The 55,390-nt window shown below is 71.9% G+C and carries 57 protein-coding genes (1 of these 57 cut by a window edge); 24 read left to right on the forward strand and 33 right to left on the reverse strand.

From position 1 onward, the window contains the following. Positions 1-288: 288 nt before the first annotated feature. A complete protein-coding gene (locus AMY39116_RS0332745; RefSeq protein ID WP_027936428.1) occupies positions 289-1,188 on the reverse strand; it encodes a transketolase family protein in 900 nt (299 codons plus the stop codon). A gap of 3 nt (positions 1,189-1,191) precedes the next feature. Next, positions 1,192-1,890, reverse strand: coding sequence for a transketolase (locus AMY39116_RS0332750; RefSeq protein WP_027936429.1), 699 nt, complete (start codon positions 1,888-1,890; stop codon positions 1,192-1,194). 52 nt (positions 1,891-1,942) lie between these two features. Here AMY39116_RS0332750 and soxR point away from each other — a divergent pair, with 52 nt between their 5' ends. Beyond that, on the forward strand, positions 1,943-2,404 hold the full coding sequence (gene soxR, locus AMY39116_RS0332755; RefSeq protein WP_020421831.1) for a redox-sensitive transcriptional activator SoxR: 462 nt from the start codon (positions 1,943-1,945) through the stop codon (positions 2,402-2,404). A gap of 323 nt (positions 2,405-2,727) precedes the next feature. On the opposite strand, the gene AMY39116_RS45760 is transcribed toward soxR, so the two are convergent. Continuing rightward, positions 2,728-3,066: a DUF2695 domain-containing protein gene (locus tag AMY39116_RS45760; protein WP_084506199.1), complete on the reverse strand. Its 339-nt coding sequence runs from the start codon at positions 3,064-3,066 to the stop codon at positions 2,728-2,730. A 93-nt stretch (positions 3,067-3,159) separates the two neighbouring features. On the opposite strand from AMY39116_RS45760, the gene AMY39116_RS0332760 reads away from it, so the two are divergent. Both AMY39116_RS0332760 and AMY39116_RS0332765 read left to right on the forward strand, forming a co-directional pair. Further along, on the forward strand, positions 3,160-3,705 hold the full coding sequence (locus tag AMY39116_RS0332760) for an RNA 2'-phosphotransferase (protein WP_020421832.1): 546 nt from the start codon (positions 3,160-3,162) through the stop codon (positions 3,703-3,705). A 17-nt stretch (positions 3,706-3,722) separates the two neighbouring features. Then, complete coding sequence (locus tag AMY39116_RS0332765) at positions 3,723-4,148, forward strand: GNAT family N-acetyltransferase (RefSeq protein WP_020421833.1); 426 nt, start codon at positions 3,723-3,725, stop codon at positions 4,146-4,148. 1 nt (position 4,149) lies between these two features. Here the strand turns inward: AMY39116_RS0332765 and AMY39116_RS0332770 are convergent, their stop codons facing one another. After that, on the reverse strand, positions 4,150-4,722 hold the full coding sequence (locus AMY39116_RS0332770) for a TetR/AcrR family transcriptional regulator (RefSeq protein ID WP_020421834.1): 573 nt from the start codon (positions 4,720-4,722) through the stop codon (positions 4,150-4,152). 184 nt (positions 4,723-4,906) lie between these two features. Between AMY39116_RS0332770 and AMY39116_RS0332775 the strand changes: the two genes are divergently transcribed. After that, entirely contained in the window at positions 4,907-7,084 is a 2,178-nt protein-coding gene (locus tag AMY39116_RS0332775) for an MMPL family transporter (RefSeq protein ID WP_020421835.1), read from the forward strand. On the opposite strand, the gene AMY39116_RS46880 is transcribed toward AMY39116_RS0332775, so the two are convergent. Genes AMY39116_RS46880 through hisD form a run of 4 tightly spaced genes read right to left on the reverse strand, consistent with a single transcriptional unit; the run spans position 7,081 to position 10,251 of the window. After that, positions 7,081-7,239, reverse strand: a complete 159-nt coding sequence (locus tag AMY39116_RS46880) for a hypothetical protein (RefSeq protein ID WP_017984024.1) — start codon at positions 7,237-7,239, stop codon at positions 7,081-7,083. The genes AMY39116_RS0332775 and AMY39116_RS46880 overlap by 4 nt on opposite strands. Continuing rightward, positions 7,236-7,835, reverse strand: coding sequence for an imidazoleglycerol-phosphate dehydratase HisB (hisB, locus tag AMY39116_RS0332785; RefSeq protein ID WP_017984025.1), 600 nt, complete (start codon positions 7,833-7,835; stop codon positions 7,236-7,238). Before hisB ends, AMY39116_RS46880 begins: the two co-directional genes overlap by 4 nt. Further along, positions 7,832-8,929, reverse strand: a complete 1,098-nt coding sequence (locus AMY39116_RS0332790; protein ID WP_020421836.1) for a histidinol-phosphate transaminase — start codon at positions 8,927-8,929, stop codon at positions 7,832-7,834. Before AMY39116_RS0332790 ends, hisB begins: the two co-directional genes overlap by 4 nt. Beyond that, positions 8,926-10,251 carry a histidinol dehydrogenase gene (gene hisD, locus AMY39116_RS0332795; RefSeq protein WP_020421837.1) on the reverse strand — a complete coding sequence of 442 codons (1,326 nt, stop codon included), beginning with the start codon at positions 10,249-10,251 and terminating at the stop codon, positions 8,926-8,928. Before hisD ends, AMY39116_RS0332790 begins: the two co-directional genes overlap by 4 nt. A 49-nt stretch (positions 10,252-10,300) precedes the next feature. Between hisD and AMY39116_RS0332800 the strand changes: the two genes are divergently transcribed. Next, positions 10,301-11,095 carry a carbon-nitrogen hydrolase family protein gene (locus AMY39116_RS0332800; protein ID WP_020421838.1) on the forward strand — a complete coding sequence of 265 codons (795 nt, stop codon included), beginning with the start codon at positions 10,301-10,303 and terminating at the stop codon, positions 11,093-11,095. Positions 11,096-11,484: 389 nt separating this feature from the next. Here the strand turns inward: AMY39116_RS0332800 and AMY39116_RS0332810 are convergent, their stop codons facing one another. Beyond that, positions 11,485-12,120: a response regulator transcription factor gene (locus AMY39116_RS0332810; protein WP_020421839.1), complete on the reverse strand. Its 636-nt coding sequence runs from the start codon at positions 12,118-12,120 to the stop codon at positions 11,485-11,487. An 84-nt stretch (positions 12,121-12,204) separates the two neighbouring features. Here AMY39116_RS0332810 and AMY39116_RS0332815 point away from each other — a divergent pair, with 84 nt between their 5' ends. Next, entirely contained in the window at positions 12,205-13,275 is a 1,071-nt protein-coding gene (locus tag AMY39116_RS0332815; RefSeq protein ID WP_020421840.1) for a type VII secretion protein EccE, read from the forward strand. A 1-nt stretch (position 13,276) separates the two neighbouring features. Here the strand turns inward: AMY39116_RS0332815 and AMY39116_RS0332820 are convergent, their stop codons facing one another. Continuing rightward, positions 13,277-14,317 carry an ROK family transcriptional regulator gene (locus AMY39116_RS0332820; protein ID WP_020421841.1) on the reverse strand — a complete coding sequence of 347 codons (1,041 nt, stop codon included), beginning with the start codon at positions 14,315-14,317 and terminating at the stop codon, positions 13,277-13,279. Positions 14,318-14,410: 93 nt separating this feature from the next. On the opposite strand from AMY39116_RS0332820, the gene AMY39116_RS0332825 reads away from it, so the two are divergent. Then, a complete protein-coding gene (locus AMY39116_RS0332825; RefSeq protein WP_020421842.1) occupies positions 14,411-15,484 on the forward strand; it encodes a dihydrofolate reductase family protein in 1,074 nt (357 codons plus the stop codon). A 523-nt stretch (positions 15,485-16,007) separates the two neighbouring features. On the opposite strand, the gene AMY39116_RS0332830 is transcribed toward AMY39116_RS0332825, so the two are convergent. The 4 genes from AMY39116_RS0332830 to nadA are packed head-to-tail and all read right to left on the reverse strand — an operon-like array spanning position 16,008 to position 20,844. Then, entirely contained in the window at positions 16,008-17,288 is a 1,281-nt protein-coding gene (locus AMY39116_RS0332830) for a sensor histidine kinase (RefSeq protein ID WP_020421843.1), read from the reverse strand. A 60-nt stretch (positions 17,289-17,348) separates the two neighbouring features. Then, positions 17,349-18,197, reverse strand: coding sequence for a carboxylating nicotinate-nucleotide diphosphorylase (gene nadC / locus AMY39116_RS0332835; RefSeq protein WP_020421844.1), 849 nt, complete (start codon positions 18,195-18,197; stop codon positions 17,349-17,351). Then, positions 18,194-19,840: an L-aspartate oxidase gene (locus tag AMY39116_RS0332840; protein ID WP_020421845.1), complete on the reverse strand. Its 1,647-nt coding sequence runs from the start codon at positions 19,838-19,840 to the stop codon at positions 18,194-18,196. Before AMY39116_RS0332840 ends, nadC begins: the two co-directional genes overlap by 4 nt. After that, on the reverse strand, positions 19,837-20,844 hold the full coding sequence (gene nadA / locus AMY39116_RS0332845) for a quinolinate synthase NadA (protein WP_027936432.1): 1,008 nt from the start codon (positions 20,842-20,844) through the stop codon (positions 19,837-19,839). The genes AMY39116_RS0332840 and nadA overlap by 4 nt, the downstream gene beginning before the upstream one ends. 110 nt (positions 20,845-20,954) lie before the next feature. Between nadA and AMY39116_RS0332850 the strand changes: the two genes are divergently transcribed. The 3 genes from AMY39116_RS0332850 to AMY39116_RS0332860 all read left to right on the forward strand — a co-directional run bounded on the left by AMY39116_RS0332850 (position 20,955) and on the right by AMY39116_RS0332860 (position 22,847). Beyond that, the gene (locus AMY39116_RS0332850; RefSeq protein WP_027934805.1) at positions 20,955-21,593 is read left to right on the forward strand and encodes an NUDIX domain-containing protein; all 639 of its coding nucleotides are present in this window, start codon (positions 20,955-20,957) and stop codon (positions 21,591-21,593) included. 33 nt (positions 21,594-21,626) lie between these two features. After that, entirely contained in the window at positions 21,627-22,340 is a 714-nt protein-coding gene (locus tag AMY39116_RS0332855) for an LON peptidase substrate-binding domain-containing protein (protein ID WP_020421848.1), read from the forward strand. Between the two features lie 246 nt (positions 22,341-22,586). Beyond that, positions 22,587-22,847 carry a WhiB family transcriptional regulator gene (locus tag AMY39116_RS0332860; protein WP_017984038.1) on the forward strand — a complete coding sequence of 87 codons (261 nt, stop codon included), beginning with the start codon at positions 22,587-22,589 and terminating at the stop codon, positions 22,845-22,847. Between the two features lie 423 nt (positions 22,848-23,270). On the opposite strand, the gene AMY39116_RS0332865 is transcribed toward AMY39116_RS0332860, so the two are convergent. The 4 genes from AMY39116_RS0332865 to AMY39116_RS0332880 all read right to left on the reverse strand — a co-directional run bounded on the left by AMY39116_RS0332865 (position 23,271) and on the right by AMY39116_RS0332880 (position 28,384). After that, on the reverse strand, positions 23,271-23,867 hold the full coding sequence (locus tag AMY39116_RS0332865) for a DUF2567 domain-containing protein (protein ID WP_020421849.1): 597 nt from the start codon (positions 23,865-23,867) through the stop codon (positions 23,271-23,273). Between the two features lie 121 nt (positions 23,868-23,988). Then, positions 23,989-24,723: a dethiobiotin synthase gene (bioD, locus tag AMY39116_RS0332870; protein ID WP_020421850.1), complete on the reverse strand. Its 735-nt coding sequence runs from the start codon at positions 24,721-24,723 to the stop codon at positions 23,989-23,991. A gap of 38 nt (positions 24,724-24,761) precedes the next feature. Next, complete coding sequence (locus AMY39116_RS0332875) at positions 24,762-27,074, reverse strand: bifunctional SulP family inorganic anion transporter/carbonic anhydrase (protein WP_020421851.1); 2,313 nt, start codon at positions 27,072-27,074, stop codon at positions 24,762-24,764. Between the two features lie 683 nt (positions 27,075-27,757). Continuing rightward, positions 27,758-28,384 carry a MerR family transcriptional regulator gene (locus AMY39116_RS0332880; protein WP_020421852.1) on the reverse strand — a complete coding sequence of 209 codons (627 nt, stop codon included), beginning with the start codon at positions 28,382-28,384 and terminating at the stop codon, positions 27,758-27,760. 88 nt (positions 28,385-28,472) lie between these two features. Here AMY39116_RS0332880 and AMY39116_RS0332885 point away from each other — a divergent pair, with 88 nt between their 5' ends. Then, a complete protein-coding gene (locus AMY39116_RS0332885) occupies positions 28,473-28,874 on the forward strand; it encodes a hypothetical protein (protein WP_020421853.1) in 402 nt (133 codons plus the stop codon). A 4-nt stretch (positions 28,875-28,878) separates the two neighbouring features. Here the strand turns inward: AMY39116_RS0332885 and AMY39116_RS0332890 are convergent, their stop codons facing one another. Both AMY39116_RS0332890 and AMY39116_RS0332895 read right to left on the reverse strand, forming a co-directional pair. Continuing rightward, complete coding sequence (locus AMY39116_RS0332890) at positions 28,879-30,099, reverse strand: cytochrome P450 (RefSeq protein WP_020421854.1); 1,221 nt, start codon at positions 30,097-30,099, stop codon at positions 28,879-28,881. A 72-nt stretch (positions 30,100-30,171) separates the two neighbouring features. Further along, on the reverse strand, positions 30,172-30,579 hold the full coding sequence (locus AMY39116_RS0332895) for an SRPBCC domain-containing protein (RefSeq protein WP_020421855.1): 408 nt from the start codon (positions 30,577-30,579) through the stop codon (positions 30,172-30,174). 62 nt (positions 30,580-30,641) lie between these two features. Between AMY39116_RS0332895 and AMY39116_RS0332900 the strand changes: the two genes are divergently transcribed. Then, complete coding sequence (locus tag AMY39116_RS0332900; protein WP_020421856.1) at positions 30,642-31,265, forward strand: uridine kinase; 624 nt, start codon at positions 30,642-30,644, stop codon at positions 31,263-31,265. Between the two features lie 3 nt (positions 31,266-31,268). On the opposite strand, the gene AMY39116_RS0332905 is transcribed toward AMY39116_RS0332900, so the two are convergent. The 4 genes from AMY39116_RS0332905 to AMY39116_RS0332920 form a co-directional block, all read right to left on the reverse strand. After that, positions 31,269-32,423 carry a glycosyltransferase family 4 protein gene (locus tag AMY39116_RS0332905; RefSeq protein WP_020421857.1) on the reverse strand — a complete coding sequence of 385 codons (1,155 nt, stop codon included), beginning with the start codon at positions 32,421-32,423 and terminating at the stop codon, positions 31,269-31,271. Positions 32,424-32,534: 111 nt separating this feature from the next. Continuing rightward, complete coding sequence (locus tag AMY39116_RS0332910) at positions 32,535-33,590, reverse strand: C40 family peptidase (protein ID WP_020421858.1); 1,056 nt, start codon at positions 33,588-33,590, stop codon at positions 32,535-32,537. A gap of 706 nt (positions 33,591-34,296) precedes the next feature. Beyond that, complete coding sequence (locus AMY39116_RS0332915; RefSeq protein WP_020421859.1) at positions 34,297-34,527, reverse strand: hypothetical protein; 231 nt, start codon at positions 34,525-34,527, stop codon at positions 34,297-34,299. Positions 34,528-34,661: 134 nt separating this feature from the next. Further along, the gene (locus AMY39116_RS0332920) at positions 34,662-36,032 is read right to left on the reverse strand and encodes an NYN domain-containing protein (protein WP_235716261.1); all 1,371 of its coding nucleotides are present in this window, start codon (positions 36,030-36,032) and stop codon (positions 34,662-34,664) included. Positions 36,033-36,104: 72 nt separating this feature from the next. On the opposite strand from AMY39116_RS0332920, the gene AMY39116_RS0332925 reads away from it, so the two are divergent. Together AMY39116_RS0332925 and AMY39116_RS0332930 are read left to right on the forward strand one after the other, a co-directional pair. Then, on the forward strand, positions 36,105-37,826 hold the full coding sequence (locus tag AMY39116_RS0332925) for a DEDD exonuclease domain-containing protein (RefSeq protein WP_020421861.1): 1,722 nt from the start codon (positions 36,105-36,107) through the stop codon (positions 37,824-37,826). Between the two features lie 53 nt (positions 37,827-37,879). Beyond that, positions 37,880-38,167 (forward strand): Lrp/AsnC family transcriptional regulator, encoded by a 288-nt coding sequence (locus tag AMY39116_RS0332930; RefSeq protein ID WP_020421862.1) that lies wholly within the window; start codon positions 37,880-37,882, stop codon positions 38,165-38,167. 58 nt (positions 38,168-38,225) lie between these two features. Here the strand turns inward: AMY39116_RS0332930 and AMY39116_RS0332935 are convergent, their stop codons facing one another. The 4 genes from AMY39116_RS0332935 to AMY39116_RS0332950 are packed head-to-tail and all read right to left on the reverse strand — an operon-like array spanning position 38,226 to position 42,564. Then, positions 38,226-39,896: a cytochrome bc complex cytochrome b subunit gene (locus AMY39116_RS0332935; RefSeq protein WP_027936433.1), complete on the reverse strand. Its 1,671-nt coding sequence runs from the start codon at positions 39,894-39,896 to the stop codon at positions 38,226-38,228. Then, complete coding sequence (locus AMY39116_RS0332940) at positions 39,893-41,056, reverse strand: ubiquinol-cytochrome c reductase iron-sulfur subunit (protein WP_020421864.1); 1,164 nt, start codon at positions 41,054-41,056, stop codon at positions 39,893-39,895. Before AMY39116_RS0332940 ends, AMY39116_RS0332935 begins: the two co-directional genes overlap by 4 nt. 5 nt (positions 41,057-41,061) lie before the next feature. After that, complete coding sequence (locus tag AMY39116_RS0332945; protein ID WP_017984055.1) at positions 41,062-41,880, reverse strand: cytochrome c; 819 nt, start codon at positions 41,878-41,880, stop codon at positions 41,062-41,064. Positions 41,881-41,934: 54 nt separating this feature from the next. Beyond that, positions 41,935-42,564, reverse strand: coding sequence for a heme-copper oxidase subunit III (locus AMY39116_RS0332950; RefSeq protein WP_039791891.1), 630 nt, complete (start codon positions 42,562-42,564; stop codon positions 41,935-41,937). 96 nt (positions 42,565-42,660) lie between these two features. Here AMY39116_RS0332950 and AMY39116_RS0332955 point away from each other — a divergent pair, with 96 nt between their 5' ends. Genes AMY39116_RS0332955 through trpD form a run of 3 tightly spaced genes read left to right on the forward strand, consistent with a single transcriptional unit; the run spans position 42,661 to position 44,617 of the window. Further along, positions 42,661-43,092, forward strand: coding sequence for a hypothetical protein (locus AMY39116_RS0332955; protein WP_020421866.1), 432 nt, complete (start codon positions 42,661-42,663; stop codon positions 43,090-43,092). A gap of 41 nt (positions 43,093-43,133) precedes the next feature. Then, positions 43,134-43,544: a hypothetical protein gene (locus AMY39116_RS0332960; protein WP_017984058.1), complete on the forward strand. Its 411-nt coding sequence runs from the start codon at positions 43,134-43,136 to the stop codon at positions 43,542-43,544. A 47-nt stretch (positions 43,545-43,591) separates the two neighbouring features. Further along, the gene (gene trpD, locus AMY39116_RS0332965) at positions 43,592-44,617 is read left to right on the forward strand and encodes an anthranilate phosphoribosyltransferase (protein WP_020421867.1); all 1,026 of its coding nucleotides are present in this window, start codon (positions 43,592-43,594) and stop codon (positions 44,615-44,617) included. Between the two features lie 83 nt (positions 44,618-44,700). Here trpD and AMY39116_RS0332970 read toward each other — a convergent pair whose 3' ends face one another. Together AMY39116_RS0332970 and AMY39116_RS0332975 are read right to left on the reverse strand one after the other, a co-directional pair. Then, positions 44,701-45,120, reverse strand: a complete 420-nt coding sequence (locus AMY39116_RS0332970) for a cytochrome c oxidase subunit 4 (RefSeq protein ID WP_017984060.1) — start codon at positions 45,118-45,120, stop codon at positions 44,701-44,703. Between the two features lie 52 nt (positions 45,121-45,172). Continuing rightward, positions 45,173-46,114: a cytochrome c oxidase subunit II gene (locus tag AMY39116_RS0332975; RefSeq protein ID WP_027936435.1), complete on the reverse strand. Its 942-nt coding sequence runs from the start codon at positions 46,112-46,114 to the stop codon at positions 45,173-45,175. 166 nt (positions 46,115-46,280) lie between these two features. Between AMY39116_RS0332975 and asnB the strand changes: the two genes are divergently transcribed. Then, complete coding sequence (gene asnB / locus AMY39116_RS0332980) at positions 46,281-48,215, forward strand: asparagine synthase (glutamine-hydrolyzing) (protein ID WP_027936436.1); 1,935 nt, start codon at positions 46,281-46,283, stop codon at positions 48,213-48,215. A 349-nt stretch (positions 48,216-48,564) separates the two neighbouring features. Here asnB and AMY39116_RS0332985 read toward each other — a convergent pair whose 3' ends face one another. After that, positions 48,565-49,554, reverse strand: a complete 990-nt coding sequence (locus AMY39116_RS0332985; RefSeq protein ID WP_020421870.1) for a carbohydrate kinase family protein — start codon at positions 49,552-49,554, stop codon at positions 48,565-48,567. Between the two features lie 140 nt (positions 49,555-49,694). On the opposite strand from AMY39116_RS0332985, the gene AMY39116_RS46885 reads away from it, so the two are divergent. Beyond that, positions 49,695-49,865, forward strand: a complete 171-nt coding sequence (locus AMY39116_RS46885; RefSeq protein ID WP_017984064.1) for a hypothetical protein — start codon at positions 49,695-49,697, stop codon at positions 49,863-49,865. A 63-nt stretch (positions 49,866-49,928) separates the two neighbouring features. Here AMY39116_RS46885 and AMY39116_RS0332995 read toward each other — a convergent pair whose 3' ends face one another. Continuing rightward, positions 49,929-50,300 carry an iron-sulfur cluster assembly accessory protein gene (locus AMY39116_RS0332995; RefSeq protein WP_017984065.1) on the reverse strand — a complete coding sequence of 124 codons (372 nt, stop codon included), beginning with the start codon at positions 50,298-50,300 and terminating at the stop codon, positions 49,929-49,931. 172 nt (positions 50,301-50,472) lie between these two features. On the opposite strand from AMY39116_RS0332995, the gene AMY39116_RS0333000 reads away from it, so the two are divergent. The 4 genes from AMY39116_RS0333000 (at position 50,473) to AMY39116_RS0333015 (ending at position 54,027) form a co-directional block, all read left to right on the forward strand. Beyond that, the gene (locus tag AMY39116_RS0333000; protein WP_026153367.1) at positions 50,473-51,129 is read left to right on the forward strand and encodes a DUF3043 domain-containing protein; all 657 of its coding nucleotides are present in this window, start codon (positions 50,473-50,475) and stop codon (positions 51,127-51,129) included. Between the two features lie 60 nt (positions 51,130-51,189). Then, a complete protein-coding gene (locus AMY39116_RS0333005; protein WP_020421871.1) occupies positions 51,190-52,179 on the forward strand; it encodes an aldo/keto reductase family protein in 990 nt (329 codons plus the stop codon). Between the two features lie 16 nt (positions 52,180-52,195). Continuing rightward, the gene (gene cobT / locus AMY39116_RS0333010) at positions 52,196-53,239 is read left to right on the forward strand and encodes a nicotinate-nucleotide--dimethylbenzimidazole phosphoribosyltransferase (RefSeq protein ID WP_020421872.1); all 1,044 of its coding nucleotides are present in this window, start codon (positions 52,196-52,198) and stop codon (positions 53,237-53,239) included. A gap of 71 nt (positions 53,240-53,310) precedes the next feature. Beyond that, positions 53,311-54,027: a MerR family transcriptional regulator gene (locus AMY39116_RS0333015; RefSeq protein ID WP_051123646.1), complete on the forward strand. Its 717-nt coding sequence runs from the start codon at positions 53,311-53,313 to the stop codon at positions 54,025-54,027. A 50-nt stretch (positions 54,028-54,077) separates the two neighbouring features. Here the strand turns inward: AMY39116_RS0333015 and AMY39116_RS0333020 are convergent, their stop codons facing one another. Continuing rightward, positions 54,078-55,181 (reverse strand): branched-chain amino acid aminotransferase, encoded by a 1,104-nt coding sequence (locus AMY39116_RS0333020; RefSeq protein WP_020421874.1) that lies wholly within the window; start codon positions 55,179-55,181, stop codon positions 54,078-54,080. 61 nt (positions 55,182-55,242) lie between these two features. Between AMY39116_RS0333020 and AMY39116_RS0333025 the strand changes: the two genes are divergently transcribed. Continuing rightward, positions 55,243-55,390, forward strand: partial view of a hypothetical protein gene (locus tag AMY39116_RS0333025; RefSeq protein WP_027936437.1) — the beginning only. Its footprint extends 161 nt past the window's final position; only the first 148 of its 309 coding nucleotides appear in the window; it begins with the start codon at positions 55,243-55,245; its stop codon lies beyond the right edge, outside the window.

The raw sequence follows: 55,390 nt of genomic DNA on the forward strand, positions 1-55,390 counted from the left end.
ACCCACCCGGCAGGCCCTGGGCGGTGCCGGCGCAGCCACCCACGCCCCGCCAGGCCAACCACCGGGCTGGCGCAGCCACCCACGCCCGCCAGGCTGGCCCAGCCACCCACCGGGCAGGCCACCGGCCCGGTTGGCGCAGCCACCCACGCCCGCCAGGCTGGCCCAGCCACCCACCGGGCAGGTCACCCGCCCGGCTGGCGCAGCCCGCACCCGGCAGCCGCTGCGCGGTGCCGGCAGTCCGTGTGGGTGAAGCCCGCTCGGGTGGTTCTGGGCCTCCACTTCGTCCGCTCAGTCCGGGCGCAGGAAGGCCTTCAGGGCGGCCGCGATGCTCGCCTCGTCGAGGGCGTGCGCCAGGTCGTGGTCGGTGACGTCGCCGTACCTGCGCACCTCCGCGTCCCGGCGGGTGCCGCGTGCCCGGAGGCGGTGCGGGACCTCCACGAGGGCCTCGCTGACCTGGTGGGCGGACGTGCCGGCCAGGTACGGCTCGACCAGCACCACATCCGCCACGCCCGTCTCGGCCACCGCCGCGCGCAGGGTCGCGGCGTCGAAGGGGCGGACGGTCTTCGCGTAGAGCACCGTCACGTCCAGGCCCTCGGCCGCGGCCAGCACGCGGTCCAGCATCGGGCCGACCGCCAGCACGACCCCGCGCCCGCCCCGGCGCACCACCTGCAGACCCGGCCCCGGGCGTGGGCGCGCGTTCGACTGGCCGCTCAGGCGCAGGTACACCGTGCCGTCGCCGGGCAGCGCGTCGCGCAGCAGCGACACCGCCTCGTCCGGGTGCCCTGGCACATGCACGGTCCAGCCCGGGATCGTGTCGATGAGCGCGACGTCCCCCGGCGACTGGTGGGTCCGGCCGGCGGTCGACATGTCGTACGAACCGCCCCACGAGACGAGCACTGCGCCCGCGCCCTGGTGGGTCAGGTCCAGCTTGACCTGCTCGTACGGCCGCTCCACGAGGAACGACGGGAACGTGTGCACCACGGGCCGCATCCCGGCCAGCGCCAGCCCGCCCGCGACGCCGATCAGCGCCTGCTCCCGGATGCCGACGTTGATGACCCGGTCCGGGTGCCTGCGCCGGGCGGCTTCCAGCGATGCGGCGGAGATGTCGGCAAGCACGACCGCGACTCGCGGATCCTCGTCGAGCACTTGCTCCAATGTGGACAGAAAGGTCTCCCGCATTCCGCTCATGGCTCAGCTCCCCTTCGGTTCGACGACGGCGACCACGCACAGCGGCCGGTCCGGGTGCGGCGTGGTGAACGCCGCGTGCAACGCGTCGTGGTCGCGGCCGTCGACCGTGCGCGTGGCCCAGCCCTCGACCGCGAAGCGCTGCGCGATGCCGCCCGGCCAGCCGTGCGTCGCCGACTGGTTGTCGACCACCACCGCGCTCAGCTGGGCCATCGACGCCCGTCCGGCGAGCGCGATCGCCTCGTGGTTGGAGCCCTCGTCGAGCTCGGCATCCCCGGTCAGCACCACCACCTTCGGTTCCGTCAGACCCTGCGCGCGCAGCCCGAACACCGTCCCGACGCCGAGCGCGAGCCCGTGCCCCAGCGAGCCGCTGGAGATCTCCACGCCGGGCACGAGCGTCCGGTCCGGGTGGTAGCCCAGCCTCGACTCGCTGCCCGCCCAGCCGGCCAGTTCCACGGGGGCGAGAAACCCCTTCGCCGCCAGGACCGCGTAGTAGGCCATCGGCCCGTGGCCCTTCGACAACAGGAACCGGTCGCGGGCCGGATCGTCCGGCGCGTCGGGCGACACGTTCAGCACCCGGTCGTACAGCACCCACAGCACATCTACTGTGGACTCCGCCGCGCCGGAATGCTTCTCGTCGCCGCGCATGGCGTCGATCAGCGCCGGCAGGTCGGCATAGCCCATCCCCCTGGTCGTGTTTTCCATGCTTCGACCGTGCAACCTCGACTTAAGTCGAAGTCAAGGCTAGGCTGGCGCCGTGACCAAGCTTGCCGACCACCTGACCATTGGCCAGGTCGCGGAGCGCAGCGGCGTGCCGCACACGGCGCTGCGCTTCTACGAGGACCGGGGCCTGATCACCTCCGAGCGCTCGGCCGGGAACCAGCGCCGGTACCCGCGATCGGTGCTGCGCCGGATCGCGTTCATCCGGGCGGCGCAGCGGGTGGGGCTCAGCCTCGAGGAAATCCACGACGCGCTGTCCACCCTGCCACGCGACCACGCCCCGACGAAGGCCGACTGGGCCCGGCTGTCCCGCGGGTGGCAGGACGAACTCGACGCCCGGATCGACGCCCTGCAGCGGCTGCGCGACCGGCTGACGGGTTGCGTCGGGTGCGGGTGCCTGTCGTTGCGCGTGTGCGGGCTCTACAACACCGACGACCGGATGGCGCAGTACGGCCCAGGCGCGCGGGGACTCAAGCCGGCCACCGAGGGTGGCGCGTAGTCGGCCGACGGGTCGCGCGCAGTCGGCCAGCGACGGTGGCGCGCAGCCAGCCGGCGAGGGTACCGCGCAGCCGGCGAGGGGTGCTTGATTTCGGGAGTGCCGGGGCATCGCCTCCTTCTGTTGACCGCAATACGGGGATGACGGATGGTCTCGGCTGCAGCCGGGCGCGGGGAGCCAAGTCGGCCCGGGATGGCGCTCAATCAGCGCGATGGGTGCACGTCGCGGGAGCCCCAGGATGGCGCTCAATCGGCGCGATGGGTGCACGATTTCGCGGGAGTGCCGGGGCACCACCGGCTTGAGGTCCGCGAGACGGGAGCTGGCGCTCAAGTCGGCGAGCCGCGGGCTCGCCCGGGAGCGTCAGGCCTGCCCCACATCGAGCAGGGCCTCGTCGAGCCGCGGCGGACTCCGGTGCATGGTGGGGGCGTGCCGGAGCTCGTCCCGGCGCCAAGCGCGGCCGGCACCCCGCAGTCGCAGTTCACGGCGCGTCTTCGGAACATCCGGTCGAGCGCGACGACACGTGGCGCACGCAAGCCGCGCCAGCGTCGCGTCCACCGCAGCGTGCCGTCGCAGCCGAAATCGGCCAGCAGGCGGCTCACGTAGCAGCTCAGGCATTCCCGTTCCTGCGGCTCGGTCCACAGGTCGAGCAGGCCGGCGTTCGTCATCGCACCCTCCTTCGGTTCGTGCTCCCTGACTACCAGCGGCCTCCGACAAAAACCTTGCGCCGCCTCACCCGATCGTGCGCAACTGGAAACAACATGGACGAAAGAACGATCATCCGCGTGTCCAAGCGGCTGTCCCGGCACCTGCGGCACGAGCCCGGCGCGATCGGGCTGTCCCTCGGTCCCGGCGGCTGGGTCCCGATCACCGAACTGCTCGCCGCGCTCGCCCGCCACGGGCTGCCGCTCTCCCGGGCCCAACTGGACGAAGTCGTGGCAGGCAACGACAAGCGCCGCTTCGCCTTCGACGAGACCGCGACGCTCATCCGGGCCAGCCAGGGGCACAGCGTGGACGTCGACCTCGGCCTGCCGGACGCCGACCCGCCCGCCACCCTCTTCCACGGCACCGCGGAACGGTTCCTGCCCGCCATCCTCCGCGAGGGCCTGCGCCCGCGCTCCCGCCACGACGTGCACCTTTCGAGCGACACCGAGACCGCCGTCCGCGTCGGCTCGCGGCACGGCAAACCCGTCGTGCTGGTCGTCGACGCTGCCGGAATGACCCGCGACGGCCACCGCTTCCAGGTGAGCGCGAACGGCGTCTGGCTCACCCGTGCGGTGCCTCCGCAGTACCTGAGCCGTCACTGACCGATCACAATGAACGGGTGCGGATCAGGCCAGCCGATGTCACCGACGCCGTAGCCGTCTACACCCTGCTGGACCAGTCCGCCGGCGGACAACCACGGCGGGCGGCGTTCGACCACCACTATGAGCAGCTCATCGCGGCGATGACCTACGACGACACCGACTTCCTGGTGGCCGACACCGACGGCGAGGTCGTCGGCTACGTGCTGGCCGCCCGGGTCCTGTCGCTGCACGCCGGCGGCCCGGTCAGCCACCTGCTGGAACTGGTGGTCGCGCAGGCGCACCGACGGCAGGGCATCGGCGCGATGCTCGTCGACGCGGTCGTCCGGCGAGCGCGGCGCGCCGGGGCCGTCGAAGTGCACGTCATCGCCAGGCACATCCCCGGCTACTTCGAGCGGCTGGGCTTCGCCGAGACCGCGACCTGCCTGACGCTGCCGCTCTCCTGAGTCAACCGCGCCGGCGGGGCCTGCCGAGCAGCTTGCGCCCCACCTCGAGCAGCGACTCGCGCAGGGTGTCGTCGTCGTAGTGCGCCAGGTCGGGCGAACCGCCGGCCAGCGCGATTCCGGCGACGGCGGCGTGCGCGGCGACCACCCGCGCCGGATCGGGATCGGGGCCCGTCAGGATCGTCATCATCCCGACCATGCAGCTCTCCTTGCCGAAGAAGTGCTTCTCCAGCGCCCGCGCCACCCCGGGGTCGCTGGAGAACAACGCGACCAGCGCCCGGTGCCGCACCACGAGGTCCACGAACCCGGCCAGCATGTGGTCGATCCGCGCGCCCGGCCTGCGCTCCCGCTCCGCCTCCCCGACGATCGACTCCAGCTCGCGCAGCCCGGGCTCGACCACGGCTTCGGTGATCTCGTCCTTCGTCTTGAAGTGGTAGTACACCGCGGCCTTCGTGACGCCGAGCTCGTCGGCGATCATCTGCAGCGACGTGCCCTCGACCCCGTGCGCGGTGAACAGCCGCAATGCCGTGGCGAGCAGGCGGGTGCGGGTGTCTTCGTGTCCGGCCACGGCTGCCATCGACTGGTGAACCTCCTCGTCAGCAGCCGAAGAGTACGCGACCCGAAATCCTCCGGCAAACGTTTGAGGCGCTAGCCGTGCGGCTAGTCACACACTAGCCGATCGGCTTGGAGCTCCACTTGCCGATCGGCTAGCTTGAGTATCACCGGATCGGATGTCACTCGACTGAATTGGAGCCGAGTACGTGGCCACCCTGCTCTACCGCCTAGCCCGGTTTTCGTTCCGCCGGCGCTGGCTCGTCGCGAGCGTCTGGACGGCGGTTCTGCTCGTCCTCGGCGGCGGCGCGCTGACGCTGTCCGGCCAGATGTCGAACTCGGTGACCATCCCGGGCACCGAGGCGCAGCAGGCCATCGACCACCTCAAGGACAAGTTCCCGCAGGCAGCGGCGGGCAACGCGACCGCGCGCGTGGCGATCGAGGCGCCGGACGGACAGGCGCTCACCGACCCGGCCGCCCGCGCGACCGTCGAGGAGATGGTCGGCAAGATCAAGACCGCGCCCGGTGTCGCGATGGTCGCCGACCCGTACCAGGCCAAGACGATCTCCGCGGACGGCCGCATCGCCATGGCCCAGGTGAGCTACAAGGTCCCGGCCCCCGAGGTGACCGACAGTGACCGCGAAGCGCTCAAGTCAACCGCCGACGCGGCGAAGAGCGCCGGTTTCACCGTCGAATTCGGCGGTGACGCGATCCAGGGCGTGCCCGCCACGGAGGCCACCGAGGGCATCGGCGTGATCGTCGCGGCCATCGTCCTGGCGATCACCTTCGGCTCGATCGTCGCCGCCGGGCTGCCCCTGCTGACCGCCCTCATCGGCGTCGGTGTCGGCATGGCCGGCGTGATGACCGTGTCCGGGTTCGTCGACCTGAACTCCAACACCCCGATCCTCGCGCTGATGCTCGGCCTCGCCGTCGGCATCGACTACGCGTTGTTCATCGTCTCCCGCTACCGGCACGAGCTGGCCGAGGGGCACGATCCGGAACTGGCCGCCGGGCGCGCGGTCGGCACCGCGGGTTCCGCCGTGGTGTTCGCCGGCCTGACGGTGATCATCGCCCTGGTCGGGCTCACCGTCGTGGGCATCCCGATCCTCGGCCAGATGGGCGTCGCGGCCGCCGGGACCGTCGCCGTCGCGGTCCTCATCGCCCTTTCGCTGCTGCCCGCGCTGCTCGGCTTCGCCGGCCGCAAGGTCGTCGGCAAGCACGCCCGCCCGAAGCAGAACGGCAAGCCCGCGATGGGCGAGCGCTGGGCCCGGTACGTCGGACGGCACCGCGTCCCGGTGCTGGTGACCGCGGTGGTCGGCCTGCTCGTCGTCGCGATCCCGGCGCTGAGCATGCAGCTCGGCCTGCCCACCGACGCCACCGCCGCGCCCGAGTCGACCCAGCGCAAGGCCTACAACCTGATCAGCAAGGGCTTCGGCGAGGGCACCAACGGCCCGCTGATCGTCGTCATCGACTCCGCCGACGCGCCCGACCCGCGCCTGGCCGCCACCGAGGCCACCGACTCGATCTCGCGCCTGCCGGACGTCGCCGCGGTGACGCAGGCGCAGTTCAACGCCGAGGGTGACACCGCGCTGGTCACCGTGATCCCGAAGAGCGGCCCGAGCAGCGAGTCGACCGAGCAGCTCGTCGGGAGCATCCGCGACCAGTCCGACCGCCTGTCCGGGGCCACCGGCGCGAAGCTGTCGGTGACCGGTCAGACGGCGCTGCAGATCGACGTGTCGGAGAAGCTGGCCGGCGCGATGCTGCCCTACCTCGGCCTCATCGTCGGGCTCGCGTTCCTGCTGCTGATGCTGGTGTTCCGGTCGATCATCGTGCCGCTGAAGGCGACGCTGGGCTTCCTCGGCTCGGTCGTGGCGACCTTCGGCGCGGTGGTCGCGGTGTTCCAGTGGGGCTGGCTCACCGACCTGCTCGGCGTCGACTCGACCGGCCCGATCATGAGCATGCTGCCGATCCTGCTGATCGGCGTGCTGTTCGGCCTCGCGATGGACTACCAGGTGTTCCTGGTGACCCGGATGCGCGAGGACTACGTCCACGGCGCGGACGCCCGCGACGCCGTGGTGAGCGGGTTCAAGCACGGCGCCCGGGTCGTGGTCGCGGCCGCGCTGATCATGATCAGCGTGTTCGCCGGGTTCATCGCGGCCGAGCTGTCGCTGATCCAGTCGATCGGGTTCGCGCTGGCGTTCGGCGTCCTGGTGGACGCGTTCGTGGTGCGCATGACGATCGTGCCCGCGGTGATGTCGCTGCTCGGCAAGCACGCGTGGTGGCTGCCGAAGTGGCTGCACCGCGCGCTGCCGAACGTCGACGTGGAGGGCGAGCGCCTCGCCAAGCACCTCGACGAGCGCCGTGAACTGGAAGGCGCGCGGAGCTAGGAAACCAGCCAGGCGATCGCGCCGCCGACGGCCAAGAGTGCCGCGACCAGCAACAGCATCGCGAGCACCTTGGCCGTCTTCCACGTGCTGTACACGCCGCCGACCAGGAAGCCGCCGAGCGCCAGCAGCAGCACGGCGACCAGTTCCTTGCTCACAGGACACCCTTCGTCGACGGGATGCCGCCCGCGCGCGGGTCCGGCTCGGTGGCCGCCCGCAGCGCACGCGCGACGGCCTTGTACTGGGCCTCGGCGATGTGGTGCGGGTCGCGGCCGTGGATGACGCGGACGTGCAGCGCGATCTGCGCGTGGAACGACAGCGAGTCGAACACGTGCCTGGTCAGCACGAACGGGTAGTTGCCGCCGATGGTGAACGTGTTGAACTGCTCCGGCTCGCCGACGTGCACGCAGTACGGGCGGCCGGACACGTCGATCGCGGCGTGCGCGAGTGTCTCGTCCATCGGGATCCACGCGTCGCCGAAGCGGCGGATGCCCGACTTGTCGCCCAGCGCCTGGCGGATCGCCTGGCCCAGCACGATCGCGGTGTCCTCGACCGTGTGGTGCGCGTCGATCTCGATGTCGCCGGTCGCGTCGACCTTCAGGTCGAGCGAGCCGTGCACGCCGAACGAGTTGAGCATGTGGTCGTAGAACGGGACCCCGGTGGACACCTCCACCTGCCCGGTGCCGTCCAGGTCGACCACCACGGTGATCGAGGACTCCTTCGTGGTCCGGGAAACCTTGCCGACGCGGCTCACCGCGGGACCTCCTTGCTCGCCGCCAGGAAGGCGTCGTTCTCCTCCGGGGTGCCGACGGTCACCCGCAGGTGACCCTCGATGCCGACGTCGCGGATCAGCACCCCGTTGTCCACGTAGGCCTGCCAGCTCGCCCGCGCGTCGGCGAAGCGGCCGAACAGGATGAAGTTGGCGTCGCTGGGCACCGGCGTGAAGCCGAGGCCCAGCAGGCCCTCGACGACGCGCTCGCGCTCGGCCGCGAGCTTGGCGACCGAGGCCAGCGTCTCGTCCGCGTGCCGCAGCGCCGCCCGCGCGGCCGCCTGCGTCAGCACCGACAGGTGGTAGGGCAGGCGGACCAGCTGCAGCGCGTCGATCACCGCCGGGGCGGCCGCGAGGTAGCCGAGCCGCCCGCCGGCGAAGGCGAACGCTTTGCTCATCGTGCGCGACACGATCAGCTGCGCCGGGTAGGCCTCGATCAGCTCGACCGCGCTGCGCTGCGACGAGAACTCCGCGTAGGCCTCGTCCACCACGACGATGCCCGGCGCGGCGCGCAACACCAGCTCCAGTTCGTCGAACGGGATCGAGCCGCCGGTCGGGTTGTTCGGGCTGGTCACGAACACGACGTCGGGCTTGCGCTCGGCGACGATCCGCGCGGCGGCCTCGGTGTCGAGCGTGAAGTCGTCCCGCCGGGGCGTCGCGACCCAGTCGGTGCGGGTGCCCGCCGCGATGATCGGGTGCATCGAGTACGACGGCTCGAAGCCGAGCGCGCTGCGGCCGGGACCGCCGAAGGCCTGCAGGATCTGCTGCAGCACCTCGTTGGACCCGTTGGCGGCCCACAGGTTCCGCTCGGTCAGCGGCACGCCCGTCGCGCCGGACAGGTACGCCGCGAGGTCCTGGCGCAGGGCGATCGCGTCGCGGTCCGGGTAGCGGTGCAGGCCGGCGGCGGCCTCGCGGACGGCCTCGGTGACGTCGTCGACCAGGGCCTGCGGCGGCGGGTACGGGTTCTCGTTCGTGTTGAGCCGGACCGGGACGTCCAGCTGCGGGGCGCCGTAGGGGCTGCGGCCCCGCAGGTCCTCGCGCAGCGGCAGGTCCTTGAGACGGACGTCGTCGGAACTCACTCGGCTCCTCCCGGGAAGCGGGCGGTGACCGCCTCCCCGTGTGCGGGCAGGTCTTCGGCGTTGGCGAGCGCGACGACCTTGCCGGCCACCTCGCGCAGCGCCTCCTCGCTGTAGTCGATGACGTGGATGCCGCGCAGGAAGCTCTGCACGGACAGACCCGACGAGTGGCGCGCGTAACCGCCGGTGGGCAGCACGTGGTTCGACCCCGCGCAGTAGTCGCCGAGCGAGACCGGCGCGTACGGGCCGACGAACACCGCGCCGGCGTTGCGCACGCGGGCGGCGACAGCCCGCGCGTCAGCCGTCTGGATCTCCAGGTGCTCGGCCGCGTAGGCGTCCACCACCCGCAGCCCCTCGTCCACAGTGGACACCAGCACGGTGCCGGACTGCTTGCCGCGCAACGCCTCGCCGATGCGCTCGGTGTGCTTGGTGGCGGCGACGCGGCCGGCCAGCTCCCGGTCCACGGCGTCGGCCAGCTCCTCCGACGTGGTGACCAGCACGCTCGCGGCGAGCGGGTCGTGCTCGGCCTGGCTCACCAGGTCGGCCGCCACGTGCACCGGGTCGGCCGTCTCGTCGGCCAGGATCGCGATCTCCGTCGGCCCCGCCTCGGAGTCGATGCCGATCAGGCCGCGCAGCAGGCGCTTGGCCGCGGTCAGGTAGATGTTGCCGGGGCCGGTCACCAGGTCGACCGGGACCAGCTCGGCGCCGTCGGTGTCGGTGCCGCCGTGCGCCATCAGCGCCACGGCCTGCGCGCCGCCGACCGCCCACACCTCGTCCACGCCCAGCAGCGCGGCGGCGGCCAGGATCGTCGGGTGCGGCCTGCCGCCGAACTCGGCCTGCGGCGGCGAGCACAGCACCAGCGAGCCGACGCCCGCGACCTGAGCCGGGACGACGTTCATCACCACGCTCGACGGGTAGACCGCGAGCCCGCCGGGGGCGTAGAGGCCGACGCGCTCGACCGGCACCCAGCGCTCGGTGACCGTGCCGCCGTCGGCGACCGTCGTGGTCACGTCGGCCCGCCGCTGGTCGGCGTGCACCTTGCGGGCGCGCTCGATGGCCTCCTCCAGCGCGGCGCGCACCGCCGGGTCCAGCGTGGTCAGCGCGGCCTCGATCTCCGCGCGCGGCACGCGGACGCTCGCCGGGCGCACGCGGTCGAACCGCTCGGTGTACTCCAGGACCGCCTCGACCCCGCGCTCGCGGACCGCCTCGACCACCGGGCGGACCTGATGCAGCGCCGCGTCCACGTCGATCTCGGCACGCGGGAGCGTGGCTCGGAGTTCGGTGGCGGACAGCACGCGTCCACGCAGGTCGATGCGGTTCAACATGGGTCTAGGGTACGAGTTGGAACGTTGACGACGACCAGGGAGGTAGCCCGTGCTCCGGATCGGCTTGTGCCAGCTCACATCGAGTGCCGAGCCCGCGGAGAACCTCGCCCCGATCCGCGAGGGCGTGGCGCGCGCGGCAGGTGAGGGAGCGCGGGTCGTGGTGTTCCCGGAGGCGGCGATGGCACGGTTCGGGGTGCCGCTCGGGCCGGTCGCCGAGCCGCTCGACGGGCCGTGGGCCAAGTCGGTCGCCGCGATCGCCGACGAGCACGGCGTGCTGGTGGTGGCCGGGATGTTCACGCCGCACGAGGACGGCCGGGTGCGCAACACCCTGCTCATCACCGGGCTCGGGCACCACACCGGCTACGACAAGATCCACCTCTACGACGCGTTCGGCTTCCGCGAGTCCGACACGGTCGCGCCGGGCACCTCACCGGTGACCGTCGAGGTCGACGGCGTGACGCTGGGCTTCGCGACCTGCTACGACGTGCGGTTCCCGGAGCTGTTCCGGGCGCTGGCCGACCGGGGCGCGTCCGCGGTCGTGCTGCCCACGTCCTGGGGCGCCGGCGAGGGCAAGCGGGACCAGTGGGAGGTGCTGGTGCGGGCGCGGGCGCTCGACTCCGGCTGCTGGGTGCTGGGCTGCGGCCAGGCCGACCCGGCGGCGTCCGGCGTCGAGGTGAACCCGAAGGCGCCGACCGGCATCGGGTACTCGACGGTGGCGGACGGGTTCGGGCGCGTGCACGCCCAGCTGGGCGCGGGGCCGGAGTCGGTCGTCGTGGACATCGACCCGGAGGTCGCGGAGAAGGCGCGCAACGCGACGGGGGCGCTCGCCAACCGGCGGCTCTGAGGTGAGCGGCCACCCGAAGCCGCACCACCCAGAAGCTCTGCGGCGCAGGCCGTCATGTCCGACCTGCTGGTCGCCGGGCTGCCGCCGGCCCCGCGCGGTGGGTAGCACCGGAGCGCAGGTGGTGGTGGACAAGCTGGGTTGCCGCGGGTCGTGGCCACTTGGCACCACCACTTCATCCTCACCACGGCCACCGATCGTGGAAGCGATGCAGGACGCGATGCTGAAGATCACTCTCCACCGCGGGTCACGAGGTGGAGAGGGAAACGACGAACGACTACGCGCCGCACGACCTCGTGGTGACCGCCCGGAAGCAGCCGACCTCGTGGCGGGACTGGTTCACCACCAGTTCGAGGAGCGCCAAGCGCGCTCGCGTGCGAGGCAGCACGGCTTTAAGCCATGCCCTCTTCGATGGCCAGCCGGGTCAGTTCTGGACGCCGGCGGCGGCCCGTCTTGTCGCGGATCCGGTCCAGGTACGAGCGGACGGTGCGGACGCTGATCGACATCGCCTCGGCGATGTCGGCGTCCCGCTCCCCCGCGGCGACCAGCGACAGCACCTGCCGCTCGCGGTCGGACAGCACGCTGCCCACCCCGGCACGCGGGCGCGTCGAGTCGAGCAGGAACGACGCCAGCGTCGGCGACACGTAGGAGTTGCCCGCGGCGATCTCGCGGATCGCGTGCAGGATGTCGTCGCCGTCGGCGTCCTTCGACAGGTACCCCCGCGCGCCTGCCGAGATCGCGCCCAGCACCTCGTCCTGGCCGGCGTGCGCGGACACCACCAGCACCTTGTGCCCCATCCGCACGACCTCCTGCACGGCCTGCGAGTCGGTCACGCCACGCAGCTTGAGGTCCAGCACGACGACGCACCCGGCCGGTTCGTGGCTGCTCGCGAACGCGGCGACGGACTCCGCGACGGGTCCCAGCTCGATGTCCCGCGCCTCGGAGAGCACGTTCGCCACCGCGTAGCGGTACAGCGGGTGGTCCTCGATCACGCCGACCCGGATGGGCCCGCCCTCGCTCGCGGCCATGGGACCTCACTCCCTGTGGGCATTTTTCCCGGCAGCGAATACCGGTTCCCCGTTTATTCTGTACCAGGATCAAGGAGAAGCGAGTTGACCGCTGCCGACGCGGGGGTCTCCGCCGGTGGCGGGACCGCACCCGAAGCACCCCGGCCCCGCCGGTTCACCGTGGCGCCGTTCGTGCTGCCCATCGGGTTCGCCCAGATCGCGGTCTGGGAGTCCGCGCTGGTCGCGACGCTGCTGGCGGTGCACGACGTGCTGCCGGCGAAGCTCGTCGTGACCGTGCTGGCGCTGCTGGCGATCGCCTCCACGTCCGTCCGGTTCGCGGGACGGCACCTGGCGGGCTGGGCGCTGACCTGGGTGTCCTACCGGCTGCTGCAGCACGACGAACGCCGCCAGGCCGCCGACCCGCTGCGCGTGCTCGCCCACGACTTCCGGCTGCGGCAGCACGTCGACCGCGCCGGGAACCGGTTCGGGGTCGCCGGGGTCGGCGACGGCTGGACCACGGTGATCCGGTTGCGCGAGGGCGTGGAGCCGGACGTGGCGAAGGTGCTGGACCTGCTGCGCGCCGCGTGCGACAACCCGGAGATCCCGCTGGCCGGCGCCCAGCTGCTGGTGCGGACGAGCTTCGGCGAGCGGACGTACCTGGTCGCGGTGCGGTACCGGGCGAGCGAGGCGCCGCTGGCGGCGCTGGCCCGCGGCGGCGGTGAGGCGGGCGAGCTGCGGGCGACGACCCGCGCGGCGCTGGCGTTGATGGGCGCGCTCGCGAAGGCCGGGTACGGCAGCACGCTGCTGGAGGCCGGCGAGCTGGCGACGGAGCTGCGCGCCACCCTCGGCGCCGACACCCCGGCGCCGGTGACGGACGGCTGGCGGTCGTGGTCGGCGGGCGGGACCGCGCAGGCCGGGTTCGTCCCGCTGACGCGTGAGGACGTGCCCGTGCTGCTGACGTCGACGGCTCGCGGCGCGGCGCTGACGGTCGCTTCGTTCACGTTGCGCCGCAACCGCTTCGGGCGGCTCGTGGAGGAGGTCACGCTGCGGCTGGCGCGCTACGCCGGGACGCGGCGCCCGCCCCGGACCCGTGACCTGGACGTGCCGGTCGTGCCGCTGTACGGCAGGCACGCCGCCGCGGTGCGGCGCACGCTGCCGCTCGCGTTGCCGGGTTGAGTCACGCCATCAGCGGCGTCGGGTCGGCGAAGATGCCCGCCAGGACGCCGGTGCACGCCGCGACGGCCTGGACGTCCGGGCCGAACCTCGTCACGGTCACCAGGTCGGTGCCGGGCAGCGCGGTCGTCGCCGCGAAGGCGTGCAGCAGGGTCGCCAGGTGTTCCGGCGCGTCGGTGATGTTCTGGCCGCCGAGGACGACCTGGTCCGGGTTGACGACGTCACGCAGGATGGCGACCGCCCGGCCCATCGTCGCGGCGCGTTCGGCCAGCGCGCCCCGGTCGGTCTGGTCGTTGACGGTCGCTTCGAGGCAGCCGGTCCGGCCGCACGCGCAGCGCACGTCGCCGCCGACCGGCAGGTGCGCGACCGACCCGGCCTGGCCTGGGCCGCGGTGCAGCACGCCGTTGACGACGAGCGCCGCGCCGACGACCTGGCGGGCGTAGAAGTAGAGCAGGCTCGGGTACTGCTTGCCCTCGCCGAACAGCAGCTCGGCGTGCGCCATCGCGGGCACGTGGCCGTCGACGTGCACCGGCAGGCCCGTCCCGCGCGCCAGCACCGCCTGCGCGGGGGCGCGGTGCCAGCCGAGCCGGTCGTGCGTGATCAGGCCGCGGGCGATGTCGACCTGGCCGCCGGTGGCGAGCCCGAGCCCGACGACCCGCCGCTCCCGCCAGCGCCGCAGGAACGCGCGGACCTTCGCGGCGAGGAACGCCAGCCCGTCCTCGGCGCTGCCCCGCGGCGTCGGGATCTTCTCGCTGCCCACGAGCCGCCCGCGCAGGTCGACGATGCCGAACGTGGTGGTGCGGACGCCGATGTGCACCCCGCACGCGGCGAGCACGCTGTCGTCGATGTCGACCGGCACCCTGGGCCGTCCGACGGCGCCGGCGCGGGCGAGGTCCGGCGCGTCCCGCACCAGCCGGGCCTCGGCGAGCGCGGTGACCTGCCGGCTGACCGTCGGCATGCTCAGCGACGTGAGCTCGGCGATCGCGGCCCGCGACAGCGGGCCTTCCCGCCTGATCGCGCCGAGCACCGCGGCGGCGTTCGACACTGCGCACCCCCCAGGACTTCGTTCCACCGTGCACGAAAGTAGCCGACCACGTCAAAACCGCCCGGCATGCGGGACGGTGGCAGACTCCGGGGGGTGAGCACGCGCCCGTACGTCCTCGCCTCGGCGGCGGTTTCCCTGGACGGCTACCTCGACGACACCAGCGACCGGCGGCTCCTGCTGTCCAACGAGGAGGACTTCGCGCGGGTCGACGACGTGCGTGCCGGGGTGGACGCGATCCTGGTCGGGGCGGGCACGATCCGCACCGACAACCCGCGGCTGCTGGTGCGCTCCGGGCGCGGCAACCCGGCGAAGGTGACGATCACCGGGAGCGGCGACCTCGACCCGTCGGCGAACTTCTTCACGACCGGCGACGTCGAGAAGCTGGTGTACGCCCCGGCCGCGGCGGTGCCGAAGGTGCGGGAGCGGCTGGGCGCGGTGGCGACCGTGGTCGACGGCGGGGACCCGCTCGACCTGCGGCACGTGCTGGCGGACCTGGCCGGCCGCGGGATCGAGCGGCTGATGGTCGAGGGCGGCGGCGCGGTCCACACGATGTTCCTCACCGCGGGCGTGGTGGACGAACTGCAGCTGGCGATCGCGCCGGTGTTCGTGGGCGAGGCGGAGGCGCCGCGGTTCGTCGGGCCCGGCCGGTTCCCGCCGGGACGGCTGCAGCTGACCGAGACGCGCCGCATCGGGGACGTCGTGTTCATGCGGTACCACCTGGGGCAGGCGGCGCGGGACCACCGCAGGCTGCGGGAGGCGATCGAGCTGGCGGAGAAGTGCCCGCCGTCGACGACGTTCCGGGTCGGCGCGATCGTGGTGGACGCCGCCGACGAGGTGCTGGCCACCGGGTACTCGGGCGAGACCGACCCGCACGACCACGCGGAAGAGGTGGCGATCGCCAAGCTCGGCGACGCGGACGTCACGGGCGCGACGATCTACTCGTCGCTGGAGCCGTGCAGCTCGCGGGCGTCGCGGGCGGTGTCGTGCACGCGGCACATCCTGGACGCCGGCATCCCGCGGGTGGTGTTCGCCTGGCGCGAGCCGAACCTGTTCGTGGACTGCGTGGGAGCGGAAACCCTGCGCGCGGCGGGCCGCGAGGTGCGCGAACTGCCCGACCTGGCACCCCTCGTCAAGGCGACGAACGCGCACCTGCCCCTGGGGGACTAGATAGCGCACGGCAAGGTGAACAAGAGCCGATCGAGCTGCGGCACCGACTGCCGGAGGCGGTCCTTCCAGTGGCGGTGCCGCTGTCGGAGAACTTCCACATCTGCCGCTTTCGGCAACGGCAGCAGTCGCTCGGTCTCGGGCAGCAGGGCTGTGAAGTCAGGTTCTAGCGCCTGTGCGCCCGGACGCGGTCGCGGCCAGCAGCCTCTGGAACGCCGCCTGTTGCCAGGACTCGTTCGGGCTGCGGAGGCTCCCCCAGCACACGCCCGTGCACGCCACACGTCTGAAGGTGGCTGCCACGAGCCGGGTTCACCCCGCTCCCGGTACTCATTCGCGGCGAGGATGTCCGGGAGCACCATGACCGGGAGATCGGAAAGAAGGGGCGCGATGCTCTCCGGAGTGGCGTACGGACCGAGGTTGCGCGCAGTGATGTACGCACTCGTGAGCTCCGCATGGTCCTCGAGGTCAATGCTCCTGGAGTGGAACTCCTCGTCGTATTCCTTGGGTAGAGCACGGCTGGGATCGATTAGCGCGGCACCCACAACGTCACCCGCGTGCCGTGGCCTGGTTTGGAGTCGATTCGGCACCAGCCGCCGGCCTCGGTGAGGCGCGCTTTCATCGACGAGCTCACCCCGAAGCCCGCCGGGCGTGCGTCCTCGTCGTAGCCGACTCCGTGGTCCCGGATCACCACCGCGATTCCGCCCTCGTGCTCGGCGAGGCGCATCACGACCTCCCGGGTGCCCGCGTGCTTCAGCGTGTTCCGCAACGCCTCGCGCGCCGCGTCGCGGACCGCTGCTCGGCGGGCCTCCGTCAGGGTGTCGTCGGCCAGGTCGGACAGCGCCAGCTGCGCCCGCAGCCCCTCCCGCGCCATCTCAGTCGCCAACCCGGTCAGCTCCCCCGCGAGCCCCTGGCCGCCACCGCCCGGCGTGCCCAGCCCCCGCCGCAGCTCGGCCGCCTGCGCCCGCGCCTGCGCACGCACCCGGTCCAGCTCGGCGGCCGGATCCCCGCCCCGGTGCATCGCCATCGCTTCGAGCGCCTGCAGCACCGTGTCGTGCAGCGCCCGCTCCGTGCGTGCCCGCTCCCCGGCCACGCCGAGCCGCATCCCGATCGCCAGCGCCAAGCGCGTCGCCACCCCGAGCAGCACCAGCGTCCCGGCCGCCGTCACCACCGCGACCAGCATCGTCCCGGTCCCGCTGACCAGCGACGGCACCCACATCGACAGCTGCCCGCCGAGCGCGAGCGACCCCACCTGGAACGGCACCCCGAGCACCACCAGCGCGAGCCCGGCAGGCACGCCCCGGCACATCGTCCACAACCCGACCGTCCCGGTCAGGTTCAGGAACGGCACCCACGCCGCGGCCCAGTACAGCTCCGCCGGGGCCGTCGCGCTGACCGCCACGCCCGCCGCGACCGCGAACACCAGATCGGCCGCCAGCAGCAATCCCGTGGTGCGGCCGCTGCGGTCCGGCACGCGCAGCACCCACACCAGCGCGGTCAGGTTCGCCAGCACGCCCACCCAGGCGACCACCGTCGCCGAGAGCACGAAACCGTGCGCCGCCACCAGCCACACCCAAGCGATCGGCAGCACCCCGATCCGGTAGACCAGCGGCAGCAGCACCGCGTACCGGGTCGCGCGCACCATCAGCGAGGAGCGCGGCCCGTCGGTGCTGCTCGCCGCGACGGCGCCCATCCGCTTGAGCGCGGACACCGGCTCCGGATCGTCGATCTCCGCCGGCAGCTCGCCCGGCGTGGACGCCAGCACCCCCGCCCCCTTGCGCAGCAAGGTGAGCAGGAAGTTGCCAGCCATGCCCGTTCCTTCCTCCCCCGGACCCCAGTCATAGCAAGCCGGGGGAGGCCGGAACAAGGTTCAGCGGAGATCCATGCCGAGGTCGAGCGCGGGCGAGGAGTGGGTCAGCGCGCCGACCGCCAGGTAGTCCACGCCGGTCTCGGCGTAGGCCCGCGCGTTCGCCAGCTTCAGCCCGCCGGAGGCCTCCAGCCGCGTCTTCGGCGACACCTCGTCCTTGCGGCGCACGGCTTCCGCGCACTGCCCTGGCGTGAAGTTGTCCAGCAGGACCTCGTCGGCGCTCGCGGCCAGCGCCTCGTCGAGCTGGTCGAGCGTGTCGACCTCGACCTCGCACGGCAGCGCCGGCGCGTGCTCCCGGGCCGCCGCCAGCGCGGCGGTGACCGAACCGGCGGCCACCACGTGGTTGTCCTTGATCAGCACCGCGTCGCCGAGGCCCATCCGGTGGTTGACGCCGCCGCCGCAGCGCACCGCGTACTTCTCCAGCAGCCGCAGGCCGGGCAGCGTCTTCCGGGAGTCCCGGATCGCGCAGCCGGTGCCGTCCACAGCGGACACCCACGCGGCCGTCGCGGTCGCCACGCCGGAGAGGTGGCACAGCAGGTTCAGCGCCGTCCGCTCCGCGGTGAGCAGCCCGCGCACCGGTCCCCGCACGACGAGCGCGGGCTTGCCCGCCACGAGCCGGGTGCCGTCCTCGGCGCGGTCGAGCACCTCGTACCCGTCGCCGAGCACCGCGTCGAACACCAGCAGCGCCACCGGCACACCGGCGAGCGTCCCGTCCACGCGCGGGGTGATCTCCGCGACCGCGGTCGCCGACTCGGGCACCGTGGCGGCGGTGGTCGCGTCCGGTCCGTACCGCAAGTCCTCCGCCAGCGCGATCTCCACGACGCGGCGGGCGTCCTCCAGGTCCAGGTTCATGCCACTTCCTCCGTGCACACGGGGTCGGCCAGCACCGGCTGCCCCGACGGGTTGAGCCGGATCAGCTGACTGCGCTGCCACGTCACGTCGTCCCGGCCGGGGTGGTCGGCGCGGACGTGGCAGCCGCGCGATTCGGTGCGGCGCGCGGCCGCGGCCAGCAGCGCCTGCGCCACCAAGGTGAGCGACGCGTTCTCGACGTCCGCATGGGTCCGCAGTGGACCGTCCGAAGTCGACAGATCGAGGACCGCGCCGGCCACCGCCAGTCCGTCGGCGTCCCGCCCGATGGCCGCGTACCGGCTCATCGCGCGCTGCAGCGCGTCCCGCTCAGCCATCCGCACCCGCCCCCACGCGGGTGCCGACGCCTGCTTCGGGTCGGCCAGCAGGCCGGCGGCGAGGTCGGCGGCCACCGCCTCGGCGGCGGCGCGTCCGGTGACCAGGCCTTCCAGCAGGCTGTTGGACGCCAGCCGGTTCGCGCCGTGCAACCCGGTCCGCGCCACCTCGCCGGCCGCGTAGAGGCCGGCGACACCGGTGCGGCCGTCGGTGCCCGCGACGATCCCGCCGCACGCGAAGTGCGCCGCCGGGGTCACCGGGATCGGATCACGCGCCGGGTCGACGCCGATCGCCCGGCAGGCCGCGAAAACCGTCGGGAACCGCTTGGCGAACCCGGGCACGCCGGTCGCGTCGAGGAACACGTGGTCGTCGATCCCGCCGGGTGCCGAGGCGAGCCGCCGCGTGATCGCGCCGGAGACGACGTCGCGCGGCGCCAGGTCGCCAAGCGGGTGCACGCCCTGCATGACGGACGCCCCCGCGCCGTCGACGAGCACCGCGCCCTCGCCGCGCACGGCCTCGGTGACCAGCGGGCACCGGCCGCGGGCGCCCGGCGTGTACAGCACGGTCGGGTGGAACTGCACGAATTCCAGGTCCGCGGCCACCGCACCGGCCCGCAACCCGAGCGCGACACCGTCACCGGTGGCGATCTCCGGGTTCGACGTGGCCTGGTAGAGCTGCCCCATGCCGCCGGTGGCCAGCAGCACCGCGGGCGCGCGCAGCACACCCGGCCGCCCCTCCGGGTCGAGCACCGTCACCCCGGCCACGTCGCCCCGCGGCGTGCGCAACGCGTCGACCGCGATGTGCCGCTCCAGCACGGGCAGCCGACGGCCGGTCGCCTCGGCGACGAGCGTCCGCTCGACCTCGGCCCCGGTCGCGTCACCACCGGCGTGGATCACGCGGAACGCGCTGTGCCCGCCCTCACGGGTGCGGGCGAGCAGCCCGGAGGCGCCCGGGTCGAACCGCGCGCCCACCGACCGCAGCCACGACACGGCACGCGGGCCGTCGGCGAGGATCGCCGCGACCGCATCGGCATCGCACAGCCCGGCACCCGCGATCAACGTGTCGTCGACGTGCCGCGCGACGGAGTCGCCCTCGTCGTGCTGGTCCTCCATGACCACGGCGACGCCGCCCTGCGCCCAGCGGGTGTTGCCGTCCTCGACCGCCGCCTTCGTCACGACCAGCACCCGCAGGCCGAGCTCCTGCGCGCGGATCGCCGCGGTCAGCCCGGCGACGCCGGTGCCGAGCACGACCAGATCCGCGCGAGCCTCCCAGCAGGCGGTTTTCGTCTGTTCGTCGATAACCGGGCCGGTCATTCGCCGCCGCCGGGCTGCCCGATCTCGATCATCCGCTGCACCGAGGCGCGGGCCCTGGCAGCGATCTCCGGGTCGACGTGCACCTCGTCGGCGCCCTCGCGCAGCGCGCGCAGCAGGGCGGCCGGGGTGATCATCTTCATGTAGGCGCACGACGCCCGGTCGTTCACCGCGCGGAAGTCGATGCCCGGCGCGGCCTTGCGCAGCTGGTGCAGCATGCCCACCTCGGTGGCCACCAGCACCGACTTCGCCTTCGTCGCACGGGCCTCGTGCACCATGTCCCCAGTGGACAGGATCTTCACCTTGTCCGCGGGCACCGCGCCCTCGCCGGCCAGGTAGAGCGCCGAGGTGGCGCAACCGCACTCGGGGTGGATGAACAGGTCCGCGTCCGGGTGGTCGGCCGCGCGCTGGGCCAGCTCGGGACCGTTGATCCCGGCGTGCACGTGGCACTCGCCTGCCCAGATGTGCATGTTCTCGCGCCCGGTCTTGCGCTTGACGTGCGCGCCGAGGAACTGGTCCGGACCGAACAGGACCTCGCGATCGGCCGGGATCGAGGCCACCACGTCGACCGCGTTGGACGACGTGCAACAGATGTCCGTCTCCGCCTTGACCTCCGCGGTGGTGTTCACATAGGACACCACGACCGCGCCGGGGTGCTGCGCCTTCCACTCGCGCAGCTGGGCGCCGGTGATGGAGTCGGCGAGCGAGCAGCCGGCGCGGGCGTCGGGGATCAGCACCGTCTTGTCCGGCGACAGGATCTTCGCGGTCTCGGCCATGAAGTGCACGCCGCAGAACACGATGGTCGACGCGTCGCTGGCGGCGGCGATCCGCGACAGCGCGAGGGAGTCCCCCGTGTGGTCGGCGATGTCCTGGATCGCCGGAGCCTGGTAGTTGTGCGCCAGCAGCACGGCATCCCGCTCGCGCGCCAGCTTGCGCACCTCTTCCGCCCACGCCTCGTCCGGCTCCACGCCGCCGTACGGGGTCAGGTCCACAGTCGCTGCAGTCATCGGCCCTCCTGGACCAGTCGCTGGTTTTCGCCTTACAATCGAAAACCGTGCGAAGCCATATTAACAGCAGCGCCCCCCTGGCACACGAGGTTTTGGCGGCGGTATTGCAGGTGCGTTGCGCCACACTGCAGGTCCTGCTGTGGCGCCGGGCGCTGGATCCGCACGTCGGGCGGTGGTCGCTGCCCGGCGGGCGGCTGCGGCCGGACGAGGACGTGGAGACCTCGATCCGCCGCCAGCTCGCGGAGAAGGTCGATGTCCGGCAGCTGAGCCACGTCGAGCAGCTGGCGGTGTTCAGCGCACCGGACCGCGTGCCGGGGCCACGCGTGGTCGCCACGGCGTTCCTCGGGCTGGTCCCCTCGGACGTCGACCCCGAGGTCCCCGAGGACACGCGCTGGCACCCGGTGGACGACCTGCCGCGCACCGCGTTCGACCACCGCGACATCGTGCTGCGCGCCCGCGACCGCCTGCGCTCCAAGCTGTCCTACACCAACGTCGGCTTCGCGCTCGCGCCACGCGAGTTCACCATCTCGGCGCTGCGCGAGCTGTACTCGGCCGCGCTGGGTTACAAGGTCGACGCGACGAACCTGCAGCGTGTGCTGGCCCGGCGCGGCCTGCTCTCGCCCACCGGGCACACCGCCGCGCCGGGCCGGAGCGGGGGACGACCGGCCGCGTTGTTCTCCTTCACCGGGAAGGGCATCCAGGTCACCGACCCGTTCGCGGTGTTCCGCCCACCGCCCAAACGACGTTGAGCGAGAACCACCGGATCGACGTACCGTGTAGCCGTGGATGCGGAGCGGCAGGAAAGAACGACAGAGACCATCCCCCTGTTCCCTCTGCAGACCGTCCTGCTGCCCGGCGCGACGCTGCCGCTGCACCTGTTCGAGCCGCGCTACCGGCAGCTCGCGGTCGACCTGCTGACCGGCACGGTGCCGGACCGCCGGTTCGGGATCGTCGCGATCCGGAACTCCGCGGTGCGTGAGGTCGAGCACCTCGACCACGTCCACGGCATCGGCTGCACCGCGCTGCTCGGCGAGAGCGAGCGGCTGCCCGACGGCCGGTTCGACATCATCACCCGCGGCGAGCGCCGCTTCCGCGTGCTGGACATCGACAACAGCCGCGCGCCCTACCTGGTCGGCACCGTCGAATGGGTCGACGACGCCCCGCTGCCGCCTGCCGCCGGACGGGCGGTCGCCGGGCTGCGCGACGCGGCCCTGTCCGCGCACGCGGCGTACTGCGAGGCCGCCTGGCACCGCGACTCGTGGGCGGTGCCGGAATCGGAGACCGGGCCGGGCGCGCTGTCGTACCTGCTCGCCGCCGACTGCCTGCTGCCGCTGGCCGACCGGCAGCAGCTGCTCGAAGAGACCCAGCCGCTGCGCCGGCTGCGGATGGTCAGCCGGATGCTGCGGCGCGAGGCCGGCTTCCTGTCGAAGCTGCGCGCGGTGCCCGCTCCCCCACCCGAGCTGATCCAGCTCGGCCTGCCCGCCAGCCTGAACTGAGACGCTGGCCACAACGTTTCCGCAGGTGAGCGGGAACAACGATCTTCCTGGTACCGTTGGACCTTCGGCGCTGGCAACAGCCCCTGCCACCAGCCCGCCGGATCAAGGTGATTGATCCGAGCCCGGCGTGGCAACCCAGATACCGCAGCAAGAAAAACCAGATGGGCCCTTACGCGTGCCTGTCACCCTTGCTGGTGCCTGGAGCGCCAGCTGAGAAACGAAACGCATGGAAGGAGGCGGCACGCCATGAGCCGCGACGTGATCGACTGGCGTACTCGTGCCGCCTGCCGGGACGAGGACCCTGAGCTGTTCTTCCCCGTGTCCGAAATGGGCCCGGGCGCCCGGCAGGTCGCACGGGCCAAGGCGGTGTGCGCAAGCTGTCCGGTGCGCGCCGAATGCTTGGCCTACGCACTGGACTCCGGTCTCGACAACGGCATCTTCGGCGGCACCACCGAGCAGGAGCGGCGCAGCCTGATCCGCTCCCGCCGGCGCGCCGAGGCGGCCTGAGACAAGCCGAACGGCCGGGACCCCGAGCACGGGGTTCCGGCCGTTTCGCGTTTCCAGGAAGTGTCCGGTAAGTCATCGGAGCCAGAGGATGGTGGCGGCCAGCCAGCCGGGTCGCGGAACTGTTTGAGCCGGTTGAAACAGCGTTCGACCACGTTGCGCCGCTTGCAGGCCTCAGAGTCGAAGGCGGGAGCGGCAGCAGTTGCGGATCGCCACCGGCCTGGCCTCCAGTGAGCAGCACCGCAGCGGCAGCCCCGTCGACCGCGAGCGCCTCGACGCCGGGCGCAGCCCCTTTTTGCCAGGCGCCAGCAGCACGCAGGTGCGCCCGTACCACGCCGCCACCGCCGACCCCGACCCGGCACCGGCAGCAACGCCTCGATCCGCGCCCACGCCCGGACCACAGCTGGATCGACTACAGGACAGGACCTAGCCCAGCCTGCGACCGAGGTCGTCGCGGCCGTTCCAGCCGGCGAGCAGGCCGTAGGCCAGCGCGGTGCCCAGCGGCTGGGCCACCAGGACCCACAACGACTCGATGCGCGGCGCCCGCTCGATCACGTCGCCGACCGCCGGCGTGGTCGTGACCGCGTAGGCGCTGTTGGCGAAGGCCACACCCATCTGGACGCCGAGCCAGGCGGCGAGCAGGCCGCCGAGCACCGCGGCGATCAGCACGACGGGCCCGCGCCGCTCGCGCAGCATCCACACCGCGGCCCCGGTGACGACACCCAGGCCGAGGCCCAGCAACGCGTAGATCGCGAGGTCGTCGAAGCGGTGCCAGCTCTCCAGCTGCAGCGGGATCAGCTGGCCGCCGTCGAACACGCGCACCCGTTCGGGCGGGGCGAGCAGCGACCAGAGCCAGCCGAGCGGGATGCCGAGCACGCCGATCAGCGACAGCAGGCTGACCGCGGGCAGCAGGTCGGCCTTCACGACCACCCGCGGCTGGGGTGGCCGCCGGTGGAACAGCACAGCGGACAGCTCCGGGCCGGGTGCTCCCGGCCTGGCCTGCACCGGCGACGAGTCGGCCACCGCACCTCTTTCCGTTGCCGCTTGATCCGCCGCACCGAGATTAGCCGGTCACCCCACCCGTGTACGCACCGTGTCGGCCGCGTCGCCGATCCAGCCGCCGGGTTCACCCGGAGAACGTGGGTCAGGACTGGGCGTTCAGGCCTTTTTCGAACCGTTCGGCGTCGAAGTCGCCGCCGAACCACGGCGACAGCCCGGCGCGCGCGGCCTCCAGGAAGGCGTCGCGGTCCAGCCCGCCCGCACCCTCGGCGAGGGCGCCGAGCAGGGGCGATCCGGCGGCCACCGGCAGGTCGGACACGTTGCACAGGGCGGCCAGGTCCGGCTGCGCGGGCCAGGACCCGATCACGACACCGAGCACGTTGAGACCACGCGCGGTCGCGACCTCGGCTGTGAGGGCCGTCGCGTTGAGGGTGCCGAGCCCGGCCTCGGCGACCACCAGCAGCGGCGCGGACAGCGACCACGCGACGTCGGCGAGGGTGCCGCCGTCGGCGTCGAAGCGCACCAGCAGTCCTCCGGCACCCTCGACCAGCACGAGGTCGTGCGTCTCGGCCAGCTCGCTCGCCGCGCCCGCGGCCTCGGCGGGCCCGACCGGCGCGATGCCGCTGCGCCGGGCCGCGGCCTCCGGGGCGAGCGGGTCGGGGTAACGGCGCAGCTCGCGGGCGGTGACCTCCCCGGCCAGGCGGGTCACCTCGTCGATGTCGCCGGGCTCGCCGGGGGCGACCCCGGTCTGCGCGGGTTTCAGCACGGCCACCCGGCGGCCCTCGGCGCGCGCGAGCGCGGCGAGGGCCGCGGTCACCGCGGTCTTGCCGACGCCGGTTCCGGTCCCGGTCACCACCAGCACGCTCACGGGATCCGACATTAATACCGGCGCCGGCCGGCCGGCTTTCCGGTGTGTGGCTACCCGGTGACCATCGGGTTGCTCTCCTCGGTCCCGTTCACGACGCCGTCGACGCTGTCGGCCGAGACGAAGGCGTTCGCCTTCGGGTCGTACAGGTGCACCCGGGCGGCGCCGACCTCGAAGTACATCCCCACCAGGTCGACCTCGCCGCGGGCCTCGGCGGCCGCGACCGTCGGGTACTCCCGCAGCCGGTCCAGCTGCTGCAGGATGTTGTGCAGCGCCAGCTGGTCGGCCTCGGACGCGGGCAGTGAGTCGCCGATCCGGATCGGCGCGTGCGTCTTCGCCCGCTCCACGCTCGGCTCGGCGTGCCGGAGCCAGGACTCCAGCGCGGGCGCGCCCGCCGGCACGCCACCGAGCAGCGCCTTCATCGCGCCGCACGACGAGTGCCCGCACACCACGATCTCGCGCACCTTGAGCACCCCGACCGCGAACTCGACCGCGGCGCCGATGGACGCGTCCGAACCCGCCGCGCACGTCTCATGGTCCGGCACCAGGTTGCCGATGTTGCGCACAGTGAACAGGTCGCCCGGCCCGCTGCTGGTGATCAGGTTCGGCACGATCCGCGCGTCGCCGCAGGTGATGAACAGCGTCTCCGGGTTCTGCGTGTCGGCCAGCTTGCCCAGGATCGGGCGGACCAGCTCCGAGGTGCGCCGCTCGAACTCGACCATGCCGCGCCGCATCGAACTCTCCCGCGGCTGCCGCTGCTCCGGGACCTCGACCGGCTCCTCCTGCTGAGCCTGCTGCCAGTCGGACCAGGGGGCGAACCAGCGCGGCGCGATCCGCTGGGCCTTGGCCTTGTGCACGGTCGGCTCGCCTGCTTTGCCCCGCTCGAACCAGGGGTGCCCGATCTCGTCCACGATCACCTGGCCGCCGGCCTCCTCGTGGGAGTGCTGCCAGGCCGAGAGCGTGTCGAACGCCGCGTGGTCGAGGTAGTCCACGACGAGTTCGAGGGTCACCGTCGCGCCGCGCGGGATGGTGCCCAGTACCGAGGTCAGGCGCGGGATCGAGAGCGCGGACAACGCCCCCTCGACGACGACGCGCCACTTGTCGCCGTCGCGTTCGGCGTGGATGCCGGACCACAGCAGGCGGCGGAGCATGATCAGCGCGGCCGCGGCGACGCCGATCAGCACACCGGTGAGCAGGTCGATGGCCACGACGCCGAGCAGCGTGATCAGGTAGACCGGCAGGTCACCGTGCCGCAGCACCTGCTTGATGTGGTTGAGGTTGACCAGCTTCGCGCCCACGTGCACCAGCAGGCCGGCGAGCGCGGCCAGCGGGATGTTGCGCAGCAGCCCGGCGAGCACGGCGACGAACAGCAGCACCCAAACGCCGTGCAGGACGGCGGAAACGCGGGTGCGGGCGCCGGTCTGCACGTTGGTCGAACTCCGCACGATCACGCCGGTGACCGGCAGGCCGCCGAGCGCGCCCGAGGTCATGTTGGCCGCGCCCTGGCCGAGCAGTTCGCGGTTGAGGTTCGCGCGCGGGCCGGTGTGCATCTTGTCGACGGCGACCGCGGAGAGCAGGCTCTCGACGCTCGCGACCAGCGCGATGGTGACGACGGCGACGCCGAAGTCGAACCAGCCGGTGTCCGGGAAGTCCGGCGCGAAGCTGATGTCGAGCACGTTCGCCGGGATGTCGACGCGCGGCACCTCCAGGCCGGCGACCAGCGAGAACACGGTGACCGCGACGATCGCGGCGAGCGGACCGGGCACCTTCCGCACCGCGGCGGGGAGCTTGCCCCACACGAGCAGGATGCCGATGGTGATCAGGCCGATCAGGGTGGCGGGGCCGTGCGGGTCGAGGATCTGCGCCGGCAGCTGGAGCAGGTTGTCGATCGGCGAACTCTGCGCGCTGCCGCCCAGCACGATGTGCAGCTGGGCCAGCACGATCGTGACCCCGATGCCGGCCAGCATGCCGTGCACGATGGCCGGGGACAGGGCCAGCGCGGCGCGCGCGATCCGGCTCAGGCCGAGCAGGATCTGCAGCGCGCCCGCCAGGACGGTGATGGCGCAGGTGGCGGCCCAGCCGAACTCGTTGATGGTCTCCGCCATGATCACCGTCAGGCCCGCGGCGGGGCCGCTGACCTGCAGCGGCGCGCCGCCGAGCGCGCCGGCCACGATGCCGCCGACGATCGCGGCGATCAGCCCGGCGACGATCGGCGCCCCGGAGGCCAGCGCGATGCCCAGCGACAGCGGGATCGCGACGAGGAAGACGACCAGCGAGGCCGGCACGTCGTGGCGGAGGTTGTCCAGCGCGGACCGCCACGAGCGGGGCGGAGCGTGCTCACGCTCCTGAGCAGAGTTGTCAATCATTCACGCCTCCGGTGCGGAAGTGCCCGAACTTGGGGATGAACCGAGGAAGACCGGCCCCAGTGACGGCCTGTAGCACCAGAGATACCGAAAAACGCCCGGGATGTCCGGTATGCAAAGAAATTCTCACGTTTTGTTCACAAAGGGTCATGACTGATGAGTAACGGCGTATTGGCGTCAGGCCATCAGTGTGCGTGACACAGGTCACCGAGCAGCCTGATGATCGACACGAAACGTGACTGAGGGTGCACGACGGCGGGCTGAGTGTCCCCGGTCACACTGGATTGGGTGAATTATTCACGGCGGCAGGTATTAGCGCTTCAGACCACCCTCGCGACTGGTCCCCAGCCGCGCTCGAGGGCGTGCGCGGCTGGGGACCGGACCAGGGTGCGGCGGACGTGGGATGACCGCGGGTGAGCGCACGGCTCGGTGCGGCACGTCCGGGGTCCCCCGTCCCCGTGAGCCGGCCCTACCCGGAGACTGCCGCCGCGAGACCGACCACGGCACCCTCGACCACCGCCTCGGCGGCCCCCACCGGCGCGACACATCCCGAGCCCCGTCCCCGCGAGCCGGCCCCACCCGGACAACTGCCGCCGCGAGACCGACCACCGCACCCTCGACCACCGCCTCGGCAGCCCCCACCCGGCGCGGCACATCCCGGGTTCCCCCGTCCCCGCGAGCCGGCCCTAGCCGGAGAACTGCCGGCGCGAGACCTCCGCGTGCGCCATGCGCCGCAAAGCTGCGAACAACGCATCGCCGAGAACCGTGCCGACCACCGCACCCTCGACCACCGCCTCGGTGGCGCCCAGCCGGGCCACCGCCGACACATCCCTCTCGGCGACCGAGGCCGCCGCCTCGGCGTAGCCGTCGAGTTCGTCCAGCACCCACTCGTGCCCGACCTCCCGGAGCGCGCACAGCACACCCACCAGCGACTCGACCACCGGCGATCCGGCGTGCACCTCCCAGCCCCGCCGCCGAGCCACCTCCTCGATGCGGCTCAGCGCCCAGGCGCGGTCGTCGGCCGTCACCTCCGGCTTCGCCACCGGCAGGCCGTGCTGAGCCAGGCCGAGGATGTCGTGCGTCGACGTGGTCGGGTCGTCGATCGCGCTCAGCACCTCGCCGACCGCGGCCACCGACAGGCCGCCGATCTCCAGCAGGGCACGCACCAGCTTCAGCCGGCGCACGTGCGCGGGCCCGTAGCGGGCCTGGTTGGGGTTGGTCAGCTCGCCGGGCGGGAGCAGGCCTTCGCGCTGGTAGTACTTGATCGTCGCGACCGGGACGCCCGACTCCCGGCTCAGCTCCGCCATGCGCATCCGGCGTTCCTCCCTCTGGACACAACCTCATGGGTAGAGTAGCTTTCCATTTCAGATAGTACAGCTATCCGTTCTGGAGGCGATGAGGATGACCACCCTGTCACTGCGCTCGTCCACCACCCGGCGGGCCGTGCTGCACTATGCCGAAATGTGGATCGCCATGGGCCTGGGCATGGCGGTCCTCGGACCGCTCGTCCGGCTGGGTTTCGACGCGGCGGGCTGGTCGGCGGTCCTGGACCGCACCGACTGGCGGGCGATGATCATGGCGACCGAGATGGCCCTGCCGATGGCCGCGTGGATGCGGTTCCGGCGGCACAGCCGGCGCTCGGTGCTCGAGATGACCGTGTGGATGTACGTGCCGTTCGCGGTGCTGCTCGTGCCGTACTGGGCCGGCGTGATCTCCGGCGGCGCGCTGATGGGCATCGGTCACGGCCTGATGGGCGTGGCCATGGCGGTGGTCGTCTACCGGCACCGCCACGACCACCACTGACGCTTCAGCGGACCACCACCGGCAACGTGTTTAGGCCGTGCACGAGCGTGCTCTCCCGCCAGCGGAGCTCGCCCGGGTCGCCGTCGAGCTCGATCACCGGGAAGCGCTCGAGCAGGCGGCCGAGGGCGACCTCCGCTTCGAGCCGGGCGAGCGGCGCCCCGACGCAGTAGTGGATGCCGTGGCCGAAGGCCAGGTGACCACCGGCCGGGCGGGTGACGTCCAAGCGGTCCGGCTCCGGGAACCGCTCGCCGTCGCGGTTGGCGCCCACCAGTGAGACCATCACGAACTCGTTCGCCGGGATCTCGACGTCGCCGATCGGCACCGGTTCCACCGTGAACCGCAGGGTCGCGATGTTGATCGGCCCCTCGAACCGCAGGAACTCCTCGACGGCGCCGGGCAGCAGCGACGGGTCGGCCCGGAGAGCCGCCATCTGGTCCGGGTGCCGCAGCAACGCCAGCACGCTGTTGCCGATCAGGTTGACCGTCGTCTCGTGCCCGGCGACGAGCAGCAGGAACGCCATCGCCACCAGCTCTTCCGGCGACAGCTGGTCACCCTCGTCCGACACGTGCACCAGGTCGGACAGCAGGTCCTGGGTCGGCGCCGCGCGCTTGGCCGCGACCAGCGCGGTGAGGTAGCCGGCCATCGAGCGGGCCGCGTCGTGGAAGTCGTCCGCCGGCCCGGAGTTGAGCAGCGTGTTCGACCACTCGCGGAAGTCGCCGCGCTCCTCCTCCGGGATGCCGAGCAGCTCGCAGATCACCGTGATCGGCAGCGGGTAGGCGAACGCGTCCAGCAGGTCCACCCGGCCGCGCGCGGCCACGGCGTCCAGCAGCTCGTCGGTGATCTGCTCGATGCGCGGCCGCAGGGCGGCGACGGTGCGCGCGGTGAAGGCCTTGTTGACCAGCTTGCGCAGCCGCGTGTGGTCCGGCGGGTCGCTGTTGAGCATGTGGTGGCGCAGCAGGCTGCCCGACGGGTCGTCGCCGCCCGTCCCCCCGGTCGCCGTCAGGCGCATCTGGAACAGCTCCTGCGCCCGGTTGGCGTCCTTGCTCAGCCGCGGGTCCGCGAGCAGCGCCTTGGCCTCCGCGTACCCCGAGACCAGCCAGACCCGCAACCCGCGGGGCATGATCGCGGGCCGGACCGGGCCCTCCTCGCGCAACGCGCGGTAGAGGGCGTGCGGGTCCTGGATGATGTCGTCGTCGAGCTCGATCGGTTCGTCCACCACGCGCATTTCGTGGTCCTCCCAGTGGCGTTCGTGCTCCGGCAAGTCGTCAACGGGCAGCGGGCGCGATTGGTGCCCGGCTCACCGGGCGGCGAGCGCGTCGGCGACCCGGTCCACCACCCCCTTCCAGTGCTCCCGCTGCGCGGCGCGCTCCTCGGCGTCGGCCAGCCATTCCTGGTGGAAGCGCACGACCGTCCGATCGCCCGACGGCGAAACCGTCACCTGCACCGTCGAGTCGTGGTCCCAGTCCTTCGGCCGCCAGGTCAGCCGGATGCGGTCCAGCTCGCGGTAACTGCGGACCTCGCCGGTCGTGCCGCCGGCCGTCTCGTAGCGCTCCCCCTTGCCACCGGGGACGACGGCGCCGAGCCAGATCTCGGCGCCGGCCGTGCTGGTCAGGAACTCCCAGACGGCGGCGGCCGGGTACGGCAGCGTCCGGGAGACGCCGACCTGCCAGCCCGCGTCGGCGGTCCGGCCCACTTCCTTGGTCATGGGCTCATGATGGCAGGAGGCACCGAAAGTTCCGGCCCGGTCATGGGGCACGATGGGAGATCGTGCGGTATCGCCCCATCACCTTCGAACGCCTCGCCGGGGAACTGGCCGAGCGGGTGCTCGTGCTGGACGCGCCGTGGGTGCGGATCGCCGTGGACGGCCCGTCGGGCACCGCGGCACTCGCCGACGCGCTGGTCGACCCGCTGCGGCTCGGCGGCCGCGCGGTGCAGCGCGTGTCCACTGTGGACTTCCTGCGGCCCGCGTCGCTGCGCTTCGAGTACGGCAGGGAGAACCCGGAATCCCGCTACTGGTCCTGGCTGGACGAAAGCGCGTTGCGCCGCGAGGTGCTGGACCCGTTGGGGCGCAACGGAAGCGGCGAGGTGCTGCCCGCGCTGTGGGACGCGGCTCGCGACCGCGCCACCCGCTCCGCGCGGGTGCCGCTGCCCGCGCCGGGCGTGCTGGTCGTGGACGGTGAGATGTTGCTCGGGCGTGGCCTGCCGTTCGAGCTGACCGTGCACCTGCAGCTGTCCCCGGGAGCGTTGCGGCGCCGCCTGCCCGAAGACGAGCAGTGGGCGCTGCCCGCGTTCGAGCGGTACGAGGAAGAAGTGCGGCCCGCGGAGATCGCCGACGTGGTGGTGCGCGCCGACGACCCGCGGCACCCGGCGGTGCTGGAGCGGGCCGCGTGACGGTCAGGGGGCGACGGCAGGCTCTCCGCTGAGGAACGCGCGCAACCGGGCGCCCAGCAGGTCCCACCGCCACTGCTCGGTCACCCAGTTCCGGCCCGCGACGCCCATCTTGCGGGCGCGCGACGGGTCGTTGAGCAGCGGGGTGAGGGTCTCGACCAGCTGGTGGACGTCGCGGCCGTCGACGACGTGGCCGGTCACCTCGTCGAGGACGGTTTCCGGGGCGCCGCCCGAGTTGCCCGCGACGACCGGCAGGCCCGTCGCCGAGGCCTCCAGGTAGACGATCCCGAGGCCTTCCACGTCCAGTCCCTTCCCGCGGGTGCGGGCGGGCATGGCGAAGACGTCGCCGGCGGCGTAGTGCGCGGGCAGCTCGGGCCACGGCACCGAACCAGTGAACACGACATCGTCGGCGACACCCTGCGCCTCGGCGAGCCGTTCCAGGGACTTCCGGTACGGGCCGCCGCCGACGAGCAGGAGTGCGACGTCCGGGACGCGGCGGCGCAGTTCGGGGAGGGCGTGGATGAGCATGTCCTGGCCCTTGCGCGGCACGAGCCGGGACACGCAGACGACGGTCGGCCGGTCGCCGAGGCCGTGCCGGGCGCGGATCTCGTCGCGGGCGGCGGGGTCCGGTTTGAACACGTCCGGGTCGACGCCCGGCGGCAGCAGCTCCAGCCCGGCGGACGGGCCGAACGCCGACGCGAACCGGCCGCGGGTGTACTTGCTGACGTAGGTGATCACGTCGGTGGTGTCGCCGATGCGGCGCAGCGCCTGGCGGGCCAGCGGCAGCATCGACCAGCCGACCTCGTGCCCGTGCGTGCTCGCGACGACCCAGTCCGCGCCCGCGGCCCGCAGCGGCTGGGCGAGCAGCGCCAGCGGGGCCGCGGCGCCGAACCAGACGGCCTGGCAGTCGTGCGCGCGCAGGATGTCCTTGGCGCGGCGGAGCACGTCCGGGGTGGGCAGCATCAGCGAGGTGGGGTGCCGGACCACCTCGAACGGCGCGGCGGCGTCGAACTCGGGGTGCGAGCCGGAGGGCTTGTCCCAGGAGGGTGCGTAGACGACGAGCTGATCCGGCGGCAGCAGGCGCGCGAAGGAGTTCAGGTAGTTCTGGATCCCCCCGGGCCGCGGCGGGAAGTCGTTGGTCACCAGCAGGGTCCGAAGCACGGGCTGGAGACTACTAGGGAGCGCCGGGACGGTTCCGGGTGCGGCGGCCCCCGGAACGAGTCAGGGGCGGCTCCGGCCGTGGCCGGTGCCGCCCCTGTCGTGTTGCCGAACTCAGCTCACCGCGACGCGGCGGGCCGAGACGTAGTTGTTCTGCAACGGCGAGATCTTGACGACGTCCCCGGTCTCGGGGGCGTGCACCATCTTGCCGTCGCCCAGGTAGATGCCCACGTGGTGGATCGGCGAACCGAAGAACACCAGGTCGCCGGGCTGCAGCTGGGCCCGCGAGACCGCGACACCGGCCGTGGCCTGCTGCTGGCTCGTACGCGGCAGGGTGATGCCCGCCGCCTTGTAGGCATACAGCGTCAGGCCCGAGCAGTCGAACGAGCTGGGGCCGGTGTCGCCCCAGCCGTACGGGCTGCCGAGCTTGCTCAGCGCGACGTCGATCGCCTCCTGGGCAGCCGCCGTCGGGGCGGGCACGTTCGGCGCGAGGCCGCCCGTGTCCTTCTGCGCGGCACGCTCGGACGCGGTGAGCCGCTGGCGCACCTGGTCCAGCTGGTCGAGCTGCGCCTGCAGCGCGGCCTGCCGGGCGTGCAGGTCGTTCAGCAGCGTCGCGGCCGCGTCCTTGGCGACCTGCGAGCGCGTCTGGGCGTCGGCTGCCGCGGCCTGGGCGTTGGCAGCCGCCTGGATCGCCGCGTTGTAGTCGGCGAGCGCCTTGTTCTTCTCGTCGGCGAGCACTTCCAGAGCGGAGGAGCGCTCCAGGAAGTCCTGCGCCGAGGTGCCGTTCAGCAAGGCGGACAGCTTGTTGAACTGCACGCCGCCGACGAACGAGGCGTCGGCGAACTGGTCGACCACGCCCTGGTACTGGTTCTTCGCGATGAGCGCCTGCTCACCGGCCGCGTTGGCGGCTGCCAGGTCGGCGTTGGCCCGGTCCAGGTCGGCCTGCTTGGCGTCGAGGTCGGCCTGCGCCTGCATGGCCTCCTCGTTCAGCTGCTCGGCCTGTGCGGCGAGCTGCCGGTACTGCGCCAGGGCGTCCGACGAGGTGGCGGGCTGCTGTGGGGCGGGGAGGGGGACCGCGCCGGCCGGAGCCGTGGGGAAACCACCGACCGCGAGTACCGCGGCGGCGGCGAGGGCTCCTGCGACCACGCGCTTGATGGGTTGCGACTGCACGCCGCGCGTGTCTCCTTTGCACTCATGTCGCCGCCGGCCGTCGCAGGAGGTCGGGGGACCCTCCACACTTGCACCGGCGCGGGCGGACACAAGCACCCGAACCGGTCTACGACGGTAACCCGGCATGTCCAGACGCAGGGGGTAGCGCATCTGGGTCCATGCGTGGGTCCGGCACAGCTCCCCGACAAGCTGCTACGGCGACAATCTCGCGTCGCCGCCGCGGGCGCGACGGCTGCCGGGCGCGAGATCTCGGCCAGGTTACGAAACGACCGCCGTCGCGTCCACCAGGCACCAGGTAAAAACTTTGCGTAATCACCTCTCTTCCCGTTCGGACCAGCGGTTCCCCTGTGGGTGTGACCAAGGCAACAGTCGGCAGGATCACGACTACTGACCGTTTGCCGCTCGAAGCGACCGTTTGTCTTCTTCGGCGTGGCGGGGTCGTGCGATGCCGTTGGCCGCCGTGGTGGAGGTCGTTCGGGCGCGGAGAAGCGAGCCGGAACGACGGCGCGCGCACGCCGCTCGAACCGCGACCGGAGGTGCCGTCTGCGCGTGGAGGACGCGCAGACGGCCCCCTCCCCCGCAGTGGGAGTCATTCATTACCACGGCGGCGCGCGCACAATCTCCGCTCGAAACCGCAACCGCGGTCACTTCCGATCGCGCCCTGGTCCACGCGACACGCCCCCGTTCGCTCGCAGCGACCGTTGGGTCAGCCCGCGCGGCGCTCGGGCAGCCGCACATGCGGGCGCCGGCCTCGGGAGATCGTTCGGGGCGGCGGCACCAGGCCCGCGTCGGCGAGCAACTCGACCGCGGCGAGTTCCTCGAAGTCGAGTTCGACGACCGGCGGGGCGTCGACCACGGCGCTCAGCACGCAGTCACCGCAGGCGCGGCCCCTCAGCGTGCACCGGTTGCACTCGATGATCACGGTGTTGTCGTTCATGGTGTGCCTCCTCGTTGCTACTGGGATGCACGGTACGAGTGACCACCGACAATTTCGGGCTCGCGTATCGAACGAATGGACCAACGGTGCACGAGAAAACCGCTGAGCTGCGGAAACACCGCCGAAAAAAATCTCTAGACCCGCCCCAGCCGTGCCAGCAGCACCGCCGAAGCGACCGGGTGCGCGCCCGATCGCCGAACCGAGTCGGCCACTCCGCGGTCGGTCGAGGCCACCACCAGCGGGCGGCCCTGCGGCTCGGCCGCGACCAGCGACCGGATCACGTCGTCCGCGATCACGCCGGGGTCGGAGAACAACACACGCACCCCGCGGGCGCTCACGGTCGGCACCGACATCACCTCGGCGCCGTCGAACACCACGGTGATCTCCGCGCCCGTCCGCGCCGCCAGCGCGCCGAGCTGCTGCACCAGCCGGTTCCGCTGGTCGGCCAGCGTCAGCTCCGGGTAGCCGGTCTTGGTGACGTTGTAGCCGTCGACGATCAGGTGCACGCTCGGCAACGCGAGCAGCCGGTCCAGCACCGCCGGGTCCCGCACCTGCCGCCCGGCCCCGGTGCCCGATGTAGCACCCAGCACGGTGTCCGCCGGGCGCCGCGCGCTGGTGTCCAGCGCCAGCTCCCGCCGCAACCCCGTGACCGCGCCCTGCAGGGTGTCGACGAGCAGCGACAGGCGCACCTCGTCCGCCTCGCGGGCCTCCTTCGCGGACTGGCGCGCGATCTCCGCGTCCGCCGCCGCCCGCTCGGCCCGCGCCCGTTCGGAAGCCGCGCGCTGGCGCTCACGCTCCAGCTGAGCGGTCACCGCGGCCACCTCCTGCTCCCGCCGCACATCGGCCTGCGCCAGCAGCTCACGCGCCTCCTCAGCAGCGTCCTTGGCCTGCCGCAGCTGCGTGCCCTGCTCCCGGAGCCGGTTGCGCAGCTTCGCCAACTCCTCCTCGCGCTCCACGCGGGCGCCCTCGATCGCCTCCCGCGCCTCCGCCAGCTCCTCGCGCACGCGCGCGAGCTCCGCCTCCAGCCGCTGGCTGCGCGCCACCGCCGCGTCGCGCTCGGCCCGCAGCGCCGTCTCCGCGGCGTTCTTGACCACCAGCCGCACACGCGTCGCCGCGCTGGCCTCGCCGAGCAGGACGGCCGCCACCGCGGCGGCCACCGGGTCCGGGTCGTTCGGGTCGAGCGCGTCCGGCCGGTACTCGCGCACCCACTCGAGGACGGCGGTGCGGAACGCGGTCGAATCCTCCAGGGTTGTGAGGAGCGCCGCACCGCCCAGCTTCGCACGCTTGGCCGGGGCGAACTTCGCGACCGGCCGCAGCTGCTGCGGGATGTCGATGCGCGGGATCTTCCCCAGTGCCTCGGCGGCCAGCTCGGCGAGCCGGCCGCGCACCGGCTCCGGCAGATCGCGCCAGTTCACGGACTTGGTGTCCGGCTCCGGGCGCGCGCTCGCCGCGGGTGCCCGGAGACCGGGGTCTTCGGGCTCTTCGGCGTGCACTGAGGGAAACATCCGTTCAGGGTAGTCCGCTTCGGTAACGATCACCGTTCGTGCCGTGATCCGGGATTGTCGGTCCCCCTCCTTATGGTGCCGATCATGCAACTCGCGGACGGCGCGCAACTGACCTTCGACGAACTCGGCACGCCGCTTCGGGACACCACGTTCGTCGTGTTCGACCTGGAGACGACCGGGACCAAGCCGGGCCCGGACGGCATCACCGAGATCGGCGCGGTCAAGGTGCGCGGCGGCGAGGTGCTGGGTGAGTTCGCGACCCTCGTCGACCCCGGGATGCCCGTCCCGCCGCAGATCGTGGCGCTGACCGGCATCACCTCGGCGATGCTGCACGACGCGCCGAAGATCGACCGCGTGCTGCCCGCGTTCCTGGAGTTCGCCAGCGGCGCGGTGCTGGTCGCGCACAACGCGCCGTTCGACACGTCGTTCATGCGTGCGGCCTGCCTGCACCACGGCTACCCGTGGCCGAAGCCCGCCGTGGTGTGCACGGTCCGCCTCGCCCGGCGCGTGCTGACGCGGCAGGACAGCCCCAGCTTCCGGCTGTCCGCGCTGGCGGCCCTGTTCGGCTCGCCGGTGACGCCGAACCACCGCGCGCTGGACGACGCCCGCGCCACCGTGCACGTGCTGCACGCGCTGCTGGAGCGGGTCGGCAACGTCGGGGTGCAGTCGCTGGAGGAACTGCTCGACTACCTGCCCGAGGTGACGCCCGCGCAGCGGCGCAAGCGCGGGATGGCAGCTCACCTACCGGAACGCCCTGGCGTCTACCTGTTCCGCGGGCCGGGCGACGAGGTCCTGTACGTCGGAACGGCGAGCAACCTGCGCCGCCGGGTGCGCCAGTACTTCACCGGTTCGGAAAGCCGCGGCCGGATCCGCGAGATGGTCGCCCTCGCCGAGCGGGTCGACGGCATCGAGTGCAGCCACGCGCTGGAGGCCCAGGTCCGGGAGCTGCGGCTGATCGCCGCGCACCGGCCCTCCTACAACCGGCGCTCCAAGAACCCGCGCAAGTCGTGGTGGATCGTGCTCACCGACGAGGCCTTCCCGCGCCTGTCCGTGGTGCGGCTGCCCAAGGACGGCGCGCTCGGCCCGTTCTCCTCGCAGGTCACGGCCAAGATCGCGGCGGACGCCCTGGCCGGCGCCGTCGGCCTGCGCACGTGCACCCAGCGGATCTCCGCGCACTCGCCGTCCGGCCGGCCGTGCGCGCTCGCCGAGCTCGGGCGGTGTGGGGCGCCGTGCGCCGGCAGGCAAAGCGTGGAGGAGTACTCCCCCGGCGTGCACGCGATCGTCGACCTGGTCGCCGGGCGGGGCGCCCGGCCGCTGGAGTCCGCGCGTCGCCAGCTCGACGACCTGGCCGGGGCCGAGCACTTCGAGCAGGCCGCGCGGCGGCGGGACGAGCTCGCCGTGCTGGTGCGCGCCGTCGACCGGGCCCACCGGCTGTCGTCGCTGGCCACGATCCCGGAGCTGGTCGCGGCGGCCCCGGACGGCAACCGCGGGTGGGAGTTCGCGGTGATCCGGCACGGCAGGCTGGCCTCCGCCGGAGTGGCCCGGCGCGGTGTGCCGCCGATGCCGGTGGTCGAGCAGCTCGTGGCGTCCGCGGAGACGGTCGAGCCCGGCCCGGGGCCCCTGTACGGGGCGCCGCCCGAGGAGACGTCGATCCTGCTGCGCTGGCTCACCCGGCCGGGCGTCCGCCTGGTGCGCACGGCCGCGCCCTGGTCGGAGCCCGCGCATGGCGCCGGTCCGTGGCGCGGCTGGCTGGAGCAGGTCGCCACCGCCGTGTCGCTCGAGCAGGCCGGGTAGGGACGCGGGGAGCTACGATCGCCGCGCTACCCAATTACGCGAGGAGGACGCGAGTGATCACCGCGATCGTGCTGATCCATGCCGTGGCGGACAGCATCCCGGAGACCGCGCAGGCGATCGCCGACATCGACGGCGTGGCGGAGGTGTACTCGTGCGCCGGGGACGTCGACCTGATCGCGATCGTGCGGGTGCACGCCCACGAGGAGCTCGCCGACCTCATCCCGGCCAAGATCGGCAAGGTGCCGGGCGTGATCGACACCGACACGCACATCGCGTTCCGGTCCTACTCCACCGCCGACACCGAGTCCGCGTTCGCGATCGGCGTCGAGGACGCCGACTGAACCCAGGAACGAGGAAGGGCCCCCGGATCGCTCCGGGGGCCCTTCTCGTGACCGTGACTTAGTGGTCCGGGGTCTTCCAGCCCGAGGGGACCTCACCCTTCTCGGGCAGCTCGCCGGGGACGTGGCCGTTGCCGTGCCCGTTGCCGCGGGCCCGGTCCAGCGCCGCGGTCTCCTCGACCGGGTCCGGCGCCAGCATCGTGCCCGGCACCGCCCGCCCGGCCGCGCCGAGCTTGTTCATCTTCTTCGGCACCGCCGCGCCCTGGTACTCCAGCGGGATGGCGTGGCCGTGGTCGTCCACACCGCCCAGCGGCTGGTGGATCTCGATGAACTCACCGTGCGGCAGGCGCTTGATGATGCCGGTCTCGATGCCGTGCTCCAGCACCTCCCGGTCGGACCGCTGCAGGCCCAGGCAGATCCGGTAGGTGATGAAGTACGCCAGCGGCGGCAGCACCAGGATGCCGATGCGGCCGGCCCACGTGGTCGCGTTCAGGGAGATGTTGAACTTGTCCGCGATGATGTCGTTGAACCCGGACAGCTCGATCACCATGAAGAACGCCAGCGCCATCATGCCGATCGAGGTGCGGACCGGTGCGTCACGCGGGCGCTGCAGCAGGTTGTGGTGCGCGGTGTCGCCGGACAGCTTCCGTTCGATGAACGGGTAGCCGATCAGCAGCGCGAACAGGATCGGCATCCAGACCGCGCCTGCGAAGAACACCGCCGGGACCGTGTAGTTGCCCAGGTAGAGCTCCCACGCGGGGAAGATCCGCAGCATGCCGTCGGCCCAGGCGAGGTACCAGTCCGGCTGCGAGCCGGCCGACACCTGCCCCGGGTTGTACGGGCCCAGGTTCCAGATCGGGTTGATCTGGAAGATGCCCGCCATGATCGACAGGATGCCGGTGACGATGACGAAGAACGCACCGGCCTTCGCGGCGAACACCGGCATGATCCGCACGCCGACGACGTTGGTCTCCTTGCGCCGCACGCCAGGGAACTGGGTGTGCTTCTGGTACCAGACCAGCGCCAGGTGCACACCGACCAGCGCGAGCATGATGCCCGGCAGCAGCAGGATGTGCAGCGTGTACATGCGCGGCACGATCTCGTCGCCGGGGAACTCCCCGCCGAACAGCGCCCAGTGCAGCCAGGTGCCCATGATCGGCACCGAGAGCACGATGCCCGACAGGGTGGCGCGGATACCGGTGCCCGACAGCAGGTCGTCCGGCAGCGAGTAGCCGAAGAAGCCCTCGAACATGCCCAGGATCAGCAGCAGCGCGCCGATGACCCAGTTGGCCTCGCGCGGCCTGCGGAACGCTCCGGTGAAGAAGATCCGGAACATGTGCACCATCATCGCCGCGACGAACACCAGCGCGGCCCAGTGGTGCAGCTGGCGGACGAACAGACCGCCGCGGACCTCGAACGAGATCTCCAGGGTCGTCTGGAACGCGCGGGACATCTCGACGCCCTGCAGGTTCTTGAACGGCCCGTTGTAGACGACCTCGGACATCGACGGATCGAAGAACAGGGTCAGGTAGACACCCGTGATGATCACGACGATGAAGCTGTAGAGCGCGATCTCACCGAGCAGGAACGACCAGTGGGTCGGGAAGACCTTGTTCATCTGGTGCCGCAGGCCCTTGGCCAGGCGGTACCGCTGGTCCATGTTGTTCGCGGCCTCGGCGGCGTGCCGCTCCAGCATGCTGGAGCCCCGTGTCGGCGTGGTGAGTGAACTCATGACTTGCGCTCCCAATAGGCGGGGCCGACCGGCTCGATGAAGTCTCCCCGCGCCACGAAGTACCCCTCATCGTTGACCGTGATGGGCAACTGCGCAAGCGCGCGGGTCGCCGGGCCGAAGATGGGCTTGGCGTAGTGCAGGGCGTCGAACTGCGACTGGTGGCACGGGCACAGGATCCGGTTGGTCCGCTGCTCGTACAGCGAAGTCGGGCAGCCGACGTGGCTGCAGATCTTCGTGTAGGCGTAGTAGTCGCCGAAGTTGAAGTCCTCCTGCCCCTCACGCTTGACGACCCGCTGGGCGTCCTCGGGACGCAGGCGGATCAGCATGACCGGGGCGTCCGCGCGCATGAAGACCGCGGCCAGCTTCTCGTGGTCGCCGCGCTCGCTCTCCCGGAACGGGTAGACCGTCTCCATCGCGCCCGCGTCCAGGTCCTCCGGGCGCAGCAGGACGACCTCGCCGGTCTTGCCGGTGTAGCGGCGCAGGTAGACGACCTCGCCCGGGTACTCCGGCTTCCACGGGGTGTGGGCCAGGTTGTCCTTGGACTCGGGGTCCTTCCACGGGTTCTTGATGAACGACGCGACCGGCAGCGCGACCAGGCCGAGGCCCATCACACCGGCGCCGAGGCCCGCGGTGCGCTTGACCAGCGAGCGGCGGCCGATGGTGCTGCGGTTACCGGCGTCGGCAAGCTGCGCGACGATCGTCTTGCGGTCGATCTCGGCCGAGCCCTTGCCGTCGCCGTCGTGGCGCTCCTGCACCGCGAGCTCGTTCGGGATGAACCGCTTCGTGTAGAGCAGCACGCCGATGCCCAGCGCGAGGATCGACAGGCCGAGCGTGAAGCCCAGGACGGGCGTGTAGAGCGCGTACCGCTCGTACTCGCCGGTGTCCGGGGCCTTGTACTCCCACCACTCCGGCCAGCAGATGGTCACCAGGAAGCCGAGACCGGCCAGCGCCGCGATGGTGAACCACAGCGCCACGACCCGCTCCGCGCGCTTCTCCGCGCGGGTGCCCTTGACCGGCCACGGGTCCGGGTAGTCGACCAGTTCGACGCCGTCGAGCTTGGTGCCCAGCTTGACCAGCTGGTCGCGGTCCATCTCGGCCAGTTCGGCCTCGGAAGGCTGGGGAACCCCCGGCTCGCGCCCGGCGCCCGGGTGCTCTTCCATGCTAGTCATGCCCTCGATCCAATCCACAAAGTCACGCCGACGATGGCGCCGATGCCGACGATCCACGCGACGAGCGCCTCCGAGGCCGGCCCAAGGCCGCCCAGGCCGTTGCCACCGGGGTTGTTGTTCCCGTCGGACACGGACTTGACGTAGGCGACGATGTCCCGCTTCTCCTCGGGGGTGAGCTGCCGGTCGGAGAACTTCGGCATGTTCTGCGGACCGCTCAGCATCGCCGTGTAGATCTGCTCTTCGCTGGCCGGGCCGAGCTCCGGCGCGAACTTGCCCGCGGACAGGGCGCCGCCCTGGCCGGTGAAGTTGTGGCACGACGCGCAGTTGAGGCGGAACAGCTCGCCACCGCGCGCCGGGTTGTCACCGCGCAGCGCCTCGCCGGACTCGGCGGGCCGCTCCGGGCCGCCGCCGTTGGCCTGGATGTAGGCGCCGACCGCGTCGATCTCCTCGGGGGTCAGCTTGGCCGGCTTGCGCTCGGCCTGCGCCTCCTGGCGGACCGCGGGCATGCGGCCGGACGAGGTCTGGAAGTACACCGCCGCGTCACCGACGCCGATCAGGCTCGGGCCGCGGTCCTCGACGCCCTGCAGGTTCGCGCCGTGGCAGCTGATGCAGCTGTTGTTGTAGACCTGCTGGCCGAGGCGCAGCTGCGCCGGGTCGTCCTGCGCCTGCGCGGTCTGCGGCTGCGGCACCAGGAGGGCGTAGCCCAGGCCGGCGCCGACCAGCGCCACACCGAGCGCGAGCGCGCCGGCGATGCGGCGGCGCAGCTTGGTGCGGGCGCCGAAGCGGCGCCTGGAGGTGTTCTTGCTGGTGGTCATTCTTCGGCAACCCTTGCTGTCAGTTCAGGCCGGTCCATGGGGTGGCTGGCGCGGTCACGGGATGATGTAGATGACCGCGAACAGGCCGATCCACACGATGTCGACGAAGTGCCAGTAGTAGGACACGACGATCGCCGAGGTCGCCTGCGCGGGGGTGAACTTGCTCAGCTTGGTGCGGATGAGCAAGAAGACGAAGGCGACGAGACCACCGATCACGTGCAGACCGTGGAAACCGGTCGCCAGGAAGAACACCGTGCCGAAGGCACCGGACGGGATGGTCACGCCCTCCTCGACAAGCGTGACGTACTCACCAGCCTGACCGGCGACGAAGATCGCGCCCATGATCAGGGTGATGACGTACCAGCGGCGCAGCCCGTAGACGTCACCGCGCTCGGCGGCGAACACGCCGAGCTGGCAGGTGAACGACGACGCCACCAGGATGATGGTGAAGGGCAGCGCGTACGGGATGTCGAGGTGGATGGGCTCGTCGGTCGCCGGGTTGATCGGCGGCCAGACCCCCGTGTCGTTCTGCGCCTTGACCGTGAAGAACATCGCGAACAGCCCGGCGAAGAACATGAGCTCGCTGGAGAGCCACACGATCGTGCCGACGCTGACCATGTTCGGCCGGTTCAGCGAGTGCACCCGCTGGCTGATGGTGGGAGCTGCCGTTGTCACGGGTCGCATTATGTCTCCCTGCGAAGCGACCTGCTTGGTCGGGTCCGGCACGCCGCGCCGGGGGTGTTGGTCACAGCGACGAACGCGGAGGGTGAGGATCAGGGCGTGGGAATCATCGATCGGGTTCGTGACCTGCTGCGAAAGCGTGGCGGACCGGACCTCACCGTGGACACCGAGGGTGTCGTGGTCGTGGCCGAGGCCTTCGACGTCGCCGAAGCCGACTCGGCGGTGCTGGGCAGATCACACCGCTGGCGGCCGGACGAGCCGGCGATTCTGCGCCACCACCTCGTGCTGCCACCGGATCGGGTCACCGAGGCCGCGTCGGTGCTCGCCCAGGACGGGTGGGAGCTGCGCCCCGGGTCCGGCGGCGAAGGACCCGTCCGGGTGCACGCGCTGCGCGTGCAGAAGCTCGACGCGCTGCACTGCGCGCAGGAACGGGCCCGGATGGCCGGGCTGGCGCAGCGGCTGGAGGGCGACTGGCTCGGCTGGGACGCGCTACAGCCGATGGGCCTGGGTGGAACCGGCCGGGACGGCTAGCATCGACACGACCAGTACAGCGACGAAGCCGGAGGGTCGACTTGTCCGAACAGTCCACGCGGATCCTGGTGTTCAGCCACCGTCCCGAAGTGCGGGAGTCGATCATCACGGCGGTCGGCCGCAGGCCCGCCACCGACCTGGGCCGGGTCGACTACGTCGAGGCCGCCGGAGTGGCCGACGTGCTGGCCGAGATGGACGAGGGCGCGGTCGATCTGGCGATCCTGGACGGCGAGGCCCAGCCGACCGGCGGCATCGGGCTGTGCAGGCAGTTGAAGAACGAGATCGACGACTGCCCGCCCATCGTGATCGCCGTGCGGCGCAAGGACGACCGCTGGCTGGCGACCTGGTCGCAGGCCGACGCCGTCCTGGTCCATCCGCTCGACCCGCTGACCGCGGCGGAGACGGTCGCGGACGTGCTGCGGGCCCGCCGGGTCCCGGTCGTCCGGGGCTGAGGCGCCGCGACCGAATGAGGCCGGTTCGCCGGCCGTGAAAGGTGACCATGGGCACGCAGACTTGGCCCACGCTGCTCAACCAGCTGATCGCCGGCGCCGACCTCTCCGCCGAGGACACCGCGTGGGCGATGGACCAGGTGATGTCCGGGGAGGCCACGCCGGCCCAGGTCGGCGGTTTCCTGGTCGCGCTGCGCGCCAAGGGCGAGACGCCGGCCGAGATCACCGGCCTCGCGGACGCGATGCTGTCGCACGCGCGCCGGGTGCGGATCGCGCGGGACGCGGTCGATATCGTCGGCACCGGCGGTGACCGGTCCGGGTCGGTGAACATCTCGACGATGGCCTCGCTGGTCACCGCGGCCGCCGGGGTGCCGGTGGTGAAGCACGGCAACCGGGCGGCGTCGTCGAAGGCCGGGACCGCGGACGTGCTGGAGGCCCTCGGGGTGGCGATCGACCTGCCGCCGGAGGGGGTCCAGCGGTGCGTCGACGAGCTGGGCATCGGGTTCTGCTTCGCGCCGGTGTTCCACCCCGGGTTCCGGCACGCGGGCGCGCCGCGCCGGGAGCTTGGGGTGCCGACGGCGTTCAACCTGCTGGGGCCGCTGACCAACCCGGCGCAGCCGACGGCCGGGCTGATCGGGTGCGCGTTCCCGGACAAGACCGAGGTGCTGGCGCGGGTGTTCGCCGGCCGCGGCACGTCGACGCTGGTGGTCCGCGGTGACGACGGCCTCGACGAGCTGACCACGACGACGACCAGCTCGGTGTGGGTCGTGTCCGGCGGATCGGTGCGGGCCGAGTCGCTGGATCCGGCCGAGCTGGGCATCGCGCGCGCCACCGCGGAGGACCTGCGGGGCGGCGACCCGGCGGCCAACGCCGAGGTGGTGCGTGAACTGGTGGCGGGCAAGCCGGGGCCGGTGCGGGACGCGGTGCTGCTGAACGCGGCCGGGGCGCTGGCCGCGCACGCCGGGTTCAGCTCGTCGCTGACGGACGATCTCGCGGCGGGGTTGTCGCGGGCCGCGGAGGCCGTGGATTCCGGCGCTGCGGCGGATCTGCTGGCCCGCTGGGCGGCGTTCCGGTGAGCTGAGGGGCTGAAAATCCCGCGCTCCACAACGAAAAGGGCCCGCCCGGTGAACAACCGGGCGGGCCCTTTTCGCGGATCAGGTCACTCGTGGTTGGGGCCGGTGTGGTACTCGAACACCAGGCCGCCGACCGTGAGCAGGATCAGGATGCCGCCGACGACCAGCATCCAGATGTGGAAGAACGCCAGTCCGAGACCGACGAACGCGGCCGAGGCGGCCAGTCCGATCGGCCAGTAGCTGCCCGGGCTGAAGAAGCCCATCTCGCCCGCGCCGTCGCTGATCTCGGCGTCGTCGCGGTCCTCCGGACGCGGTTCGATCCGGCGGCCGACGAACCGCATGTAGCTGCCCGCCAGGAGGGACAGCCCGCCGGTCAGGATCAGGGCGACCAGGCCGACCGGCTCGACGCCGTAGCCACTGGCCAGGCCGGTCCACACGCCGTACACGATCGCGATGAAGAACGCGAAAGCGGTGACCAAGTCGAAAATCCGGGCTTCGACCTTCATGACGCTGTCCTCACTGTGTTCATGCTTCCAACACCCACGGGAACCAACCGGCTCAGCCGGACTGCGTCCGCAGCGTGCGGTCGGTGTTGAACGGCTTCGTCGTGGTCGCCTGCGGCGCGCACAGCTCGCCGCAGTTCAGCGCGGCCAGCGCCTCGGCGGTGGTGTTCGGCTGCCCGGTGGCCGGGTTGATCTGGGTGCGCAGCTGGATGTAGCGGTCGAACTGGTCGGCGGGCAGCGCCCGGACCTCGAAGTTCATGCCCGAGTGGTAGGTGCCGCACAGCTCGGCGCAGCGGCCGACGAACGCACCGGTCCGGTCGATCGTGTTCTGGAACGACGGGTCCTGGTTGTTCTTCTCCGGGTCCGGGAACACGTCCCGCTTGAAGTGGAACTCCGGCACCCAGAACGAGTGGATGACGTCGGCCGAGCGCAGGTTGTACTGAATGCGCTTGCCTGCGGGCAGGACCAGGATCGGGATCTCGCTCGAGCTGCCGACGGTCTTGATGACCTGGCCGTTGGCGTCCTTCGGGGCGCTCGGGTAGTCGAACTCCCAGTTCCACTGGAACGCGATCACGTCGACCGTGACGTCCGGGTCCGGCTCCTCGGCCAGCACCTTGCTCTCGGTGGTCGCGGTGAAGAAGAACAGCACGCAGACCATCACGAGCGGCAGCACGACACAGAACAGCTCGAGCGGCACGTTGTACTGGAACTGCCGCGGCAGGTCGCCGGGGCCGTCGGTCTTCTTCTTCCGGTGGAACGCGACCGACCAGAAGATCAGGCCCCACACGATCACACCGACGACGAGCGCGGCGATGACGGACCAGGTCCAGAGGACGCGCATGTCCTCGGACTCCTTGGTCACGCCGACGGGCCACCCGAACCGCAGCACCTCGTCACCGGAGCACCCGGTCGCCAGGAGCGCGACGAGCCCGGCCAGCGCGGCGACCTTACCCACTTTCGCCGAACGTGATGCCGGAGTGCGCTCATCCCTGCCCACTGCGCAGCGCCCTTTCAACCCAGGCCTCCTTGACGATTTCTGGCTTACCAGCGGGAGCCTAGCCGAGCTACCGCGATCCGCAGCCCAAGGGGTGACCGTTCGTGGCGGGGGCTGCGGGCATACTGGGCGCTCGACATCCGGCCACGACCTCGAGGTGTGAATATCCGTGTGCGGCCTGCTTGGACTGGTGTGTGCCACTGAGAACGACGCGGTCAACGCGCGTGACGCGGTCGGCGAAGCCATGCGCTGCCAGCGTCATCGCGGTCCCGACGAGCGCGACACCTGGACCGACGGCGAGGTCGTCTACGGCTTCAACCGGCTCGCGTTCATCGACGTCGAGCACGCCCACCAGCCGCTGACCTGGGGCCCGCCGGAGTCGCCGAACCGGTACACGCTGAACTTCAACGGCGAGATCTACAACTACCGTGAGCTGCGCGAACAGCTCACGGAAGAGCACGGTGCGAAGTTCGCCACAGAGGGCGACGGCGAGGCGATCGTCGCGGCCTACCACCACTGGGGCCGCGCCGCGGTGTCCAAGCTGCGTGGGATGTTCGCGTTCCTGATCTGGGACGCCGAGGAGAAGGTGATCTTCGGCGCACGTGATCCGTTCGGCATCAAGCCGCTGTTCTACACGCACGGGCCGGGCGGCACGGCGTTCTCCAGCGAGAAGAAGTCGCTGCTGGAGCTCTCCGGCGTGCTGGGGATCACCAAGCAGCTGGACCGGACCGCGCTGCAGCACTACCTGACGCTGCAGTACGTGCCGGAGCCGGAGACGCTGCACACGCGCATCCGCCGCATCGAGTCCGGCACCTCGTTCACCGTCTCCCCCGGCGGCGCGCCGAAGATCGAGCGCTACTTCTTCCCCGAGTTCGCCGCCAAGCCGGTCCGCGGCGAGGCCGAGGCGAAGATCCTGCACGAGCGGATCCGCGACGTGATGCGCGACTCGGTCGGCAAGCACATGATCGCCGACCCGGACATCACCGTCGGCACGTTCCTCTCCGGCGGCATCGACTCGACCGCGATCGCGGCGCTGGCCAAGGAGCACAACCCGAACCTGATCGCGTTCACCACCGGGTTCGAGCGCGAGGGCTACTCCGAGGTCGACGTGGCGGCCGAGTCCGCGGCGGCGATCGGCGTGAAGCACGTCATCCGGACCGTGTCGGCCGACGAGATGATGGAGGCGCTGCCGCTCATCGTCTGGTACCTCGACGACCCGGTGGCCGACCCGGCGCTGGTGCCGCTGTGGTTCATCGCGCGGGAGGCGCGCAAGCACGTCAAGGCGGTGCTGTCCGGCGAGGGCTCGGACGAGCTGTTCGGCGGCTACACGATCTACAACGAGCCGCTGTCGCTGGCGCCGTTCGAGAAGGTGCCGGGCAGCCTGCGCAAGGTCATCGGCAAGGTGTCGGAGCGGATCCCGGAGGGCACGCGCGGCAAGGACCTGCTGCGCCGCGGCGCGCTGCCGCTGGAGGAGCGCTACTACGGCAACGCCCGCATCTTCCGCGACGACCAGCTGCGCGGGGTGCTGAAGACGTTCCAGGAGGGCGTCGGGCACAAGGACGTCACCGCCGAGCACTACCGCACGTCGGCGAACTGGGACCCGGTCGCGCGGATGCAGCACGTGGACCTGTTCACCTGGCTGCGCGGCGACATCCTGGTCAAGGCCGACAAGATGACCATGGCGAACTCGCTGGAGCTGCGGGTGCCGTTCCTGGACGCGGAGGTGTTCAAGGTCGCGGCCGGCATCCCGCTGGACCAGAAGATCACCAAGGAGACGACGAAGTACGCGCTGCGCCGCGCGCTGGAGGGCATCGTCCCCGCGCACGTGCTGAACCGGCGCAAGCTGGGCTTCCCGGTGCCGATCCGGCTGTGGCTGCGGGACGAGATGTACGACTGGGCGCGCGGCATCATCGCCGATTCGCAGACCGGCGAGCTGCTGGACAAGCAGGCCGTGCAGCGCCTGCTGGACGAGCACAAGGCGGGCACGCTGGACCACAGCAGGCGCATCTGGGCGCTGCTGGTGTTCATGATCTGGCACGGCATCTTCATCGAGCACCGGATCAAGCCGGAGATCCCGGAGCCGGTCTACCCCGTGCGCATCTGAGACGAGTGTTGAACGGGCCGCAGCCGCCGGGCTGCGGCCCGTTTTTGTTTGATGGTCGGGTAAGCAGCACGGGGCTTCGTTGTGCTGCGGCGGCGGCCGGTGACGGGTACGTTGCGCTGGCGGGCAGTGCCGCCGGGCGTGGGGCCGCGGCCAGTCAGGTGGGCAGCGCGGGGCCTGATGGTCCCGCACCGCCGACCGCCAGGGGCGGCGGACAGGTCGTGCTGCCAATGGCGCGCTTGGGGCCGTGACCAGTCGGGGCGGGGCCAGATCGTCCTGCCTCGCCGGCCGCCGGGTGTCCGCGGTCGGCGGTGGGTGGTCGTTCAGACCCGACCAGTTCCCGCGGCTGCGGTCAGGCGGGCAGCGCGGGGGCGATCTCCGCCGCGGCGTCGGGGCCGAACGCGGCGCCGATGCGGGTCAGCGCGGACTCCCGGTCGAGCGTCCACTCCTGCGTGCCGACGGTCTCCAGCACCAGCACGGCGATCATCGACCCCAGCTGGGCGGAGCGCTCCAGGCTCAGGTCCGCGTTCAGGCCGGCCAGGAAACCCGCCCGGAAGCCGTCGCCGACGCCGGTCGGGTCGGCCTTCGCCAGCTCGGGCACCGCGCCGACCTCCAGGGCCAGCCCGTCCCTGCCCACGATCTCCACACCCTTCTCGCCGAGGGTGGTGATGCGGATGCCGACGTGGTCCAGCACGTCGGCCTCGGACCAGGCCGTCTTCTGGAGCAGCAGCTCCCACTCGTAGTCGTTGGTGAACAGGTACTTCGCCCCGTCGACGAACCGGCGCGCCTGCTCCCCGTTCATGCGGGCCAGCTGCTGCGACGGGTCCACCGCGAAGTCGATCCCGCGCTGGCGGCACTCGTCCGCGTGCCGGAGCATGCCGTCCGGGTCGTCCGGGCCGATCAGCATCAGCCCGATCCCGCCGACGCGGTCCGCGATCGGGCCCAGCTCGATGTTGCGGGCCTCGGCCATCGCGCCGGCGTAGAAGGTGGCGATCTGGTTGAGGTCGTCGTCCGTGGTGCACACGAACCGCGCGGTGTGGGCCAGCTCCGAGATCAGCACGCCGGACGCGTCCACGCCGTGGCGCTCCAGCCAGGACCGGTAGTCGGCGAAGTCCGCGCCCGCCGCGCCGACCAGCACCGGCTTCGCGCCGAGCACCCCAAGGCCGAACGCGATGTTGGCGCCGATCCCGCCGCGGCGGACCACCAGGTCGTCGGCCAGGAAGCTCAGCGAGACGCGGTGCAGCTGGTCGGCGACCAGCTGCTCGGCGAACCGGCCGGGGAAGTGCATGAGATGGTCGGTTGCGATGCTGCCGGAAACGGCGATGCGGGCGTTGATGGCCACCGGTGCTCTGCTCCCTCTGGCTGGCTCGAACTGAAGTTACCGACGGGAAATACCCCGTCGGAGCTAAATCTGACCCGCTGACCGACACTACTAGCTGGTAGACCTGTCCGGCGCGCGCCGGTCGCCCTAGCGTCGCCTGCGTGAGCACCGTGACGGAACCGGAGACCATCGCCGAGCTGATCGACGACTGCGCCGACATCCCCGCCGAACTGCGCGCGGCACACGCCTCGGCGCCCCGGCCGCCTGCGCCGCGGGGCTGGGCGGTCGACGACGCCTGCCACGCACAGGTAGTCGGGCTGGAGGACTATTAGTTACGCGGACATGCGAAAAGGGCGCCGGTCGAAGCTCGACCGGCGCCCTTCACGTGTACTGGCTCAGTGGAACGAGTCGCCGCAGGCGCAGGAGCCCGTGGCGTTCGGGTTCTCGATGGTGAAGCCCTGCTTCTCGATCGAGTCGACGAAGTCGATCACCGCACCCTCGACATACGGCGCGCTCATGCGGTCGACCGCCACGCGCAGGCCGTCGAAGTCGCGGAACAGGTCGCCGTCGAGCGTGCGCTCGTCGAAGAACAGCTGGTAGCGCAGTCCCGCGCAACCACCGGGCTGGACCGCGATGCGCAGGTGCATGTCGTCGCGGCCTTCCTGCTCGAGCAGGGCCTTCGCCTTGCTCGCCGCGGCGTCGCTCAACGTGACGCCGTGGGTGGCCTCGGCCTCGGCCTGCGTGCTGGTCTGCTCAGCGGCAGTCATAGCTCTCCCTCGGGGTCTTGCCGTGCACCGGGTGGGGGGTGCTCCTCCCTACTGGAACACCGGTGCCACCCGATCTGTTCCCGGGCTGGTTCCCGCCTTGGCGCTGATCCCATGGTTACACATCGGCGAGGGGGTTGAACACGCACGCCGCTGTCTGGAATAAGCTGGTTGGGTGAGGTTTCTCCGTCGTAACAGCACGACCACCGCAGACAGCCCCGAGATCGAGGCGGCCGAGGTGGCCGAAAGCGTCGAATCTCACACCCGTGGCTACACCCCGGGCAAGGGCAGGCCGACGCCGAAGCGCAAGGAGGCCGAGGGCAAGCGCCGCGGCCCCGTCGCGCCCCCGCCGAGGACCATGCGGGAGGCGATGAAGCGCAACCGCGAGCTGCGCAAGTCGAACCCGGTGGACAAGGAAGAGCGCCGCAGGCTCGCCAAGGAGCGCCAGGAGCGGATGGCCGCGGGCGACGACCGCTACCTGCTGCCGCGCGACAAGGGCCCGGTCAAGGCGTACGTGCGCGACCTGGTCGACTCGCGCCGCCACTTCCTCGGCGCGTTCATGCCGCTGGCGATCCTCGTGTTCGTCGTGCTGCTGGTGCCGTACCCGGTGATCCAGCAGTACGTGACGCTGCTGTGCATGGCCGCGCTGCTGGTCATGGCCGTCGAGGGCTACTTCAACGGCCGCCGCATCGCGCGGCTGGCCAGGGCGAAGTTCCCGAAGGAGAACATCAGCGGCCGGTCGCTGGGCTGGTACGCGTTCGTCCGGGCGAGCCAGATCCGCAAGCTCCGGATGCCCAAGCCGCGCGTGAAGGTCGGCGACACGGTCTCCTGACCGGCTGGAGCGCACTCCAGGTCGTTAGCAAGGCGAACCATTTCCGGTAGGCTGCCGGACATGGAGTTTCGCCGTCTCGGCCGCAGTGGCCTGTCCGTCAGTGAGATCGCCTACGGGAACTGGCTCACCCACGGTTCCCAGATCGACGAGGACCAGGCCCAGGCCTGCATCAAGGCCGCGCTCGACGCGGGCATCACGACCTTCGACACCGCCGACGTCTACGCCAACACCCTGGCGGAGTCGGTGCTCGGCCGCGGTCTGGCCGGTCAGCGCCGGGAGAGCCTGGAGATCTGCACGAAGGTGTTCTGGCCGACCGGCCCCGGCGGCCCGAACGACCGCGGGCTGGGCCGCAAGCACATCATCGAGTCCTGCCACGCCTCGCTGAAGCGGCTGCAGACCGACCACATCGACCTCTACCAGGCGCACCGGTTCGACCCGACCGTGCCGCTGGAGGAGACCATGTCGGCCTTCGCCGACCTGGTCCGCCAGGGCAAGGTGCTCTACATCGGGGTGTCGGAGTGGAACGCCGAGGAGATCACCCGCGGCGCCGCGCTGGCCCGCGAGCTGCGGATCCCCTTCGTGTCGAACCAGCCGCAGTACAACATGCTCTGGCGCGTCATCGAGGCGCAGGTCGTGCCCGCCAGCGAGCGCGAGGGGCTGAGCCAGATCGTCTGGTCGCCGATCGCGCAGGGGGTGCTGACCGGCAAGTACAAGCCGGGTCAGCCGCCGCCCGCCGGGTCGCGCGCCACGGACGAGCGGGGCTCGCAGTTCGTGCAGCGGTTCCTGCGGGACGAGGTGCTCGAGCGCGTGGCCCGGCTGGAGCCGCTGGCCGCGCAGGCGGGGCTGACGCTGGCGCAGCTGGCGGTGGCGTGGGTGCTGCAGAACCCGAACGTCGCCTCCGCGATCGTCGGCGCGTCGCGGCCGGAGCAGGTGCACGAGAACGTGAAGGCGGCGGGCGTGAAGCTCGACGCCGACCTGCTGACCGAGATCGACTCGGTGCTGCTGGGCGTGGTCGAGGACGATCCGCGCCTGACCGCTCGCGCCGGCTGACGATAGGTTTGGCGCCGTGACTGACGTGTCGTTCGCCGATGTCCCCCAGCCCGACGAAGCCGCCCGCGCCGAGGCAGTGCGGCGGCACGCGGAGCTGCTCAAACCGGTGTCCGCGCTGGGTGAGCTGGAGGCGCTCGGCGCGTGGGTCGCGGCCTGCCAGGGCTCGGCGCCGCCGCGGCGGTTCCAGCGGCCCCGGGTGATCGTGTTCGCCGGGGACCACGGGATCGCCGCGAAGGGCGTCTCCGCCTACCGGCCGGAGGTCACCGGGCAGCTGGTGGACAGCCTGCTCAAGGGCGCCGGGCCGGTCGCGGTCGCCGCCGCGGTGGCCGACGCCGGGCTGCGCGTGGTGGACATCGCGGTGGACGAGGAGACGCCGGTCGCCGAGTACAAGGTCCGGGCGGGCTCCGGGTCGATCGACGTCGAGGACGCCCTCACCGACGACGAGGTGCGGGCCGCCCTGCGGGCCGGCATGGCGATCGCGGACGCCGAGGTGGACGAGGGCGCCGATCTGCTGGTCGCGGGCAGCGTCGGGGTCGGGGCGACCACACCGGCCGCGGTGCTGGTCGCCGCGCTGACCGGCGCCGAGCCGGTGGCCGTGGTCGGCCGCGGTTCGGGCATCGACGACAACGCGTGGATGCGCAAGACCGTCGCGATCCGGGACGCGCTGCGGCGGGCCCGGGCGGTGCTGCCCGACCCGGTGGCGCTCCTGCGGACCGCGGGTGGCGCGGACCTGGCCGCGTTGACCGGGTTCCTGGCGCAGGCCGCGGTCCGCCGCACCCCGGTGCTGCTGGACGGGCTCGCGGTCGGCGCGGCGGCGCTGGTGGCGGAGGAACTGGCGCCCGGCGCGCGCTCCTGGTGGCAGGCCGCGCACCGCGACGCCGAGCCGGCGCACCAGATGGTGCTGGAGCACCTCGACCTCAAGCCGGTCGTCGACCTGGGCATCCGCCTCGGCGACGGCACCGGCGCCGCGACGGCCCTCCCGCTGCTGATCACGGCCGCCCGGCTGCTCACGGACCTGCCGACGCACGCGGAAGCCGGGGTCACGCCGCCGAACGCTTGATCCTGACGCGACGTCAGGTCCTAGCGTCGTCCACACCGGCGCAAAAGCGCTGGTGGAAGTGGGTGAACGGCATGTTCTACAAGGTCGGCGAGCTGGCACGGGCGACCGGTCTGACGGTGCGGACGCTGCACCACTACGACCACGTGGGTCTCGTGCGCCCGTCCGGGCGGACGCACTCCGGGCACCGGCTCTACGACGAGTCCGACGTCCGGCGGTTGTACGAGGTGCTGGCCCTGCGGCAGCTGGGCCTGCCGCTCGAGGACATCGGCGCGGCCCTGGAGGGCACGTCCGACCTGGCCGAGCTGCTCACGCGGCACCGGGACCACCTCGACCGGCAGCTGGTGGCGATGCGCACGCTCCGCGCGCACCTCACCACGATGCTGGCGGCCGTCGACGAACCGGCAGGCGTCACCGGCTTCCTGGCTCTGATCCGGGAGGTGACCACCGTGGACGAGACGGTGAAGCAGTACTTCAGCGAAACCCAGCTGGCGGAGCTGGCCGAGCGCCGATCGCGGCTCGGCGAGCAGGAGGACGTCCAGCGGAGGTGGCAGGACCTGATCCCCCGCGTGCAGCTGGCCGTCGAGACCGGGGTCGACCCGGCGTCGGCGGAGGGGCGGGCGCTCGCGGCCGAGTGGATGGGCCTGCTGGAGGCTTTCCACGGTGGCGACACCGGGCTGCGGGACTCGCTCTACCGCATGCAGGCGGACAACAGCGAGCGGATCCAGCGTGAGCACGGCGGGCCGTCGCCGGAGCAGCTGGAGTTCATCCGGCGCGCCAGCGCCTCGTGACGACGAAGGGCCACCCCGCCGGAACGGGGTGGCCCTTCATGTCGAAGTGATCAGGACAGCTTGTGCATCCAGCCGTGCGGGTCGGGGCGTGTGCCCTCCTGGATGCCGGTCAGTTCGGCGCGCAGCTTCATCGTCACCTCGCCGGGCTCGCCGCCCGCGATGGTGAACTCGCCGCCCGCGTGCTTGACCCGGCCGACCGGCGTGATGACCGCCGCGGTGCCGCACGCGAACACCTCGGTCAGCTCACCGGACGCGGCCGCCTTCTCCCACTCGTCGGTGGAGATCCGGCGCTCCTCGATGCCCATGCCGTGGTCCGCGGCCAGCTTGATCAGCGAATCGCGGGTGACGCCGGGCAGCAGCGAACCGGACAGCTCCGGCGTGACGATCCGGGCGTCCGAACCCGAGCCGTACACGAAGAACAGGTTCATGCCGCCCATTTCCTCGACGTAGCGGCGCTCCACCGCGTCGAGCCACACCACCTGGTCGCAGCCCTGCTCCACGGCCTGCGACTGCGCCACGAAGGACGCCGCGTAGTTGCCGGCGAACTTCGCCGCGCCGGTGCCGCCCGGGGCCGCCCGCACGTACTCGGTGGACAGCCACACGCTCACCGGCTTCACGCCGCCGGTGAAGTACGAACCGGCGGGCGAGGCGATCACCAGGTACAGGTACTCGCTGGCCGGCGCGTTCACGCCGAGCCCCACCGAGGTGGAGATCATGAACGGCCGCAGGTACAGCGTGTCGCCCGGGTTGCTGGGCACCCAGCGCTCGTCGGCCGCGATCAGCTCCTGCAGCGAACCCAGGAACAGCTCGTCGGGCAGCTCCGGCATCGCGATGCGGGCCGCCGACCGGCGGAACCGGGCCGCGTTGGCGTCCGGGCGGAAGGCCGCGACCGACCCGTCCGGCTGGCGGTAGGCCTTGAGGCCCTCGAAGATCGCCTGCGCGTAGTGCAGCACGGAGGTGGCGGGGTCGAGCGTGACCGGCTCGTAGGGGCCGACGTTCGCGTCGTACCAGCCGCGGTCCTTGCTGTACTTGATCGTGACCATGTGGTCGGTGAAGAACGTCCCGAAGCCCGGCTTCGCCAGTACCTCGGCTACACGCTCCGCCGAAGCGGGAGACGGGTGCGGGGTACGGGTGAAGGGCAACGTGGTCGTCATTCGACCAGGATAACTGTTAGTTGGACTTCCGAGAATCGCCTACTCCCCTACCATGGCGGGCGTGACCGCCAACGTGCCGCAGCCCGCCACGCCGAACTCCGTCTCCGCCGGACCGGCGTCCGACGTCAAGACCTTCGTGACCGCCATCCTGCTCACCTTCGCGGTGGGCGAGCTGACGCTCCTCGGCTACGCCCTGCTCGGCGTGTTCG

The sequence above is a fragment of the Amycolatopsis sp. ATCC 39116 genome, assembly GCF_000231075.2.
Lineage (GTDB): Bacteria > Actinomycetota > Actinomycetes > Mycobacteriales > Pseudonocardiaceae > Amycolatopsis_E > Amycolatopsis_E tucumanensis.

Bases quoted from the DNA above. Each gene is read 5' to 3' on its own strand.
- AMY39116_RS0332810 (WP_020421839.1), bottom strand. From the start codon at position 12,120: ATGGCCGCGAGCGAGGGCGGGCCCATCCGGGTCGGCGTGATCGAGGAC.
- bioD (WP_020421850.1), bottom strand. From the start codon at position 24,723: ATGTCGGATCCCGTGAGCGTGCTGGTGGTGACCGGGACCGGAACCGGC.
- AMY39116_RS0332890 (WP_020421854.1), bottom strand. From the start codon at position 30,099: ATGCGCGTGGTGGACGAACCGATCGAGCTCGACGACGACATCATCCAG.
- AMY39116_RS0332830 (WP_020421843.1), bottom strand. From the start codon at position 17,288: ATGGCTGGCAACTTCCTGCTCACCTTGCTGCGCAAGGGGGCGGGGGTG.
- AMY39116_RS0332925 (WP_020421861.1), top strand. From the start codon at position 36,105: ATGGTGCCGATCATGCAACTCGCGGACGGCGCGCAACTGACCTTCGAC.
- AMY39116_RS0332880 (WP_020421852.1), bottom strand. From the start codon at position 28,384: ATGCGCATGGCGGAGCTGAGCCGGGAGTCGGGCGTCCCGGTCGCGACG.
- hisD (WP_020421837.1), bottom strand. From the start codon at position 10,251: ATGTTGAACCGCATCGACCTGCGTGGACGCGTGCTGTCCGCCACCGAA.
- AMY39116_RS0332920 (WP_235716261.1), bottom strand. From the start codon at position 36,032: ATGTTTCCCTCAGTGCACGCCGAAGAGCCCGAAGACCCCGGTCTCCGG.
- AMY39116_RS0332895 (WP_020421855.1), bottom strand. From the start codon at position 30,579: ATGACCAAGGAAGTGGGCCGGACCGCCGACGCGGGCTGGCAGGTCGGC.
- AMY39116_RS0332860 (WP_017984038.1), top strand. From the start codon at position 22,587: ATGAGCCGCGACGTGATCGACTGGCGTACTCGTGCCGCCTGCCGGGAC.
- AMY39116_RS0332995 (WP_017984065.1), bottom strand. From the start codon at position 50,300: ATGACTGCCGCTGAGCAGACCAGCACGCAGGCCGAGGCCGAGGCCACC.
- AMY39116_RS0332950 (WP_039791891.1), bottom strand. From the start codon at position 42,564: ATGCGACCCGTGACAACGGCAGCTCCCACCATCAGCCAGCGGGTGCAC.
- AMY39116_RS0333020 (WP_020421874.1), bottom strand. From the start codon at position 55,181: ATGACGACCACGTTGCCCTTCACCCGTACCCCGCACCCGTCTCCCGCT.
- AMY39116_RS0332970 (WP_017984060.1), bottom strand. From the start codon at position 45,120: ATGAAGGTCGAAGCCCGGATTTTCGACTTGGTCACCGCTTTCGCGTTC.
- AMY39116_RS0332885 (WP_020421853.1), top strand. From the start codon at position 28,473: ATGACCACCCTGTCACTGCGCTCGTCCACCACCCGGCGGGCCGTGCTG.
- AMY39116_RS45760 (WP_084506199.1), bottom strand. From the start codon at position 3,066: ATGACGAACGCCGGCCTGCTCGACCTGTGGACCGAGCCGCAGGAACGG.
- AMY39116_RS0332945 (WP_017984055.1), bottom strand. From the start codon at position 41,880: ATGACCACCAGCAAGAACACCTCCAGGCGCCGCTTCGGCGCCCGCACC.
- nadA (WP_027936432.1), bottom strand. From the start codon at position 20,844: ATGACTGCAGCGACTGTGGACCTGACCCCGTACGGCGGCGTGGAGCCG.
- AMY39116_RS0333015 (WP_051123646.1), top strand. From the start codon at position 53,311: ATGTTCTACAAGGTCGGCGAGCTGGCACGGGCGACCGGTCTGACGGTG.
- AMY39116_RS0332745 (WP_027936428.1), bottom strand. From the start codon at position 1,188: ATGAGCGGAATGCGGGAGACCTTTCTGTCCACATTGGAGCAAGTGCTC.
- AMY39116_RS0332915 (WP_020421859.1), bottom strand. From the start codon at position 34,527: ATGAACGACAACACCGTGATCATCGAGTGCAACCGGTGCACGCTGAGG.
- AMY39116_RS0332940 (WP_020421864.1), bottom strand. From the start codon at position 41,056: ATGGAAGAGCACCCGGGCGCCGGGCGCGAGCCGGGGGTTCCCCAGCCT.
- nadC (WP_020421844.1), bottom strand. From the start codon at position 18,197: ATGAACCTGGACCTGGAGGACGCCCGCCGCGTCGTGGAGATCGCGCTG.
- AMY39116_RS0332875 (WP_020421851.1), bottom strand. From the start codon at position 27,074: ATGATTGACAACTCTGCTCAGGAGCGTGAGCACGCTCCGCCCCGCTCG.
- trpD (WP_020421867.1), top strand. From the start codon at position 43,592: ATGGGCACGCAGACTTGGCCCACGCTGCTCAACCAGCTGATCGCCGGC.
- AMY39116_RS0332760 (WP_020421832.1), top strand. From the start codon at position 3,160: ATGGACGAAAGAACGATCATCCGCGTGTCCAAGCGGCTGTCCCGGCAC.
- AMY39116_RS0333005 (WP_020421871.1), top strand. From the start codon at position 51,190: ATGGAGTTTCGCCGTCTCGGCCGCAGTGGCCTGTCCGTCAGTGAGATC.
- AMY39116_RS0332935 (WP_027936433.1), bottom strand. From the start codon at position 39,896: ATGAGTTCACTCACCACGCCGACACGGGGCTCCAGCATGCTGGAGCGG.
- AMY39116_RS0332770 (WP_020421834.1), bottom strand. From the start codon at position 4,722: ATGGCAGCCGTGGCCGGACACGAAGACACCCGCACCCGCCTGCTCGCC.
- AMY39116_RS0332750 (WP_027936429.1), bottom strand. From the start codon at position 1,890: ATGGAAAACACGACCAGGGGGATGGGCTATGCCGACCTGCCGGCGCTG.
- AMY39116_RS0332840 (WP_020421845.1), bottom strand. From the start codon at position 19,840: ATGACCGGCCCGGTTATCGACGAACAGACGAAAACCGCCTGCTGGGAG.